This is a genomic window from Jejuia pallidilutea (assembly GCF_002973595.1).
Lineage (GTDB): Bacteria > Bacteroidota > Bacteroidia > Flavobacteriales > Flavobacteriaceae > Jejuia > Jejuia pallidilutea.
In genome coordinates, this window is record NZ_PVEO01000002.1 from 1 (window position 1) to 57671 (window position 57671).

The 57671-nt window shown below is 31.4% G+C and carries 51 protein-coding genes (1 of these 51 running past the window's edge); 16 read left to right on the forward strand and 35 right to left on the reverse strand.

From position 1 onward, the window contains the following. Positions 1 to 95: 95 nt before the first annotated feature. From CLV33_RS03595 to CLV33_RS03625, 7 genes are all read right to left on the reverse strand, one after another. A complete protein-coding gene (locus CLV33_RS03595) occupies positions 96 to 1409 on the reverse strand; it encodes a phenylacetate--CoA ligase family protein (protein WP_105472750.1) in 1314 nt (437 codons plus the stop codon). A gap of 279 nt (positions 1410 to 1688) precedes the next feature. After that, a complete protein-coding gene (locus CLV33_RS03600; RefSeq protein WP_105472751.1) occupies positions 1689 to 2648 on the reverse strand; it encodes a hypothetical protein in 960 nt (319 codons plus the stop codon). A 5-nt stretch (positions 2649 to 2653) separates the two neighbouring features. Then, entirely contained in the window at positions 2654 to 3943 is a 1290-nt protein-coding gene (locus tag CLV33_RS03605; RefSeq protein ID WP_317045148.1) for an MBOAT family O-acyltransferase, read from the reverse strand. Between the two features lie 183 nt (positions 3944 to 4126). Beyond that, on the reverse strand, positions 4127 to 5056 hold the full coding sequence (locus CLV33_RS03610; RefSeq protein ID WP_105472753.1) for a hypothetical protein: 930 nt from the start codon (positions 5054 to 5056) through the stop codon (positions 4127 to 4129). 2 nt (positions 5057 to 5058) lie between these two features. Continuing rightward, positions 5059 to 6492, reverse strand: coding sequence for an MBOAT family O-acyltransferase (locus CLV33_RS03615; RefSeq protein WP_105472754.1), 1434 nt, complete (start codon positions 6490 to 6492; stop codon positions 5059 to 5061). A gap of 189 nt (positions 6493 to 6681) precedes the next feature. Then, entirely contained in the window at positions 6682 to 7161 is a 480-nt protein-coding gene (locus tag CLV33_RS03620; protein ID WP_042243383.1) for an Lrp/AsnC family transcriptional regulator, read from the reverse strand. 70 nt (positions 7162 to 7231) lie between these two features. Then, positions 7232 to 8416 carry a M14 family zinc carboxypeptidase gene (locus CLV33_RS03625; protein ID WP_244906377.1) on the reverse strand — a complete coding sequence of 395 codons (1185 nt, stop codon included), beginning with the start codon at positions 8414 to 8416 and terminating at the stop codon, positions 7232 to 7234. Positions 8417 to 8678: 262 nt separating this feature from the next. On the opposite strand from CLV33_RS03625, the gene CLV33_RS03630 reads away from it, so the two are divergent. Together CLV33_RS03630 and CLV33_RS03635 are read left to right on the forward strand one after the other, a co-directional pair. Next, positions 8679 to 9050 carry a helix-turn-helix domain-containing protein gene (locus CLV33_RS03630; protein WP_105472755.1) on the forward strand — a complete coding sequence of 124 codons (372 nt, stop codon included), beginning with the start codon at positions 8679 to 8681 and terminating at the stop codon, positions 9048 to 9050. Between the two features lie 38 nt (positions 9051 to 9088). Continuing rightward, positions 9089 to 9457: a DNA topoisomerase IV gene (locus tag CLV33_RS03635; protein ID WP_105472756.1), complete on the forward strand. Its 369-nt coding sequence runs from the start codon at positions 9089 to 9091 to the stop codon at positions 9455 to 9457. A 4-nt stretch (positions 9458 to 9461) separates the two neighbouring features. Here CLV33_RS03635 and CLV33_RS03640 read toward each other — a convergent pair whose 3' ends face one another. Continuing rightward, the gene (locus tag CLV33_RS03640) at positions 9462 to 9962 is read right to left on the reverse strand and encodes a hypothetical protein (RefSeq protein WP_042243375.1); all 501 of its coding nucleotides are present in this window, start codon (positions 9960 to 9962) and stop codon (positions 9462 to 9464) included. A gap of 5 nt (positions 9963 to 9967) precedes the next feature. Further along, on the reverse strand, positions 9968 to 10729 hold the full coding sequence (locus CLV33_RS03645; RefSeq protein ID WP_105472757.1) for an MBL fold metallo-hydrolase: 762 nt from the start codon (positions 10727 to 10729) through the stop codon (positions 9968 to 9970). Positions 10730 to 10824: 95 nt separating this feature from the next. Here CLV33_RS03645 and CLV33_RS03650 point away from each other — a divergent pair, with 95 nt between their 5' ends. Continuing rightward, positions 10825 to 12309: a hypothetical protein gene (locus CLV33_RS03650; RefSeq protein ID WP_042243367.1), complete on the forward strand. Its 1485-nt coding sequence runs from the start codon at positions 10825 to 10827 to the stop codon at positions 12307 to 12309. A gap of 54 nt (positions 12310 to 12363) precedes the next feature. On the opposite strand, the gene bcp is transcribed toward CLV33_RS03650, so the two are convergent. Then, a complete protein-coding gene (gene bcp, locus CLV33_RS03655) occupies positions 12364 to 12819 on the reverse strand; it encodes a thioredoxin-dependent thiol peroxidase (RefSeq protein ID WP_045372521.1) in 456 nt (151 codons plus the stop codon). A 53-nt stretch (positions 12820 to 12872) separates the two neighbouring features. On the opposite strand from bcp, the gene CLV33_RS03660 reads away from it, so the two are divergent. Further along, positions 12873 to 13532 (forward strand): endonuclease III domain-containing protein, encoded by a 660-nt coding sequence (locus CLV33_RS03660; RefSeq protein WP_105472758.1) that lies wholly within the window; start codon positions 12873 to 12875, stop codon positions 13530 to 13532. Positions 13533 to 13558: 26 nt separating this feature from the next. Here the strand turns inward: CLV33_RS03660 and CLV33_RS17485 are convergent, their stop codons facing one another. Together CLV33_RS17485 and CLV33_RS03665 are read right to left on the reverse strand one after the other, a co-directional pair. Next, complete coding sequence (locus CLV33_RS17485) at positions 13559 to 13705, reverse strand: hypothetical protein (RefSeq protein WP_170063968.1); 147 nt, start codon at positions 13703 to 13705, stop codon at positions 13559 to 13561. A 305-nt stretch (positions 13706 to 14010) separates the two neighbouring features. Next, positions 14011 to 14595, reverse strand: a complete 585-nt coding sequence (locus CLV33_RS03665) for an RNA polymerase sigma factor (protein WP_105473118.1) — start codon at positions 14593 to 14595, stop codon at positions 14011 to 14013. A gap of 238 nt (positions 14596 to 14833) precedes the next feature. Here CLV33_RS03665 and uvrA point away from each other — a divergent pair, with 238 nt between their 5' ends. Continuing rightward, on the forward strand, positions 14834 to 17617 hold the full coding sequence (gene uvrA / locus CLV33_RS03670; protein ID WP_105472759.1) for an excinuclease ABC subunit UvrA: 2784 nt from the start codon (positions 14834 to 14836) through the stop codon (positions 17615 to 17617). Positions 17618 to 17952: 335 nt separating this feature from the next. On the opposite strand, the gene CLV33_RS03675 is transcribed toward uvrA, so the two are convergent. Beyond that, entirely contained in the window at positions 17953 to 19053 is a 1101-nt protein-coding gene (locus tag CLV33_RS03675) for a DUF3667 domain-containing protein (RefSeq protein ID WP_105472760.1), read from the reverse strand. 133 nt (positions 19054 to 19186) lie between these two features. On the opposite strand from CLV33_RS03675, the gene CLV33_RS03680 reads away from it, so the two are divergent. Beyond that, on the forward strand, positions 19187 to 20413 hold the full coding sequence (locus tag CLV33_RS03680) for a hypothetical protein (protein WP_105472761.1): 1227 nt from the start codon (positions 19187 to 19189) through the stop codon (positions 20411 to 20413). 71 nt (positions 20414 to 20484) lie between these two features. Here CLV33_RS03680 and CLV33_RS03685 read toward each other — a convergent pair whose 3' ends face one another. Genes CLV33_RS03685 through CLV33_RS03700 form a run of 4 tightly spaced genes read right to left on the reverse strand, consistent with a single transcriptional unit; the run spans position 20485 to position 25954 of the window. After that, positions 20485 to 21954 carry an oligosaccharide flippase family protein gene (locus CLV33_RS03685; protein WP_105472762.1) on the reverse strand — a complete coding sequence of 490 codons (1470 nt, stop codon included), beginning with the start codon at positions 21952 to 21954 and terminating at the stop codon, positions 20485 to 20487. Then, positions 21954 to 23231, reverse strand: a complete 1278-nt coding sequence (locus tag CLV33_RS03690; protein ID WP_244906378.1) for a glycosyltransferase family protein — start codon at positions 23229 to 23231, stop codon at positions 21954 to 21956. The genes CLV33_RS03685 and CLV33_RS03690 overlap by 1 nt, the downstream gene beginning before the upstream one ends. Further along, complete coding sequence (locus CLV33_RS03695; protein WP_105472764.1) at positions 23224 to 25650, reverse strand: YfhO family protein; 2427 nt, start codon at positions 25648 to 25650, stop codon at positions 23224 to 23226. Before CLV33_RS03695 ends, CLV33_RS03690 begins: the two co-directional genes overlap by 8 nt. 31 nt (positions 25651 to 25681) lie before the next feature. Beyond that, a complete protein-coding gene (locus CLV33_RS03700) occupies positions 25682 to 25954 on the reverse strand; it encodes a DUF4834 family protein (RefSeq protein WP_042243348.1) in 273 nt (90 codons plus the stop codon). Between the two features lie 145 nt (positions 25955 to 26099). Here CLV33_RS03700 and CLV33_RS03705 point away from each other — a divergent pair, with 145 nt between their 5' ends. Continuing rightward, complete coding sequence (locus CLV33_RS03705) at positions 26100 to 27116, forward strand: transporter (protein ID WP_105472765.1); 1017 nt, start codon at positions 26100 to 26102, stop codon at positions 27114 to 27116. Between the two features lie 25 nt (positions 27117 to 27141). After that, entirely contained in the window at positions 27142 to 28263 is a 1122-nt protein-coding gene (locus CLV33_RS03710; protein WP_105472766.1) for a GTP cyclohydrolase, read from the forward strand. Positions 28264 to 28316: 53 nt separating this feature from the next. Here CLV33_RS03710 and CLV33_RS03715 read toward each other — a convergent pair whose 3' ends face one another. The 3 genes from CLV33_RS03715 to CLV33_RS03725 all read right to left on the reverse strand — a co-directional run bounded on the left by CLV33_RS03715 (position 28317) and on the right by CLV33_RS03725 (position 32997). After that, complete coding sequence (locus CLV33_RS03715) at positions 28317 to 29576, reverse strand: aminotransferase class I/II-fold pyridoxal phosphate-dependent enzyme (RefSeq protein WP_042243341.1); 1260 nt, start codon at positions 29574 to 29576, stop codon at positions 28317 to 28319. A gap of 230 nt (positions 29577 to 29806) precedes the next feature. Beyond that, entirely contained in the window at positions 29807 to 30847 is a 1041-nt protein-coding gene (locus CLV33_RS03720) for a PLP-dependent cysteine synthase family protein (RefSeq protein WP_105472767.1), read from the reverse strand. Between the two features lie 77 nt (positions 30848 to 30924). Beyond that, positions 30925 to 32997, reverse strand: a complete 2073-nt coding sequence (locus CLV33_RS03725; RefSeq protein ID WP_105472768.1) for a S9 family peptidase — start codon at positions 32995 to 32997, stop codon at positions 30925 to 30927. A gap of 144 nt (positions 32998 to 33141) precedes the next feature. Between CLV33_RS03725 and CLV33_RS03730 the strand changes: the two genes are divergently transcribed. Next, a complete protein-coding gene (locus CLV33_RS03730) occupies positions 33142 to 33465 on the forward strand; it encodes a YbaB/EbfC family nucleoid-associated protein (RefSeq protein ID WP_105472769.1) in 324 nt (107 codons plus the stop codon). A gap of 9 nt (positions 33466 to 33474) precedes the next feature. On the opposite strand, the gene CLV33_RS03735 is transcribed toward CLV33_RS03730, so the two are convergent. Then, positions 33475 to 34497, reverse strand: a complete 1023-nt coding sequence (locus CLV33_RS03735; protein ID WP_105473119.1) for a threonine aldolase family protein — start codon at positions 34495 to 34497, stop codon at positions 33475 to 33477. 309 nt (positions 34498 to 34806) lie between these two features. On the opposite strand from CLV33_RS03735, the gene CLV33_RS03740 reads away from it, so the two are divergent. Further along, positions 34807 to 36066 carry a hypothetical protein gene (locus CLV33_RS03740; RefSeq protein WP_105472770.1) on the forward strand — a complete coding sequence of 420 codons (1260 nt, stop codon included), beginning with the start codon at positions 34807 to 34809 and terminating at the stop codon, positions 36064 to 36066. A 100-nt stretch (positions 36067 to 36166) separates the two neighbouring features. On the opposite strand, the gene CLV33_RS03745 is transcribed toward CLV33_RS03740, so the two are convergent. Together CLV33_RS03745 and CLV33_RS03750 are read right to left on the reverse strand one after the other, a co-directional pair. After that, positions 36167 to 37294 (reverse strand): ATP-grasp domain-containing protein, encoded by a 1128-nt coding sequence (locus CLV33_RS03745; protein ID WP_146109707.1) that lies wholly within the window; start codon positions 37292 to 37294, stop codon positions 36167 to 36169. A 39-nt stretch (positions 37295 to 37333) separates the two neighbouring features. Further along, the gene (locus tag CLV33_RS03750; RefSeq protein ID WP_170063969.1) at positions 37334 to 38632 is read right to left on the reverse strand and encodes a phenylacetate--CoA ligase family protein; all 1299 of its coding nucleotides are present in this window, start codon (positions 38630 to 38632) and stop codon (positions 37334 to 37336) included. A gap of 787 nt (positions 38633 to 39419) precedes the next feature. On the opposite strand from CLV33_RS03750, the gene CLV33_RS03755 reads away from it, so the two are divergent. Then, the gene (locus CLV33_RS03755) at positions 39420 to 40559 is read left to right on the forward strand and encodes an ATP-grasp domain-containing protein (protein ID WP_105472773.1); all 1140 of its coding nucleotides are present in this window, start codon (positions 39420 to 39422) and stop codon (positions 40557 to 40559) included. Here CLV33_RS03755 and CLV33_RS03760 read toward each other — a convergent pair. The 7 genes from CLV33_RS03760 to CLV33_RS03790 form a co-directional block, all read right to left on the reverse strand. After that, positions 40530 to 41165: a hypothetical protein gene (locus CLV33_RS03760; RefSeq protein ID WP_105472774.1), complete on the reverse strand. Its 636-nt coding sequence runs from the start codon at positions 41163 to 41165 to the stop codon at positions 40530 to 40532. The two genes, CLV33_RS03755 and CLV33_RS03760, sit on opposite strands and share 30 nt — an antisense overlap. A 5-nt stretch (positions 41166 to 41170) precedes the next feature. Next, complete coding sequence (locus CLV33_RS03765; RefSeq protein WP_105472775.1) at positions 41171 to 42436, reverse strand: phenylacetate--CoA ligase family protein; 1266 nt, start codon at positions 42434 to 42436, stop codon at positions 41171 to 41173. 115 nt (positions 42437 to 42551) lie between these two features. Then, positions 42552 to 43574, reverse strand: coding sequence for an ATP-grasp domain-containing protein (locus CLV33_RS03770; protein ID WP_105472776.1), 1023 nt, complete (start codon positions 43572 to 43574; stop codon positions 42552 to 42554). Positions 43575 to 43589: 15 nt separating this feature from the next. Beyond that, a complete protein-coding gene (locus CLV33_RS03775; RefSeq protein WP_105472777.1) occupies positions 43590 to 44201 on the reverse strand; it encodes a sugar transferase in 612 nt (203 codons plus the stop codon). A 541-nt stretch (positions 44202 to 44742) separates the two neighbouring features. Beyond that, complete coding sequence (locus CLV33_RS03780; protein ID WP_211297529.1) at positions 44743 to 45414, reverse strand: HAD family hydrolase; 672 nt, start codon at positions 45412 to 45414, stop codon at positions 44743 to 44745. After that, entirely contained in the window at positions 45398 to 46366 is a 969-nt protein-coding gene (locus CLV33_RS03785; protein WP_105472778.1) for an ATP-grasp domain-containing protein, read from the reverse strand. The genes CLV33_RS03780 and CLV33_RS03785 overlap by 17 nt, the downstream gene beginning before the upstream one ends. Positions 46367 to 46419: 53 nt before the next feature. After that, complete coding sequence (locus tag CLV33_RS03790) at positions 46420 to 47439, reverse strand: glycosyltransferase family 2 protein (RefSeq protein WP_170063970.1); 1020 nt, start codon at positions 47437 to 47439, stop codon at positions 46420 to 46422. A 230-nt stretch (positions 47440 to 47669) separates the two neighbouring features. Here CLV33_RS03790 and prfB point away from each other — a divergent pair. From prfB to CLV33_RS03810, 4 genes are all read left to right on the forward strand, one after another. After that, positions 47670 to 48780, forward strand: a protein-coding gene (prfB, locus tag CLV33_RS03795) for a peptide chain release factor 2 (protein ID WP_146109708.1) whose coding sequence is annotated in 2 segments (ribosomal slippage) — positions 47670 to 47732 and positions 47734 to 48780 — 1110 coding nt in all. Because the reading frame shifts where the segments join, the coding sequence is not laid out codon by codon here. Between the two features lie 29 nt (positions 48781 to 48809). Further along, complete coding sequence (locus CLV33_RS03800; RefSeq protein ID WP_042248193.1) at positions 48810 to 49427, forward strand: HAD family hydrolase; 618 nt, start codon at positions 48810 to 48812, stop codon at positions 49425 to 49427. Next, on the forward strand, positions 49427 to 49768 hold the full coding sequence (gene arsC, locus CLV33_RS03805) for an arsenate reductase (glutaredoxin) (RefSeq protein ID WP_105472781.1): 342 nt from the start codon (positions 49427 to 49429) through the stop codon (positions 49766 to 49768). Before CLV33_RS03800 ends, arsC begins: the two co-directional genes overlap by 1 nt. A gap of 80 nt (positions 49769 to 49848) precedes the next feature. Then, positions 49849 to 52374: a TonB-dependent receptor domain-containing protein gene (locus CLV33_RS03810; RefSeq protein ID WP_105472782.1), complete on the forward strand. Its 2526-nt coding sequence runs from the start codon at positions 49849 to 49851 to the stop codon at positions 52372 to 52374. Between the two features lie 73 nt (positions 52375 to 52447). Here CLV33_RS03810 and CLV33_RS17490 read toward each other — a convergent pair whose 3' ends face one another. Together CLV33_RS17490 and CLV33_RS03815 are read right to left on the reverse strand one after the other, a co-directional pair. Continuing rightward, positions 52448 to 52624: a hypothetical protein gene (locus tag CLV33_RS17490; protein ID WP_162834947.1), complete on the reverse strand. Its 177-nt coding sequence runs from the start codon at positions 52622 to 52624 to the stop codon at positions 52448 to 52450. 89 nt (positions 52625 to 52713) lie between these two features. Further along, entirely contained in the window at positions 52714 to 53355 is a 642-nt protein-coding gene (locus CLV33_RS03815) for a peroxiredoxin (RefSeq protein WP_105472783.1), read from the reverse strand. Positions 53356 to 53543: 188 nt separating this feature from the next. Here CLV33_RS03815 and fumC point away from each other — a divergent pair, with 188 nt between their 5' ends. After that, positions 53544 to 54941, forward strand: a complete 1398-nt coding sequence (fumC, locus tag CLV33_RS03820) for a class II fumarate hydratase (RefSeq protein ID WP_105472784.1) — start codon at positions 53544 to 53546, stop codon at positions 54939 to 54941. Between the two features lie 150 nt (positions 54942 to 55091). On the opposite strand, the gene CLV33_RS03825 is transcribed toward fumC, so the two are convergent. The 3 genes from CLV33_RS03825 to fucP form a co-directional block, all read right to left on the reverse strand. Continuing rightward, complete coding sequence (locus CLV33_RS03825; RefSeq protein ID WP_052414921.1) at positions 55092 to 55667, reverse strand: Crp/Fnr family transcriptional regulator; 576 nt, start codon at positions 55665 to 55667, stop codon at positions 55092 to 55094. Positions 55668 to 55815: 148 nt separating this feature from the next. Further along, positions 55816 to 56697 carry a hypothetical protein gene (locus tag CLV33_RS03830; protein WP_042243304.1) on the reverse strand — a complete coding sequence of 294 codons (882 nt, stop codon included), beginning with the start codon at positions 56695 to 56697 and terminating at the stop codon, positions 55816 to 55818. Positions 56698 to 56911: 214 nt separating this feature from the next. After that, on the reverse strand, positions 56912 to 57671 hold the 3' portion of the coding sequence (fucP, locus tag CLV33_RS03835) for an L-fucose:H+ symporter permease (protein WP_105472785.1). 560 nt of this gene lie beyond the right edge of the window; 760 of the gene's 1320 nt are visible here — the last part of the coding sequence; the start codon falls outside the window, past its right edge — the gene reads right to left on this strand; its stop codon occupies positions 56912 to 56914.

Here is a 57671-nt window from a genome sequence, read left to right on the forward strand (position 1 = left end):
TAGCCCTGGACAGCTGTTTTCGGGGTTTTTGTGTACGTTAATTTAAAAAGAAACACTCGTATTTACAAGGGATGTGATTTTTATGAATGTGCCTCTTAAACCTTATTGAAATTATTAACCACAATTTTTCTTTTTCCAGATTTTAATACTGGTATCTCTTTCACATACTCTATTTTTAAATTGGCATCTTCACCTAAGACATTTTTGAAAAACTTTAAGAAGTGAGCTTCTTTGGTAAATTTATTATTTATACAATTTATCTTTAATATATAATCTTTCTTTCCATTTTGAATAATTTGAAATTGCTCTAACTCACTATATTCATAAAGTGTGGTATGTACAACAAATGGACTTATTACATTCCCAGACGTATCTATAAGCATATCAGATATTCTGCCATGAATAGTTTTTAGTACTGGAAAATCATTATTAGTATTACATTCTCCCAAAACCCCAACGTCGCCTGTATCATATCGTATCATAGGTGTTGACAGATTGTACAAATCGGTAATTACGATACGACCTAACTCCCCTTTTTTTGCAGGATTATCAGAATGCATTTCAAGTACTTCAACAATATAACTTGCCCAGTTTATTTTAAAATTATTGCTATTTTTTGTTTGTTGGGCTATTATACCATTTTCAACATTAGAATATCTAGAAACAGTAGAGCAATTAAAATAAAAATCCATTTTTTGCTTAACAACGTCTGTTATTGCTTCAGACATAGCTATCGCAGAATTAATCTTACAGTCAATTTTCGCTGCATTATTTTTTTCTAAATACTTACAAATTTTTTCAAAACCAGAAGCATACCCAAGCCACCCCATAGGCACTTTTGTTCTCTCTAGCTTATTCAATAATCGTTTAATACCAGCGTCATCTAAATCCTCTATATGAATTTGCTCTATATTTTGTAAATAGGCAATTATTCTATTTTTTCTGTAATATTTAGACCATAATCTTAAATACAGTAGTTTTTCACCTAAAGTAAAACCTGAGTCTTTTGCAAAATATAATGTATCAGCAGTATTTCGTATTTGTTTTAGTTTACTCTGGTATATAGAAAACGGCGTACCTGTTGAACCGCTAGTACTTACCTTATTAAGGTCTTCCTTGTTAAGTTCTTGTAAAGTAATTGAGTTAAATTGTGCTTTAATGTCGCCTTTATTCAACACTGGGAAATCTCGTAGATTTTTATAACCTTTATATTTTGAATAAAATATAGAACGAGTAACTGCTGTATCCAACAAAACATTTAGGACTTTTTTGTTTTTAGCTTTAAGCGCTTCGAAACTAAGATTATTTAAACTATGTTCAATATCTTTTAAATTTGTCTTAATTTTTCCTCCCTTAAGATAGTCTAAAGTCCAAAAAGCTGTATTTCTAACTCTTGTTCCAAAATGCATAATTATATTGTGATGAAGATTTCTTGATTTATGCTAGGATAATAGTTTCTCAATAGTACGTTAATTTTACTTCATATCAAAATAATCATTTACAAATCAATTAGACATTCCTTTTTTTAGGGCCATAAACTTGCAATAGGGTAATTTTTGGTAAAACGTTGTTATAGTTAATGATTACGCAGAAATAAGTTTGTAATGCGTGTAATAAGTGAAGTTTAATTTATAGTGAAGGTAAATTTTTTATCTACTTCTATATTAGTGCAACAAGATTAAAACAAATTAATTTTTATTTATGTAGTCTGCTATAAGACGCGCAATAATACTGCGCCCATTATTGTTCCAATGCTTATCGTATAATAGGTCTGTAGGTTTATTTGATGCTTCAAGCGCTTTAGAGAAATCTATGTAACGAAAACCATTATTATCAAGGTAATCTAGAAACATTTTTGGCGTTTTACTTTTATCTATCAATAAAGTATAACGCCTTTTATCGTATCCATATAAATGGATTAAGTTTTTAAAATTTTTTAAATATGTTTTATTGTTCTCGGTGTCTTTTAAAAGCTGTTCTTCTTCTGTAAGTTCTGTTTTCTGCTTATTGTTTCCTTTAAAAAATGATATTAGCTTACCTGGAGCTTTTCTAACGGGGTCTATTATACCTATACTTTGTGCGTAGGCCAATATTTTAATCTCACGTAGCGTTTTAAACAAAGGGGTTTCTAAGCGCATTCTATCCTTCACTACAACATATTCGCCTCTTGTTAAATCATTTTCAAATTTTAACCCAAAAATTACATGATCAATTAAATCAAATTCCTTTTTGTATGAGTGTACTAAATGTAACTGATCTGCAAAATCATAGCCTGCATACCCAAACTCATAAATGTCAATATCCTTAATCCTGTTTTCAATCTTTTTACCTATGGAATTATAATAATGTTGATGAAAGCCTTCTATAAATGAGTCGCCAACAAGTGCTACCTCTATTTTATCTTTCGTGGGATTGTACTCGCGATAAGAATTAAAACCTGAATTATTTATATGGTATTCTGAAAAATTCTGTCTTCTATTTCCTGTTACAGAGAAACCAGATTGATTAGGCACCCACTTCTCTACCCCATAGTTGTCTATATATCGTGACGGATAATCTTTTGTTAAATGAAATGCGCGCACATACACCTCTAAAGCGAATACTATTAAAATAGCATAAATAAAACATTTTAAAAATAGCCTTTTCATATGCTTTAAAATTGAAAATATATAAACGACCTATCAATACTACTATCATAAAATAGTAACATTGCCATTATTACAATAGAGTAAATAATAAACCTCACAACTCTAGACTTAAATTTAAAAGGCGACCTTTCATCTTTCCTTATAATATACTCATAAATAACAAATATAAAAATGAGTATATAGTAATCTACCATACGATAACCTAATGGGTGATAATACGGGGCATAATAAAAATTTGAAACGATGCGTTCTATAAAATTAAAGGCATCTGTAATAGATTCTGACCTAAAAAATATTCTAGAAAATGTAACGATAGAAAACGTAAGGAGCACCTGCCCTATTTCTACTAGAGATGGAAAAATTGAATGTTCTCCTACAACAGAATTTTTATAAATAGTATTACGTCCCATTAAAAATACTGGTATAAATGCCAAGGCATGAAATGCACCCCAAAAAATAAACGTCCAATTTGCACCATGCCAAAAACCGCTAACCAAAAATATAATACAAATGTTTCTAACCGATTTTACTTTGCTTACTCTAGATCCTCCTAAAGGAATGTAAACATAATGCCTAAACCAGGTGGATAGAGACACATGCCAACGTTGCCAATATTCTGCCACATTTCTTGAGAAATTGGGGAACTTAAAGTTAGACATTAGTTCTATACCAAAAAGCTTAGCGGTTCCTATAGCAATATCAGAATAGCCACTAAAATCTCCATACACCTGAAAACTAAATAGAGTTACTCCCAAAACTAAAGTAGAAGCGGGATAATTGCCATAATTAGAAAATATATCATCTACTATAGGCGCTATACCATCTGCAACTACAACTTTTTTAAATAAGCCCCACAATATAAGTTTTAAACCAGCAACACATTGCTCATAATTAAATGTTCTCTTAGTTAAAATCTGGGATAATAAATTGGATGCTCTTTCAATAGGACCAGCAACTAACTGGGGGAAAAAACTAACAAACGCCGCAAACCCCAAGAAATCCTTTGTAGGTTTTAATCGTTTATAATAAATATCAAACGAATAGGACATGGTTTGAAATGTATAGAACGAAATACCTACGGGAAGTAAAACACGTAGAGTCCACGTACTTTTTATGTCGTACCCAATTAAATGGCAAGCATCAATCCAAGAATCAATAAAAAAATTAAAATATTTAAAAAAACCTAAAAGCCCAACGTTAAAGACTACACTACACCAAAGCCAAAGTTTTCTCTTGTGTTTTTCTTCATTAGCATGAATTTTTAAGCCAATTAAATAATCAACAACAGTACTCAAGAATATTAAGGAAAGAAACCTCCAGTCCCACCAGCCATAAAAAAAATAACTAGCTAAGAGCAAAAATAGGTTTTGCCCTTTTACTGTTCTTTTTAAAAAGAACCAGTATACTATAAAAACAATTGGCAAAAAGACAAAAAACTCCAGTGAATTAAATACCATAGTTTATTGTTATTTTTATTATTATTTTAAATTGGTATTTAGCAAACCTTGCTTAACTTGATTGGCAGCTTGCTCGTGGCCATAACATGTCCAATGATGATCATAGTCAAACGTCCAGCTTTTTTCATCTTTGCTAGAGTTTAAATGAATTACCTGAAAACCTTGTTGTTTACATAGCTCAATTATCGCCTTATTTGAATTTGGGTGGAATACCAGTATTTTATCATTAATGCTATAATTCTCATTTACATATGATAAAAGAGATTGTATTTCTAAACCATATTTAAAAGATGTATCTTCTTTTTTGGGAGCTACTACTTTCGGTTTTTTTGGCTTCCAGAAGTTAAAATTAATTGGAAACCTATTGTAGAAATAATACGCTAACTTCCAATTATAAAGTAATTTCTTTACACCAGGAGATTTCATTTTACCGTATACAACCTTTTGTGCTTTTAAGTCTACTTGGGTTATATCTTCTAACGGTTTAATGTCTTTTATGCTTTCAATAAAATCACTATTTGTAACATAAATTAAATTTTTAACAGGTTTAAGCGAATCTAGCCGCTTAGAAATCTCGAAAGCTTCAATAAATGAAACTCCAGACCTAGCTGCCTCTAAAAAATTATAATTATTTAGTCTTTGTTTTAACAAAACAGCTTGGTGGCATTCACTAGGGTTCATGAAGTTTTCTATGAAAGAATCCCCAATGATAGTTACCAAATTATCGTAACTATTAGGTAATTCCCCAGGCCAACCGAGTTCATTAATCTGCCAAGTATGTGTACCTTTTAACCAATATCCTGTTTGATTAGGATAATACTTTTGAATGCCATCTTTGTCTATTCTACGTTGAGGAATATCAGACACGGCATGTGTTACACGAACTACTATTTCACCAACAATAAGTGAAACCAAGAAAAATAAAATTATATTTCTAAAAAATTTAATCATACTTAAAATTGAAAGTAAATAAACTCCTGCTGTTCCCCAGTAAAACTAAACATTAAAACAATAATTAATATATAAAATCCCCATCTAAGCGGCTTGTTTAGAGCATCTATTTTGTCTATAGCGTATTCTCCCCTTCTTCCCATCCATTCAATACCAATAAAAAATAATATTAAATACATTATAGTGGTTGGGAATATTTGAAAATTAGAAAATAATGAAACATTAAAAATACCCTTTAAAAATAAAAAAGCATGCGTAACTGAATCTGCTCTAAAAAATACCCAAGCAATTAATGTTAAAAAGAATGTAATTGCCATTTGTGATAACTCCTTCACACTTGGCAAAACACTATGCATTGCTACCATGTCTGTATTTATCCTGTTTTTATTAGTAAGCATAAGAGGTAAGAAATAAATAGCATTTAAGGCACCCCAAACTATAAATGTCCAATTAGCACCATGCCAAAAACCACTTACTAAAAAAATAATGAATGTATTTTTTATTTTCATGCTGGTACCACCTCTACTTCCTCCTAATGGTATATATAAATAATCCCTAAACCAAGTAGATAGAGAGATATGCCATCTTCTCCAAAACTCAGCAATATCTCTAGAAAAGTAAGGGAATGCGAAATTTCTTTTAAGGTTAAAACCAAATAATCTTGAAACACCTATAGCTATATCTGAGTAACCTGAAAAATCACCGTATATTTGAAATGCAAAGAAAAACGCTCCCAATAACAATGTACTACCCGAATAATCTTCGTAGTTATTAAATATAATATTAGCGTATTTAGCACAATTATCTGCAATTACTACTTTTTTAAATAAGCCCCACAATACTTGGCGCATTCCATTTACTGCTAATTTGTAATTAAATTTGCGCTGCGTATAAAACTGAGGTAATAAATTAGTTGCACGTTCAATAGGTCCTGCTACTAACTGAGGAAAAAAGCTAACAAATGCTGTAAATGCAACAAAATCTTTTGTGGGTGTTAATTTTTTGTTATAAACGTCTATAGTATAACTTAATGTTTGAAACGTATAAAAGCTTATACCTACCGGCAAAATAATCTTTAAAGTGCTAATTTCTAGTGGTTGCCCTAGAAGTGTAAAAGAGTCTACCAAACTTTGTACAAAAAAATTATAATACTTAAAAAAGCCTAAAAACCCTAGATTTACACAAATGCTAATCCATAGTAACAATTTTCGTTTCTTTTTTGACTCTGATTTACTAAGAAGTAAGCCAATAGAGTAATCTACGATTGAGCTAAATGCAATTAATGAAAGAAATCTCCAATCCCACCAACCATAAAAAACATAGCTAGAAACTGCTATAAGTAGGTTTTGAGCCTTTAAATATTTTGCTGTAACAAACCAATACAAAATGAAAACTATTGGTAAGAAAACAAAAAACTCTATAGAATTAAATAACATATAAAGTGAATAAGTAGGTTTTTTTGGTTATTGTAAATATGGGTAAATATCTTTTAAGTGTACAAGTATATCAAAAATTTTCTATGAATGACACAATTATTACTTTAACAAACATAACACCTAATAAGTAAACAATAAAAAAGCTCCACAAAATGGAGCTTTTATTATAATTAATGTAAAATCAATTAATTACATCTCGTTGAAAATAGAATGCATTAATCGTTTCTTATCGTTTATACTTTCTTCTAAAGATATCATAGTTTCTGTACGATATACCCCGTCTATTTCATCAAGCTTAAATATTACTTCTTTTGCATGTTCTGTATTTCTGGCCCTAATTTTACAGAAAATATTAAATTTCCCTGTAGTTATATGAGCCACAGTTACAAAAGGTATTTCGTTAATACGCTCTAATACAAATTGTGTTTGAGAGGTATTGTTTAGATAAACGCCAACATATGCTATGAAGGAATATCCTAGTTTCTTGTAATCTAGCGTTAAAGAAGAGCCTCTAATTATACCAGATTCTTCCATTTTTTTAACGCGTACGTGTACTGTTCCAGCTGAAATTAAAAGTTTTTTTGCAATATCAGTGAATGGTATTCTTGTATTGTCTATCAACATATCAAGAATTTGATGATCGATTTCGTCTAGTTTGATTTTCCCCATAATTCGATTTTCTTAAATAAAAATCAAAATTAATACATTTTATGTAATAATTATACATTTTTAATGCATTTTATTTCACAAATAATACGATTTTCTCATTATTCAATTTTACGAAAACGTTTGCGCTGTCTATTTTCAATTCATCATTATTAATAGCCAAAACCACACTGCCATTGCCATCTATATGTTTATGAGCATAGTAATTAGTTAAATCGCCTATTTTTTTTACAATTGGCAAGAATATTACCTCCCCATGCTCTAAGCGTTCTTCAAATTGAAAAGCAATATCTACAATCGTTTCCGCTTTGGTATTAGGCCTAACGTTTTTAATAATAACATCAAAAAAAAGTTTCTCGTTTTCTGGTATATTAAAATAATCCTGATACTTCGTACCGTCTACATTATTTTCTGCAATGTATAGCAATGAACTCATGTAAGACATGTAAATAAGCTCTCGTGTTTTTTCTCTGGCATAATCGTTGGCAAAATGGCCAGCTTCAAATAATATAGTTGGTATGTTTTTAGATTGAAACGTATCTCCAACACAATTAATATTAAAAGCATCGTCGTAAACCCCAACTTGATTTGGAATTAATTCTTGCAAAGTTTTATTCATATTTACAATAACCTCCATTGCAACTTTTCGTGTTGGTGTTACTGTACAATCTTTGTCTTGTGCTGGAGCTAAAAACGATATTGTTGCAGAATTGTTTGAATTTCCTGCACTAAATATGGTGCGTTGCCCGTGAAGGTTAAAACAAAAATGAGGTTTAAAATCGTTAAAAACAGTATTTAAAACCACACTTTCGGGTTGTGTTTGGTCTTGTGCGTCCCTGTTTAAATCTACCGTGTTGGCATTTACTCGTGTATAGGCCTTTGCGCCGTCTGGATTTAAAATAGGTATTATACAAAGCGTACATTCCTTCAAAATTGTAGCTGAGATATTGTTACCTGAAATACACGTATTTAAAAAGTCGAAAATTGCCTTTGTTGTTGTTGATTCATTGCCATGCATTTGAGACCACATTAATATTTTTTTTGGCCCGCTACCAATCTTTACAGAGAAAATATCATCGCCTAAAACAGATTTACCAACAATTTTTACTACCGCTTTATTTTTGTATTTAGAAAGTAACGGCTTAATTTTTTCATTAGTAATATACCTATAATAAAGCGTTTGTTCTTTATGTTTTTCAAACAATGCTTGTGTGTCTTTTATATCCATGAGTTTTATTTGGTCTACAAATGTAAACATTTCGTGTTTTACAATTGTAAACAAGGTTTTTTACCACTCTTGCACACATTTGTAAACACAAATTGACGAAAAAACAATGTAAAAGTTTCAAATTATTATATATTAAACAAAAATTTATTTAAAATGTTCTTTTTCAGTATTTTAAATTATTTTATTGAAAGTTAAAATTTAATTATTTAAAAATAAAAACTAGTGTTTTAAACAACTATATCTTACTATTTGTTACATTTGTAAAACAAATCTACATTAAAGTTAATTTACAATGATAAACAGCGAAGCTTTCACTAAACGACTGCAAAAAATCATAGAATATTATGGTGAAACCGCTTCTTCTTTTGCAGAAAAAATAGGTGTGCAACGCTCTAGTATTTCGCATATATTATCTGGGAGAAACAAACCGAGTTTAGAATTTGTTTTAAAAGTTTTATCAACTTTTCCTGAGGTAGAATTATACTGGTTGTTAAATGGCAAGGGCACTTTTCCAAATATTACTACTTCAGAAAAAATAGCGCACGCACCTACTCCTTCAAATATTTCAAAAGAAATAGTTGAAGCCAAAATAGCTTCAAATAAAAAAATAGAACGCATTGTTATTTTTTATTCCGATGGTAGTTTTGAAAATTTCGAAAAATAACACTGTAGTTTGTAGATTTGCAATAAATACTTTTTAAAATGAAAAATACCCTCCTACTATTGTCCGTATTACTTTTGTCGTCTTGTTACCAATCTGAAAGAAATTGTACAGATTTTAAAACTGGAAAATTCTACAGCGAATCAACCACTAATGGTGTTCTATATACATCAGAATTCATTAGAACAGAAACATTGCAAATTGAGACTTACAACAATCGTGTAGATTCTTCTGAAGTAAGGTGGATAAACGATTGTGAGGTAATTTTTAGAACTATTAACCCTAAGAACATGGCTGAACAAAAGGATATACATCTTAAAATTCTAACCACAACCGATTCGTCTTACACTTACGAATATTCGTATGTTGGTGAGGTGAATAAAGCCAAAGGTACTGCTTACAGAAAATAACAACTTAATCAAAGGGATATAAAAAAGATTCTACTGTGTTGAACTCTACTGTTTTATCATCATTTATATAGTAGGCAACAAACACCTCGCCCCAATATTCTCCATCCGAAAAATCGGCTATTATCCATTTATGGTTTAATAGTTTTACTGTATTTATAAGCATTTTTCTACCTTCAGAAGAAGCATAAGGCACTACGGGATGCTGCCCCTTAAATTCGTTTGTACTATAAATCGCATCCTTTATTAGCGGTATAAGTTCGCTAACATCATAACCATCTTTTTCAAAATAACTAATTGCATCTTCGTTACGCTCCAAGTTAAAGTGTGAAAGATTCAATATTTGGTCTTGCAGAATAATTAAAGAGTCTTTCAAAGCTGAAACTTTAGAGTTTGCGCTGTCCAATTTTCTATTTTGGTTTTCAAAAATACGTTTTGCATTAGCGTATTGAAAAACCACCAACAGTAACGTAAACACAAACAGGTACATAAAAATTCTTCGTTTCATCTTTATTAAATTGTAATTTTTAAATTATCGTAGGCTAAAAACACATTTTCTGGCAATTGTTTTTGCACTTCCGCATGAAAGCCCAACATATGGCTAATATGTGTTAAATAGGCACGTTCTGGATTTATTTTTTTTATAAACTCCAAAGCCTCTTCTAAATTAAAATGAGAATAATGCGGCTCAATTCTTAGTGCATTTACCACAAGCGTTTTAACGCCTTTTATTTTATCTATTTCTTTTTTGGGCATATAGTTAATATCGGTAGTATAGCAAAAATCGTTTAACCGAAAACCAAAAACGTCTAATTTAAAGTGCAACCCCTTTACCGGCAAAACTGTTAAGTTGCCTATTTTAAATGCCTTGTTTTTTAGTTTATTAATTTTTACGGTAGGAGCTCCAGGGTACTTATTTTCAGTTTCAAAAATATAATCGAAGCGTTTTTTTAATGATTTTATTACCCTTTTGTGAGCATAAATAGAAATATCGCCCTGTTTAAAGTAAAATGGCCTAATATCGTCGAGTCCTAAAACATGATCGGAATGTTCGTGGGTAAATAAAATACCATCGATTTTCTCACAACCGCAACGCAACATTTGCTGCCTAAAGTCCGGACCACAATCTATTACATAACTATAATCATCCCATTCTATTAAAACTGATGTTCTTAAACGTTTATCCCTAAAGTCATTACTTAAGCAAACAGGATGCTTACTCCCTATTACAGGAATACCTTGCGATGTGCCAGTACCTAGAAAAGTAACCTTCAAAATGTATGGTTTTTAAAACAAAAATAGGGTTATTTTTTTGTAAACTATGGTTATTTGGTATCTTTACGCAAAAATTGTATTAACCTATATAGCTTATGGAAATTAGCATACATGGTGACAGAGAATTTGATGATATTCCTTCATTAAAATCGAAAGCTCTCAGAATAAATCTTAATCAAAATATTTACGGATCATTTGCTGAAATTGGCGCTGGACAAGAAACCGCTAGACATTTTTTTAGAGCTGGTGGTGCCTCTGGTACAATAGCCAAGGCAATGTCTGCTTACGACAAAGATTTTAGTGATGCTATCTATGGAATGGAAGATGATAGGCGCTACGTTACCGAATCTAGATTGCGCAAAATGCTTTCGCATGAAATGGCATTAATGGAAGAGCGTATTACTAGAGATAAAAACCCTGACAAAATATTTTTTACCTACGCCAACACGGTAGCAACTATAGATTTTGCTAAGCAGTTTAAAGGCCATGGCTGGGTAGGAATTAAATACCAAGTTGAAGCTGGCGCAGAGTACAACGAAATTATTCTTCATATAAGATTTAAGGAAACCGATGCACGTTTGCAACAAGAAACCCTAGGGGTTTTAGGCACAAACCTTATTTACGGCGCATTTTACAAGTATAACGAACCAAAAAAATTACTACGTTACTTGTACGACCATTTAGATAAAGACCAACTGGAAATAGATACCATAAATTTCTCTGGCCCAGTATTTAAAAATGTAGACAACCGCTTAATGAGTTTGCAATTGGTTAAAAACGGTATGACGGATGCCGTAATGTTTGGCCCTGACGGAAACAACGTTTTACCCGCTCGCATATTCTACAAGAAAAATATACTTGCACTTAGAGGTAGTTTTAGGCCTGTTACAAAGGTGAATATGGCTATGTATGAGAAATCATACGAGATATTTGTAAAAGAAAATAAAGTAGACCCTGAAAAAACAGTTGTTGTTTTTGAAATAACGCTTTCTAACCTTCGTGCTGAAGGCAAAATAGATGAACAAGATTTTATTGATAGAGCAGATTTATTATGTGCTCTGGGACAATCTGTAATGATTTCGAATTTCCAGGAATATTACAAAGTGGTAGAATACTTCTCTAAATATACCAAAGCAAGAATGGGACTAGCTATGGGAGTTAGTAATTTGGTGGATATTTTTGACGAAAAATACTATAGGCACATTAGTGGTGGTATTCTAGAAGCATTTGGCAAATTATTCTTTAAGGATTTAAAAGTATACCTATACCCAATGTTTGATCCTGAAACAGGAGAATTGATAAATAGTGAGAATCTTAAGGTTTATCCGCGTATGAAAGAACTATACAAATTCTTTAAATACAATGGCAAGGTAATAGACATTAAAGATTACGATGAAAGCATTATGAATATTTTCTCTAGAGAAGCATTACAAATGATAGAGACAGGAGAACCTGGTTGGGAAGAAATGCTTCCAGAGGGTACCGCAGATTTAATAAAAGACTTTAGATTATTTGGTTATACCAGAAGACCTTTAAAACCTCTTACCTTAAAGCGCAGAACTGTTGCAAAGAAAAAATAGAAAATAAGGTCTGAAGCGTATTATTTTACACAATAAACTTTTCAGACCTATATTTTATGCATCTAGTATTTGTGCTGCGTGTGCCTTAGTTTTTACTTTTAATATTACATCTTCAATTACTCCGTTCTCATCAATTACAAAAGTAGTTCTATGAATACCATCGTATTCCTTACCCATAAATTTTTTAGGGCCCCAAACACCAAAAGCCTCAATTACCGATTTATCTTCATCTGCTAAAAGCGGATATTTAAATCCGTATTTGTTTTTAAAATTAGATTGTCGTTTAGCGCTATCTGCACTTACACCCAAAATTTCATAACCCTGAGCCTGAAAACGCTCAAAATTATCATTTAGATCGCATGCTTCTGCTGTACACCCTGGCGTACTTGCCTTTGGATAAAAGAATACCACAAGTTTCTTTCCTTTATAATCACTTAATTGAACTGTGTTTCCTTGCTCATCTAAGGCTTTAAAATCGGGTGCCTTATCCCCTGCTTTTAATGTTGTCATATCTTTTTTTTGTTTAATAATTCATTAACTTTGTTTGACAAAAATACAACCTAATGACCAAACAAGAAAGTGTAGCCTTCGTTATAAAAACGTTAAATGATATTTACCCACATATTCCTATTCCTTTAGACCATAAAGATCCTTACACATTATTAATAGCCGTTTTACTATCTGCCCAAAGTACCGATGTTCGCGTAAACCAAATCACGCCGCTTTTATTTGAAATTGCCGATAATCCCTATGATATGGTAAAACTATCTGTGGAAGAAATTAGAGATATTATAAAACCCGTAGGTTTATCGCCAATGAAAAGCAAAGGTATTTATGGTTTATCAAATATTTTAATTGAAAAGCATAACGGAAAAGTTCCTAAAAGTTTTGAAGCGCTAGAAGCACTTCCAGCTGTTGGCCACAAAACAGCAAGTGTAGTAATGTCTCAAGCCTTTGGTGTTCCTGCGTTTCCTGTAGACACCCATATTCACCGATTAATGTATAGATGGAATTTAAGCTCGGGCAAAAACGTGGTTCAAACCGAGAAGGATGCTAAACGACTGTTTCCTAAAGAGCTATGGAACGACTTACATTTACAAATTATTTGGTATGGACGTGAATACTCTCCTGCCCGTGGTTGGGATTTAGAGAAAGATGTGATTACTAAAACTATTGGCAGAAAATCGGTTATAAAAGACTATTATAAAAAGAAAAAATCCTGATTTTCAAGTCAGGATTTCTTTAAATATCAATTAAGAAGTATTTCAAATTTCTTCTCTTTGCCTTTAACTACATCTAAAGCCTTAGAATAATTTAAAAGAAAATTAATTGTTTCGTCTTTAGGCTTAAGAGGCTTTGTATTTTCAATTGAGTTTTCGGAGTAAAGTTTTGCCATTTTACTAATTTAAGGGTTAATTCAAAATAATAACGCAGCAAACTTTTTTATATTGTATAGTATTTTTGTTTTGTATTAAGAGACATTCTGGAAAGCAGCATTTCTATTGGCTATAACTACACCTAAAACTCTAGACTTAACTTGTAGACTATACGTAACCGCATTAGGGATTGCAGTGGAAAGCCCACAGCGGAGCCATAGCGGAGTGAGGACTTGCAACGGAAAGCGCGACCCGAGTACGTATGTTTATTGAAAATTTCTAGAGGAACATCGAGGGGAATGCCCAAAATATTTTGTATACCTGATTAATTGGTTAAAACAATATTATGCTTATCAATTATCTTTCTTAAATTAATAAGAGCATAACGCATGCGCCCTAATGCTGTATTGATGCTAACCCCAGTGCGGTCTGATATTTCCTTAAAACTCATATCATTGTAAATACGCATCATAAGTACTTCTTTTTGGTCTTCTGGCAACTCATCTACCAAACGTCTCACATCGTTTTCTACTTGTTCCTTAATAATACTTTTTTCTGCATTTAACGTGCTATCGCTTAGTACTGAAAAAATACTAAACTCTCCTGTATTATCAAATTTTGGCATCCTATTGCTTTTTCTAAAATAATCGATCACCAAATTATGCGCTATACGCATCACCCATGGTAAAAATTTACCTTCTTCATTATAAGCGCCACGTTTTAAGGTACGTATTACTTTAATAAATGTATCTTGAAAAATATCTTCGGCTACATCCTTGTCGTATACCTTAGAATAAATAAAACTGTAAATTTTGTGTTTGTGTCTACCTATAAGTGTTTCTAGTGCGCTTTCTTGTCCTGCAATGTAGTTGCTAACCAAAGTAGCATCAGTAATAAGTTCTTTTTGCATAATATTTACTTTTAATGCACGAAGCAATACTTCTTCGAGGCTTGGGGTTATTCGTTTTTAAAAGTAATATTATGCTATAGGCTAGTGTTTTAATGAGTTATTAACAATTCAAATATAACAACAATCATTCCTAAAAAGCAAAAATTAATACCTTTTTTTAACATTTCACTTAACTATTCTTCATTTTTTAAGCTCACATAGTTATAGTATCTTTGCAAAATTATTCCCTTTAAAGCCTATGAATACTGCTATTTCTAAAGTAAACCCAAAAGAAAATATTATTATAAAAGGTGCAAAATTGCACAACTTAAAAAATATTGATGTTGTTATTCCAAGAAATAAATTAGTGGTGATTACTGGGCTATCGGGCTCTGGAAAGTCTAGTTTAGCTTTTGATACACTATATGCAGAGGGACAAAGACGTTATGTGGAAAGCTTATCTAGTTATGCACGCCAATTTTTGGGAAGACTCAATAAACCAAAGGTAGATTACATTAAAGGTATTGCCCCCGCTATTGCCATAGAGCAAAAGGTAAACTCTACTAATCCGCGCTCTACTGTTGGCACTACAACAGAGATTTATGATTATTTAAAGTTACTTTTTGCTAGAATTGGAAAAACATACTCCCCCATTTCTGGTGAAGAAGTTAAAAAGAATACAGTTAACGATGTACTTAACCATATTATGTCGTTTCAAGAGCGCGATAAATTATTGCTCCTTGCCCCTATTTATTTAGAAGAAGGTCGCACTATGGCAGACAAATTGAAAACCCTACAACAACAAGGATATGCCAGAGTAAAAGTAAATAATGACGTTGTAAGGATTGATGATATAAAAACCGCTCCTGAACAAGAAAAGGTTTTGTTGGTTGTGGATAGAATTATTGTAAAACATGAGGAAGATTTTAAAAATAGACTAGCAGATGCCATACAAACAGCTTTTTTTGAAGGCAAAGGCGAATGTATTGTTGAAAACCTTAATGATAGCAAGCAACACACATTTAGCAATAAATTTGAACTAGATGGTATGTCGTTTTTAGAACCTAATGTTCATCTTTTTAGTTTTAACAATCCTTACGGCGCATGCCCAAAATGCGAAGGCTACGGCGATATTATTGGTATAGATGAAGATTTGGTAATACCTAATACAGGTCTTTCGGTATATGAAAATGCTATTTTTCCATGGCGAGGCGACAGCATGAGCTGGTATAAAGAGCAATTGGTTAATAAATCCCATAAATTTAATTTTCCAATACATAAACCTTATTTCGAACTCTCAGCTGAACAAAAACAATTAATATGGGATGGCAATCAGTATTTTGAAGGTTTAAATTCTTTTTTTGCAGAATTAGAAGCCAAGGCCTATAAAATTCAAAATCGGGTAATGCTATCGCGCTACCGCGGAAAAACCAAATGTAAAACCTGTAATGGCAAGCGTTTACGCCCTGAAGCTAATTATGTTAAAATTAATGGTGTTACCATAACCGATTTGGTAGAAATGCCAATAAAAAAATTGATTCAGTTTTTTAAAGAACTAGAGCTTAACGACTATGACACACAAATTGCAAATCGCCTTTTAAAAGAGATTAATAATAGATTGTCTTTTCTTGCCAATGTTGGATTAGATTATTTGACTTTAAACCGAAAATCGAATACACTCTCTGGTGGTGAAAGCCAACGTATTAATCTAGCGACTTCGTTAGGCAGTAGTCTAGTAGGTTCTATGTATATTCTAGATGAACCTAGTATTGGTCTTCACCCAAAAGATACGGAACGATTGATTTCAGTTTTACAATCGTTGCGTGATTTAGGGAATACGGTTATTGTGGTTGAACACGATGAAGATATTATGAAAGCTGCCGATAGCATTATTGATATTGGTCCAGAAGCTGGTACTTTTGGTGGTAATGTAGTAGCCAATGGAACTTTTGAAGAAATTTTAGCATCTGCTTCTTTAACTGCAAAGTATTTAAATGAGCGTTTAAAAATTGAAGTCCCAAAAAAAAGGAGAACTTCAAAATACTACGTTGATATTAAAGGGGCTCGTGAAAATAACTTAAAAAATATTGATGTACGTTTTCCTTTGGAAATGCTAACTGTAATAACAGGTGTTTCTGGAAGTGGTAAAAGTACTTTGGTAAAAAAGATTTTATATCCAGCTTTACAAAAAAAACTAACTGATTTTAGCGATAAGGCTGGACAATTTTCTAGCTTAGAAGGTAATTTTAGCAATATTAAAAACATCGAATTTATAGATCAAAACCCTATAGGCAGGTCTTCACGCTCAAATCCAGTTACCTACATTAAGGCTTATGATGATATTCGCGCTTTATATTCTAAACAAAAGCTTAGCAAGATTAGAAATTACCAAGCTAAACATTTTTCGTTTAACGTAGATGGCGGACGCTGTGAGACTTGTAAAGGCGAAGGTGAAGTAACAATTGAAATGCAATTTATGGCCGATGTGCATCTAGAATGCGAAACCTGTGGTGGCAAACGCTTCAAAAAAGAAGTATTAGAAGTAACATTTGCCAATAAAACCATTGATGATATTTTAAATTTAACAATAGATGACGCTATAACTTTTTTTAACGCCAACCAACAAGACAAAATAAAAAACAAATTGCAACCTTTACAAGATGTTGGATTAGGCTATGTAACCCTTGGCCAAAGTTCCTCTACACTTTCTGGTGGCGAAGCCCAACGTATAAAACTAGCTACCTTTTTAGGAAAAGGCAACACTAAAGATAAAGCACTTTTTATTTTTGATGAACCTACCACAGGACTTCACTTTCATGACATACAAAAGCTATTAAAGTCCTTTAATGCTTTAATAGCAAAAGGACACTCCATTATTGTAGTTGAACACAATTTAGAGTTAATTAAATGCGCTGATTATATTATTGATTTAGGACCCGATGGCGGTGAAGAAGGCGGACATTTAGTTGCCTATGGCACACCGGAAGATATTGTTAGAGTAAAAACTTCTGAAACTGGGAAATATTTAAAGGACAAACTCTAATGTTTAAAATACCAAGATTTATATGGTATAAAGCAAAATGCATCTACAGACTTATAATTGGTGATGGTACCATTTTTTAAACACATATTTTAACAAAAAACCAGTACTGGTTACCAATTTGAGCCTTCTAACTCTAAAAACTATTGACGAATACGTAAGCGGCAATAATAAGAGTATTTAACTAAATTTAGTTTTAGATAATGCTTCACGAGTTAGTGTAATTGGCCATTGAAAACTAAACACTTTAATCATTGATGTTAAAATATTAAGCGAGTTTCTAAATATTCCCATACAACATAGCAGTTTTAATAAAAAGCTACAAAACATCACATATTCTAATAAAACAAGAAAGCAAAAGCCCCAAGTAAAACAAATGTAATTGGCGTTACAATAGAAAGAAATATAAATGATGCTACAGCACCCTTTAAAAAACTTTTAAATAAGCCTTGAACATAGAATCGTTTTAACGCTAATACTAAGTAAATAAAAGTAGAAAACATTACTAATAAATCTAACCAATCTGGCATGTCGAAGATAAAATTTACTCCTAGCACAATACTAAAAACAGTAAAAAGAAAGGAAAAATAGTAAAAGCTAAACACTAAATGATGTGCATACCTGCCTTTTCTTAAATGAAATAACTTTAAAATTAAAGCAAAAATTGGCAATAAGAAAAACATGGCAATGGGAATAGCATCATAAAAAGCCTGTAGAATACTTCCGCCCTTTCTTGTTTTGTAAAATTTTAGTGCTTGGGCATATAATCTACGTTGTAAGTATCCTGCATCATCATGCATCCCCATTTCTTTATAAATAACAGCTTCTGTTGCACCAATATTCAATAAAGAATCTACAGAATTTGTATTAAAGTCAAAACTTGTAATATCATTTTTCCTAAAATCATCTGCAGCAACCAAAGAATCTATTTCCTTATCGGTAAAACCTGTAATAAACGCATTGTTTTTTAGAGTATTACGTATTTCAGCACGAGCAATAGAATCTTTGGCTTGCTTTTGTAACTGGCTTATCTTAAGAATAGAGTCCTTTACACGCTCATCAATAATTTTATCAATAACACTTGTGTCGTTTAACGTTTCTGAAAGTTTTTCATCCAAACTTCTTACCTGATTGCGTTGTACAAAAGAAAACAGAAAGAAAAATACAACAGCTATGAAAAGATACATCTGCGCAGGGTGTAAATATAGCAAACGCTTACCTTCAATAAATTTTAAAGCTAAGTATCCTGGTTTAAATAGTAGTGGAAAAAAACTTTTAAAAAACCTAGCGTCAAAAGAAAAGTAGTTGCTTATAGTGTTATAAAACAACACTTTTACTGTTAATTCATCTTTTGCTTGTTGTCCGCAATGTGGACAAAAATTAAATGAAGCATTAAACTGTTGCTCACAATTTTTACAAGTCTCAAGATGTTTTGCCATACTATTTAGTAAAATATAAATTTAATAAAAGATTTTTGAGTAAAAAAAGTAATTTAAACTTGAAAATCAACACTTTATGTTTTTGGCACGCTGTTTGATTTTCATTAAGTGTTCAATATTAAAACACACAATTATGAAAAAGTTTATATTCTTAATAGCAAGTTTAATCCTTGGAGGATTTACTGCTACAGCAGCCACAACCAACCTAAACGACAACTCCGTTTCAACATTTTACAGAGGTTATGGTAACTCTTTCATTTTTGTTGAAAATGGTATTGAATTTTCTGTATTCCCTGACGGACAGTTCGATTTCAATATTTTGAGATACCAACCAGATTTAAGTATTTCAATAGGCTCACGTAATGCTAACATTACATTTAATTCTGGTTTTAACTATAATGCATATGTGCAGTACGATGAGTTTGGTGCCATTATTCAAATTGAAAACACACCAATTTTTTACGATTTTTATGGACGTATTGTTCAAGCTGGAAATGTAGATATTTATTACAATAATTTTGGTCGCATAAACCGAATAGGCGGCTTATATGTTCATTACAACAGGTTTAATAGATTTTCGCATTACACTGGGTTCATAAACAGGTATAACCGCGCTTATGTGTTTAGACCTTGGCATAGGTTTTATAGCATTCCTGCTCTAGATTACTGTGTGGTTTACAACAGGCCTTATAGACGTTATTACAACCCTGTGAGGTATGTGTACAACAGACCATTTCATAATAACTTTAGGCCAAGAACTGCAATAGCTAGTAGAAGAGGAAATACTATTATTAGAAATAGAAGTTATGCAACTGTTAATAGAAGCGCTAGAAACAGAACTAAGATTAACAACATTGCAAATACAAGACGATCTGTTTCGCGAAATAACGCTGTAAGAAAAAACGATGCTAGAAGAATAGCGAGTACTAATGATAGAAACACAAACAATAGAACTATAAATAGAGGAAATGCTCGGGTTGAGAATAGAAGCAATAGTACTAACTATAAAAACAACAGAAACTCAACTTATAGAAATAGAAGCAACAACAATGCAGATGTTAGAAACAAATCTAACAATACCGTAAGGCAAGCTCCTAACAGAAGCACTTCTAGAGAAGTTACAAGAAACAGAAACACAACGGTTGTTAAAAAACCAAAAACGAATAATACTCGTACATATAATAGAAATAACACAACTAAAAAGTCTGAGCAAACAATAAACAGACCTTCAAGAAGCTACTCAAAACCTGCTTCGCGTGTTACAAAAAGTACAAGACAAACTAATTCTAGAGCAACACAAAGTAGAAGTACCTCTAGAAATAACAATACAACATCTAATTCTACTCGTAGAAGAAGATAAAATTTTGGTTGGTTAGTTGGAAAGCCCTGCGATATGTATGCCTCAAAGCAACATCGTGGGGTTTTCTTTTTTTATTTTGATCTTTTGATACTTCTCAAGGTTTTATGTATCAAATCGTTTATTTCTTCAGAAAAATTTAGCCTGTAAATTATACCCAAAAAAACCACTACTATAAGTGCAGACTTTAAAAGAATATTAACAATTGCGTTAAAACCAAAATCCCAAAAATAACCAGCAAGTGTTAGCGCAGTTAACGAAACTCCCATTTTTAGTGTGTTTGCAGAAAATGGAGTAATACCAAACACTTTATACACTACAACAACTTTAGCCGTATTATAAAAAAACATGGCTATAAACGTAGCTATTGCAGCACCATGTAATCCGTAAAGCGGTATTAAAAAAACATTAAGCAAAACCATTACAATTACTAAAATAACTCCCAACACCAAAACAACCCTGTAATAATTACTATTAAAGAGAATTGCATTGTTACTGCCTAAAATTGCATCATACAATTTAGCTACACTAATTAACAACACTATATACAATCCAATACTATATTCGGGCGCAATCAACGTATAAAGTTGATTAATATTAAGTATAATTAATAAAAAGATTAATCCAGAAACAACAAAAAGGTTTATAGAACTACGCTTGTATAAATTGGCTAAACTATCCATATCGTTTTCATTAAGATATTTGGCCGATAGTGGTAGTAATATTTGATGCATTGCACGCTGTGGCACTGCAATTACAGTAGCTATAAATACAGCGACATTATAATATGCTATATTTTCTATAGAAATATATTTTCCAAGCATTACTTTATCAATATCTAGAAGCACTGTGGCTATTGAGCCTGCTACAATTATTAGAAAAGAGTATTTTAAAATGTTTGTAAGCCCATTTACCTTTTTAAAGATAAGTACTGGTAGTTTTATACTAAATGCATACAGCATCATAACCAACATTCTTAAAATGTAAACAATTACGAGACTAACCATAAACTGCTCAATATCTATAATTTTAAGATAAAGCAAAAGCAAACACACCATGGCGCCTACTCTATGAAAAACCTCTTTCATAAAATTACCGAAAACCGTTTGAAATTGCACTTTTACCCAAGCATAAAACACTTCAAAATAGGCTAAAGCCCCAGCAATAATAATGGTGTGCCACAAATAGTTTTTAATCATGGCATTCTCTGAAGCTAGAAATCCGCCAATGGCTTCATAACCCACATAACCAATTATGCTAGTGGGTATTATAATGCACAAGGGCAAGAATAACATTAAGGTTAAAAAACTATTTAAGGATAATCTTGTTTTAAAAGATGAATAGAATTTTACTATGGTATTATGAACGCCAAAAGCCATAAGTGGCATCATCACATAGGCAGCAGATAGCATAAACCCAACCATACCGTAGTATGTATCGCTCATAAAGTTAACATACAGAAACAATGTATTTATGGCTCCTACTAAAAAACCTAAATAAGAAGAGAGAATATTTTTAAATGATTGTGCAGCTACAATCCCCATTATAACAAATTTGATAATGAATGCGTAAGCGACTTTCTGTGGTATTTCTGCAAACCAATTGGGCTAGTTTTTAAGTGGCCTTGTTGGTAAGCCTTATAATGGTCTAATATAGTTTTTTTTAACGATTCAAAATCGTGATAACCAAAGAATTTACCTGTATTAGTATTTTTAATGATTTGCTCTACATCTGACGCTTTTGGCCCTATTGCAATTATGGGTCTATTAGAAACCATGTACTCAAAAAGTTTACCCGGAATAATACATCTTGTGTCTTCAGAATCTATTTCTATTAACAACAATACCTGAGACTTTTTTTGAAATTTAATAGACTCTAAATGTGAAACATAACCAACTTTATTTACATAATTAATTAAATTGTATTTTTTAATGCTTTCCAGTATGTTTTCACTAATAAAACCAACCAAATTTAATTGAAAATCGGTTTTAAAATCATCATTCTCTTTAATAAGTTCTGAAAGTGCTTTCCATAAAATTTCAGGATTTCGTTTTGCTAAAAAAGAGCCAATGTGTGCTAAAGAAAATTTAGAATCCATTGTCACAACTTGCGATGTTTCATTATCGTAGCCATTAGTAATTACAGCTATAGGCTTATGTGTTATTTGCTGAAATTCTTGTTTAGTTACAGACGATGTTACTATTATTTGATTTGCTTTAGTTAAAACTTGCTTTTCAAGGGCCTTATGTTTTTGTTGTGAGGTTTTGGTTAATTTTAATTGCTTATGGTACCCTATTGTTGTCCAAGGATCCCTAAAATCTGCCAACCATTTTAACCCCAGCTTTTGTTTTAAATTTAAGCCAATTAAATGCATGCTGTGAGGTGGCCCCGTGGTTATAATCGTTTCAATATTATTATTTTTAATATAATCTAAAAGAAATGATGTGGCAGGCTTTACCCAACCCACTCTAGCATCTGGTATAAAAAAATTACCCCTTATAAAAAGTAATAGTTTTTCAATTAGCGATTGTTTTTTATTTTCGTTTATAATACCTCTACTAATTGTATTTGTTTTTCCTTTTGAAAAGAATCTAGCAAAAGTATAAGGTTCTGTTATGGGTAGTTTAATAACCTCTAAATCTTTAGAAACTTCTACTGATAGCGTTTTGTCAATAATTGGATAATTTGCGTTTTCTGGCACAAAAACAATAGGCTGAATGTTAAACTCTGGCAAATACTTTACAAACTTTAACCAACGTTGTACACCTGGTCCTCCTGCAGGCGGCCAATAATAGGTTAATATAAGTACTTTTTTACGCACCCTTTTTAGTCTTAAACTCAAAAAACAATCCTGCAAGCAACAAAAGCCCTAATAATATTGAACTCGCTAGCGAAATAGAACTTCCTGTTTTAACCACTTCCGGATCAAAGGTAAACTCAATAATATGTGTTCCTGCTGGCACTTTCATTCCCCTTAAAATATAGTTTACACGGGTAAACTTAGCGTCTTCACCATCAATAGTAACTTTCCAGCCTTTTGGATAGTATATTTCAGAGAATACAGCAAATCCATCGTTAGGGTTATTAGTTTTGTATTTTATGTAATTAGGCTGGTACGTTACAACTTCTATGTTAGCTAAACTATCCACTTCAAAATCACTTTTGCCAATAACTGCACCCATCATACTTTGGTCTATCAGCGCTACGCGTTTTGTGTTTAAACTATCCAACCCCTTAATTTCTGCATTTGCGTTTTCAACTAGTTTTAGTTTTTCCACAAACCAAGCATTACCATTGGCCTCCTCATTAACATAAGGAAATATAGCACCTTCTTCATTTTGTGCAATAATATACTTTGTATTCAGCATATTTAGCACATTAATATTGTTTTGGGACACGTACCAATTAAAGACTTCTCTGTACCGCTTTAATTCAGCTGCATTATAGCCGTTCAATGAGTTATGGAAATATGAGGGTTTTGATGGGCCCGACACCAAATCAAAAACCCTAAAATGCGATGTATCACTTTGTATTTGTTTATCAACTGCATTGGCCGTAAAAGGCTTGTTCATTTTAATAGAAGACACAAAATCATCTTCATTAACATAACGTCTGTCTACACCAACTAAATCAAATAAAATTAAAGCTGCAAAACCAAGAATAACCCATTGGTCTTTAATTTTTTGTTTTAAATATCCGAAAATTAAACCTGCAGAAAGCAGTACCAAAACAAAAGACCTAATGCTATCGGCAGTGAAAATCGATTTTCTATCTTCCTTAACAGCACGAATAAAATCTTGCCCTAAAGCCTGAATATACCTACCATCGTTAGCGCCAACAAAATCGAACATAGACGTTCCAAAGAGCAAGAACAACAAAGCTAAACCACCTGTAATTGAAGATGCATATTTTAAAGCTTTTAGTTTTTCTTCGTTTTTATTAAAGTCGTTAAACAATTTTACCAATCCAAAAATTGCAAGCACGGGAACACACAATTCTAATATGACCTGTATTGATGTTACCGCTCTAAATTTGTTATAAAGCGGTACATAATCGATAAAAAAGTCGGTCAAAAAGTTTAAATTCTTTCCATAAGATAGTAACAAAGACATAACTGTTCCTGCTACCAGCCACCATTTTAAGCGTCCTTTTACCAAAAACAGAGCAAATACAAATAGAAACAAAACTACGGCCCCTATGTAAGCAGGCGCTTCTACTATAGGCTGTTCACCCCAATACATAGGGGCGTTTTCAGCTTGATCTAAAGCTTGTGTGTGAGTAGCACCTAGTTTTCTAACAGCGTTATATATGTTAGAATCTTTTCCTAAATTTTCAGCATTACCTCCACCCATAAACCTCGGGATAAACAAATTAAAAGTTTCCCAACCACCGTAGCTAAATTGAGTGATATAATCTTTATCTAAACCAGAGGTTATCGCTTTTGGAGAGCCATCTGGATGTATGGTAAGTTCACTTTTCCCCCTTGTACTATACTTTACATATTCTTTGGTAGCCATAACATTAGTGGCATTTAACCCAATGGCTAAAACAACCGCAGCAACCAAAATTGCTATAGACTTAAAATAATGAGGTAACATTTGTTTTTTATATGCATCAATAAGATATACCACTCCCAAAACTATTACAAGCAAGAGCAGATAGTACGTCATTTGAAAATGGTTAGCCACCAACTCTAGCCCCATAGCCAAAGCGGTTAATAAAAAACCAAGAATATATCGTTTTTGAAACACCAAAAGTATACCACTTAAAACTAAGGGCATATAAGCAATAGCATGGGCTTTACTATTGTGGCCCACACCAAGAATTATTATTAAGTACGTAGAAAAACCAAAGGCCAACGCTCCTAAAGCTGCAAGTTTAAAGTCTACCTTTAAAACCAGAAGTAAAATGTAGAAACTTAATAAATACAGAAACAAATAATCGGCTGGTCTCGGTAAAAAACGTAATGTTAAATCTAGTTTTTTTATATAGTTATGGGGGTATCTTGCGCCTAATTGATAGGTTGGCATACCAGCAAAGGCACCGTTAGTCCAATAAGTTTCCTTTCCTGTTTGGGCTTTAAAATCTTTTTGTTGCTTAGACATGCCAATATACTGTACAATATCGCTTTGGTATATTTGCTTTCCTTGTAAAACAGGATTAAAATAGGCTAGTGAAACAAAAATAAAACCTAATAAAATGAGTAAATGAGAAAGTGATTTCTTAAATAAAAGTTGCATGAAAAAAGATTAAATACACTAAGGGATGAAATTAGTCAATTTCTTCGTAATCCACATAATCACCAACATCTTTATTTGATTGTTTTTGCCGTGGCATTTTATCTATGGTAACTTCACCTTCCTTTTTAGCAGGTTCTGCGCGTTGGTTATTAAACTGTCCACCAAATTTTTCCTCTGCTTTTTTACTAACATAGCGCAATAAAAAAGGCGCAAACAAACGAGATAAAACCTTTACCACGTAGTAAACAAGCACTATAATTCCTAAAGTTTTAATTAATCCCACGACCGATGCTTCTTGTAGCATAATTAATAATTTGTACAAAAATACAATTCTACAGATTTAAAAAACATTGAAAAAACATAAAAAAAAGATAAAATATCTATATTTGGTATTATTGAAAACCAGCTAAACCCAAATAATCCAATACAACTTACCCTAAATCATTTATATGAAAGCTTTTAAATACTTTTTTTTAATTTCAGTTTTAATAAGCAGCAATGTGCTTTTTGCACAATATACCGAAGTTATAAATTCTAACAGACCGGGAATGTCCAAAAGTGCTTTTTCAGTTGGGACTAATGTTCTTCAATTTGAAGTTGGCCCAAATTATATAAAAGAAGAAAGAACACCTTTACCTAAATATGAAGTTTCAGGTTTTGGAGCAGATTTTTCGGTAAGATATGGTTTGTTTTTTGAAGCGTTGGAAATAAATATTGAAGGTAATTATCAAAACGACACAAAAACTAATTTTTCAACCTTTAATACCGAGGATAAACGCTCTAATTTTAAGTACCTTACTTTAGGCGCTAAGTATTTAATTTACGATCCTTACAAGGATATAGAGAGTGAAAAACCAAACCTTTACAGTTGGAAAGCAAATCGTGGTTTTAAATGGAAATCACTTATTCCTGCCATAGCCGTTTATGCAGGCGTTAATTACGACACCGAAAATAACCCATACACAGCCGCAGGAATAGAAGGCTTAAGTCCTAAAATAATGATAGCAACCCAAAACAACTTTAATGGTGGTTGGGTGTTTGTAATGAATTTAATAAAAGACAGAATTGGCACAGACCAGTCAGATTTCACATATATACTTACTTTAACCCATGCGTTTAGTCCACAATGGGTTATATTTGGGGAAACACAAGGCATTAAAAGTGATTTTTATGCAGATAATTTGCTTAGGTTTGGAGGGGCTTATCTATTTGATAAAAATTTCCAGTTAGATACTGCTGTAACATTTAATACAAAAGACACACCATCTGTTCTTAATCTTACATTAGGCGCCTCGTATAGGTTTGATTTTCATAAAGATAAAAATATAAACAATGGAAATTCTGCCGAGGATGAACTAGAGAGAAAATTAAGAGGAAAGGGAGCTAGGAAAGAAAAAAAACGTAAGAATATTAATTCTGAAAAGAAGAAAGAAAAAAAACGCAAAAGAAAAGATGAAGATTTTTAACTACCGAATCTATTTCACATAGTTTATGATTACAATAAGAGAAGTTACTTCGAAAAAAGATTTAAAAGCTTTTATAAAATTTCCATTTAAGCTATACAAAACATCTAAATACTGGACACCCCCTATAATAAGCCAAGAATTAAAAACCTTTGATAAAAAAGAAAACCCCGTTTTTAGAGATGCCGATGCTCGTTTGTTTTTAGCTTATAAGAATAATGAAATTGTAGGGCGTGTTGCAGCAATAATTAATTGGCTAGAAGTAAAAAACCAAGACCAAAAGAAAATGCGTTTTGGATGGTTTGATTTTATTGACGATTTACAGGTCTCTAAAGCATTGCTAAATAAGGTTGAAACTATTGGAAAAGAGAATAAACTTACATTTGCCGAAGGCCCTGTTGGATTTTCCAATTTAGATAAAGTTGGAGTTATAGACGAAGGTTACGATGCTATTGCGCCAATGGTAACCTGGTATAACTACCCCTATTACATAAAGCATTACGAAGCAGCAGGATATACAATAGAAAAAGGCTATATAGAAAGCAGATTTCCATTTTCTAACGTTAAGCCAGAAACATTTTTTAAAGCCCAAGAACTTATTAAGAAACGTTATCAGCTAAAAGCATTAAAGTTTACTAAAACAGAAGACGTAATGCCTTATGCCGATAAAATGTTCGATTTATTTAACAAAACTTATGCGGAGCTATCTAGCTTCGTGGCTATTACAGACATTCAAAAAGAATATTTTAAAAAGAAATTTATAAGTTTTATAAATCCTGAATACATAAAATTTGTTGTAGACAAAAATGATGATTTAATTGGTTTCGCTATTGTAATGCCCGGTTATGCTAAAGCGTTACAAAAAGCAAAAGGCAAATTGTTTCCGTTTGGTTTTGCTCATATTTTAAGAGCCAGAAAACAAAGTAAAGATGTAATGTTCTATCTTATTGGAATTCATCCAGATTATCAAAACAAGGGAGTGCATGCTGTAATTTTTAACGAGTATTACAATATATTTACTAAAAAAGGTATTCAAACTTGTTATAGGACACCTGAATTAGAGGACAACCTCGCTATACAGAAAATATGGAAACATTTTAATCCTGAGGTTTTCAGAAAACGAAAAACATACAGAAAGAATTTACAGTAAAAAAAAGGTTCGGAATTATACCGAACCTTTTATATTAAAATTTTTACAACCTTTTACTCGCCCATGGCAGACATAACTGCCGCCGATAAACGTTTGTAAGTTCCATTATGTAATCTATCTCTAATAGCATCAAAGGCATCTAATGTTTCTCTTACATCTTCTAATGTATGAGTAGCCGTAGGAATCATTCTAAGTAAAATTAATCCTTTAGGTATTACAGGGTAGACCACTATAGAACAAAATATTCCGTAGTTTTCACGCAAGTCTTTAACAAGTGCCATGGCCTCTGGAATACTACCCTTTAAATATACGGGCGTAACACAACTTTGGGTTGTACCAATATCAAAACCTCTTTCTTTAAGACCTGATTGTAAAGCATCAACAATTTTCCAAAGATTTTGTTTTAGTTCTGGCATAGACCTTAACATATCTAAACGCTTTAAAGCCCCTTTCACCAGTTGCATTTGCAAAGATTTTGCGAACATTTGAGAACGCAAATTGTATTTTAAGTAGTCTATAATTTCTTGGTCTGCTGCAATAAAAGCTCCAGTACTCGCCATAGATTTAGCAAAAGTTGCAAAATATACATCTATATCGTCTTGAACACCTTGCTCCTCGCCTGCTCCTGCGCCTGTAGCACCTAAAGTACCAAAACCATGAGCATCATCAACAAATAGTCTAAAATTAAACTTCTTTTTAAGTGCAACTATCTCCTTCAAACGTCCTTGTTCGCCTCGCATACCAAATACGCCTTCAGAAATTACAAGAATACCTCCACCGGTTTGTTCTGCCATTTTTGTAGCACGTTCCAAGTTTTTTTCCAAACTCTCAACATCGTTATGCTTATATGTAAAACGCTTACCCATATGTAAACGTACACCATCTATAATGCATGCATGCGCATCAACATCGTATACAATAATATCATCTTTTGCAACTAAAGCATCAATAGTAGATACCATACCTTGATAACCAAAATTCAGCAAATATGCTGCTTCTTTCTTTACAAAGGCAGCTAGCTCGTTCTGTAGTTGCTCGTGTAGATTTGTATGACCAGACATCATACGCGCTCCCATAGGATAAGCCGAACCGTATTCTGCTGCAGCTTCAGCGTCTACCTTTCTTACTTCTGGATGATTTGCTAACCCCAAATAATCGTTTATACTCCAAGTAATTACTTCTTTACCTTGAAATTTCATTCTGTTAGAAATCTCTCCTTCTAGTTTAGGGAACACGAAATAGCCTTCTGCATGAGCCGCCCATTTCCCTAAAGGCCCTTTATCCTTGTAAATCTTATCAAATAAATCTTTCATCTACTATTAAATATATACACTTAAGTTAAACATAAATTTTAGAACAAGTTTTTATTGTTCAATTATGTTTAGATTTTGAAGTTTTTAGTTCTTAGTTAGTTGCTGCAAAATTAAATATTTATCTGGTTTAAGCCCAATTTTTGCCCTTCAATTATTGACAAATTAAAAAAAGAAATGGTTTTTTGTGATAAAACAAAAAACCATTCTTTAAAAAAGTATTTATTTACTTACTATTTTATGTATTCAATAGATTGCAGGGTCTCTTCATGAATACTATCAAAAAAGCCTTGGTCGTTCATCCATTTATCAGAATACACCTTACTCATGTAACGTGAGCCGTGATCTGGAAAAATCACCACTACAACATCGTCTTTTTTAAACCTTTTCTCTTCTCCTAATTGCTTAATAGCCTGTATGGCTGCTCCAGAGGTGTAACCTACAAACATGCCTTCTGTTCTTGCTATTTCTCTTGCTGTGTGTGCACTATCTTCATCGGTTACCTTTACAAACTCGTCTATAGTATCAAAATCTGTTGCTGTTGGAATTAAGTTTTTACCCAATCCTTCTATACGGTATGGGTAAATTTCCTTTTCATCAAACTCTCTGGTTTCGTGATATTTTTTTATAACCGAACCAAAAGCATCCACACCAATAATTTTAATATCTGGATTTTGCTCTTTTAAATATTTGGCTGTACCCGAGATGGTTCCTCCTGTACCACTACATGCTACTAAATGTGTTATTTTACCTTCGGTCTGTTCCCATATTTCTGGACCAGTAGAAGCATAATGCGCATCTATATTCAACTGATTAAAATATTGGTTGATGTAAACGGAGCCTTTCATTTCCTCATGCAAACGCTTAGCTACTTGGTAATAAGATCGAGGATCGTCGGCACTTACATGGGCTGGACAAACATAAACTTTTGCACCCATGGTTTTTAACATATCTATTTTATCGGCAGAAGATTTAGAACTAACAGCGAGAATACACTCGTAACCTTTTATTATACTAACCATTGCCAAACTAAATCCTGTGTTTCCAGATGTAGTTTCTATAATGGTATCTCCTGGTTTTAAAATACCCTGCTTTTCAGCTTGTTCTATAATATAAAGTGCAATTCTATCTTTTGAAGATTGACCGGGATTGAAAGATTCTATCTTTGCGTAAAACGCTCCTTTTAGCTTTGAAGTGATGCGATTAAGTTTAACAAGCGGTGTGTTGCCCACTAAATCTAATACATTATCAAAAACTTTATTTTTTTGTTTCATAAATGTAATTTATCAGCAATTTGATAATAACACCAAATAGATGACTTAAACTTGGCAAAAATAAGGATTTTTTTTTACTAGTGCTTAATGCCCTCTAAATCTAGCAAAAATGCATATTCTAAGGCTACTTCCTTTAAGCTTTCAAATCTTCCTGAGGCACCACCGTGTCCAGCATCCATATCTGTATGCAATAATAATTTATTATCATCTGTTTTCAATTCCCTAAGTTTTGCAACCCATTTTGCTGGCTCCCAATATTGTACTTGCGAATCGTGCAAGCCAGTTGTAACCAACATGTTTGGATAGTTTTGTGACTTTATATTGTCGTACGGCGAATAAGACTTCATATAGGTATAAAATTCTTCCTCGTTTGGGTTTCCCCATTCGTCGTACTCTCCAGTAGTTAAAGGAATACTTTCATCTAGCATTGTAGTAACTACATCTACAAAAGGTACTGCCGCTAAAACACCATTATATAATTCTGGATTCATATTAATTATAACGCCCATTAACAACCCTCCAGCAGAACCACCGTAAGCATACAAATGTTTTTTCGAGGTATACCCTTCTGAAATTAAATGCTTTGAACAATCTATAAAGTCGGTAAATGTATTTTTCTTTGTTAATAATTTTCCGTTTTCATACCAATTTCTACCTAAATACTCACCACCTCTAATGTGGCTAATTGCATATATAAAGCCACGATCTAGCAAACTTAATCTTATGCTAGAAAATGATGGATCTATAGTGGCGCCATAAGAACCATAAGCGTATTGTAGTAATGGGTTAGAGCCATTTAATTTTATACCCTTTTTATAAACGATTGATATGGGTATTTTTACACCGTCTCTAGCAGTAGCCCAAAGCCGCTTAGATTCGTAATTTTCTTTTTTAAAGACTCCACCTAAAACCTCTTGCTCTTTTTTTACTTCCTTGGTTTTAGTTTTAAAATTGTAATCTATAACAGAACTTGGTGTTGTTAAAGCATTGTAGCCATAACGTAAAATTTCACTTTCAAAATCAGGATTATTACCCAAATAGGCATTATACGTTTCGTTATCAAATGGTAAATAGTAATCTTCTTTACCATTCCAGCTTATTATTCGTATAGTATTTAATCCATTTTGGCGCTCATTTACAACTAAGTAATCTTTAAAAATCTCGATATCCTCAACCAAAACATTGGTTCTGTGAGGTAATAAATCTTGCCAGTTCTCCTTACTTGTTTTGGTTTCGGGTGTTTTACAAACCTTAAAGTTTGTAGCGTTATCTGCATTAGTTATGATGTAAAAACTATCATTAAAATGCGCAATGGAATATTCTAAATCTTTTACACGCTCTTGAAAAACCTTAAAATCATCGTTTGGGGTATCAGCGTTTAAAATTCTATATTCTGTAGAAAGTGTACTAGAAGAACCTATTACTAAATATTTTTTTGACTTTGTTTTATATATAAACGTATTGAAAGTATCATCAGTTTCATGAAACACTTCAATATCATCACTAGAATTTGTTCCTAAAACATGCTTATAAATTTTATACGAACGTAGGGTTACTTCATCTTTTTTAGCATAAAATAAGGTTTTATTATCATTAGCCCAAGTTATGCTACCTGTTGTATTTTCTATTTCATCTTTATAAACCTCGCCTGTATTAAGATTTTTAATTCTAATAGTATATTGCCTTCTACTTACAGTATCGGTAGAATAGGCTGCCATTGTGTTATCTGGACTTATGGAAATACCGCCTAATTTAAAATAATTATGTGGTTTTGCCATTTCGTTACAATCAAACAACAACTGCTCGGGCGTGTTCAAGCTTTCCTTTTTTCTAATATACAGCGGGTAATCCTTACCTGCCATAAATTTTGTTTGGTACCAATAGCCATTTAATTTGTATGGTACGGAAGTATCGTCTTCTTTTATTCTAGCTTTCATTTCCTCAAAAAGCTGCTTTTGGAACGCCTCTGTGTGTTGCATAACAGTTTTTGTATATGTGTTTTCTGCATGCAAATACTCTAAAACTTCTTTATCTTCCCTGTTATTTAACCAATAATAATTGTCGATTCGGGTATCGTTATGTACCGTAATTGTATGTGGTTTTTTTTTAGCTACAGGCGGTTGCACTGCTATACCAATAGGTTTTGCCATTTCTTTATTATCTTTACAAGAAGCAGCAAAAATAATGCTTAAGATGAGAATTATAAGGTGTTTTTTCACTTTAACAATTTTTGAACTAAATTTAGTCCATATTTTAATAATTTTGCCTAATAATTTATTCTTAAATAAGATGCTATGTTTGGAGACATGATGAGTATGATGGGGAAACTAAAAGAAACCCAGAAAAGAGTTGAAGAGACTAAAAGACGTTTAGATAAGGTTTTAGTTGACGAGGAAAGCAATGATGGAAAACTTAAAATTACGTTAACAGCCAATAGAACTATAAAATCTATTGAAATAGATGATGAACTATTAGAAGATAAAGAGCAACTAGAGGACTACTTAATTTTAACGCTTAATAAAGCCATAGCGAAAGCAACAAAAGTTAATGAAACAGAGCTTGCTGCGGTTGCTAAAGAAGGTATGCCAAACATTCCTGGAATGGACATGTTTAAGTAATATATTGGGTTATAACTTTATTTTTTTGATTGTATTTAGCAATACTTCATGCATATTGTTTGTATAATCTAAATGCGTTACCATACGAAGTTTGCCACTTCCCATACTTATAATAAGTATGTTATTATCTTTTAATTTTTGAACAAATTGGGTTTCATCTACATCGGGGTTTAATTCGAAGATAACAATATTGGTTTCTATAGGTTCTATTTGCTTAACGAATGAAAGTTTAGATAACTCCCGCCCTATTTCCTTCGCTTTTTTATGGTCTTCGTTCAAACGGTTTATATTATTATCTAAAGCATAAAGAGCAGCAGCTGCCAAATAACCAACTTGGCGCATATTACCTCCAAATATTTTTCGAATTCTAATGGCTTCTTGCATAATTTTATGGTTTCCAACCAAAATTGATCCAACAGGACATCCCAAACCTTTGCTAAAACAAACAGAAATGGTATCAAAAACATCTCCGTATTGTTTCGCAGTTTCATTTTTTGCTACTAGGGCATTCCATAAGCGCGCACCATCTAAGTGAAACCCCAAATTATTTTCTTCACAAACTTTTCTAATTTTTAAAATCTCATTAAAGTCCCAACACGCACCACCGCCTTTATTAGTAGTATTCTCTACTTCAACCAAACTAGTTTTACTGTAATAATAAGCATTTGGGTTTATGGCTTGCTCTACTTGTTTAGCCGTAAACATACCGCGCTTACCATCTATTAAGTTACAAGATACACCACTATTGAATGATGCACCACCCGATTCGTAGTTATATATATGAGCATATTTATCGCAAATTACCTGATCTCCTGGGTTTGTATGCAATTTCAAAGCTGTTTGGTTAGCCATTGTACCACTTGGAAAAAATAGCGCTTCTTCTTTTCCAAAAAGTTGTGCCACACGAAATTCTAATTCATTTACAGTAGCATCCTCTCTAAATACATCATCACCAACATTTGCTTTCATCATAGTGCCCAACATTTCTGGTGTTGGCTTAGTAACTGTATCGCTTCTTAAATCTATTAACATCATATCCATAAAATAGTTACAACTAAACTAATAATTATATCATCAATAATTGTAAACGTTTTAAAAGTAAATATAAACACTTAGATGAAAAGTACTAAAAACAAACTCATTATGTATACCTCATTAAAAAGACTAAAAAATTACGATTTATCTAAAAAAAAAGCTTTTAATCTATTGAACCTCAAAAATTTGGGTTTTATCTATTAATCGAAAAAATATTTCTTTTAACAAAAATTTAATAGGTGAGATAACTCTTTTTATACTTTTATCCCAGTTAACTATTAATCTGATAAACACAAATTTTAAATTATGAAAAAAAATCTATTATTGCTACTAGGTGTAGCCGTTATGTTCTTCTCTTGTCAAAACGAGAGTACAGAGGCAGAAGAACAGCAACAAACAGCTTTTGAAGCTGAAATAGCTGCTGAAGCAGATATTTTAACATCTGAAATTGAAGTTGCCGGTATTGATGAGGGCGATGACGCACTTCAAATGAATGCCGAAAGTGAAATTTTGGTAAAAAGACCATCAAAAAACAGTGGTTTAACGTTTAGTACTGCTAGCAAATCTCAATCTACACAATGTGAAGCAGATATTGAAGGTTTGGTTGCTAGTTTACCTGAAAGCGTAACCCTCACTACTACTTCTAAAAGAGGTCCTGATGCTTATTTTACATTAGATATAGTTGATGGTTATTTAGCTGGAAATGAACAACTTGCTTGGTGCGCTGACATTGATCTTAACTTAGAAGTTGAAGGTCCATTAGATTTTGATGTATATTCAAGCTATGGTGATAATATTCCTGAAACTGTTTTTGCTCAACCCGAAAATTTAGATTTAGTTAATTGGATTCTAAATCAAGATTATGTTGGTAAACAAAGTCCAAACGAAAGTGGTGTATATACTTTTGGTCACGTACAATGGGCTATATGGGAACTACTAAATAGTTATAATTGTAATATTTGTGAAAACTTAACTAACCCTACAGGTACATGGAGATATGATTCTACAAACCTAAAAAAAGCTCAAGAAATTCTTCAAGCAGCATTAGAAAACGGAGAAGGTTACACTCCTGGATGTGGTGAAAAAATTGGAGTAGTTCTTGTGCCAGATGGAAAACAACCACTTATCATAATGAAAGAAGTTCCTTCTAAGGAACAAGAGTGTGATGATTGTGAAGGCGATGTGGACCAATTAACTATGGAATTCGATTGGCATAGAGCTAAACGTGTAAGAATCTACCAGAAAAAAGAAAATACATGCTGGGGTGCTAAAGTTTTTGATAAAGTTTTACAACCAGGAGAAGAATTTTCTATTGAAGGTGTTAATCATGATGGTTCCTTTGGTAAGTATGTATACATCTATATTGATAACTGTTATTACACTAAAATAAAAACAAACTGTTACCTAAATATAGGCCCAGGATACGAAAAAGGTGTATTTAATGTAATAAGCGGAACTAGCACACATGGCGGCGAACTTTGTGAATATATTAAGCCAGAACAAAGATGTTATAGACACTGGAGTTGCTACTACTACTATAAATCTTGTAGATACAAAAAACATTAATAAAATTTTGATGGACATAAAAAAACCTAGAGCATTAACTCTAGGTTTTTTTTATTATTAATTTGTCCTGTCCTTAAATAGCGTTACACAGATAAAAAAATTAATTACTTCCAAAGACTATATTTTTAGTCCTCCATAAAAATTTATGAATCATTGGCATAGGATCAGAAAAAGCATAAAATAAAGGAGTTTGTTTTTGTAAAAATCTAATTTTGAAAATTATTAAAGGATTCTTTTTAAATTTTTTTATGAATCCTTTTAAATTGTAGAAAGTTATTAAATTAATATCTTGAGTTGGTATATCCTGTTTCAAAAAATTAATACAACTTAAGTATGGAAAATTAACACCTACAATAGCAGAAGCATCAGTGTTATACCAATATCTTGGATTTATCTCAATAACTCTAAATTCGTTAGAGTCTATATCATAGCGCCAATCTATGTTAGCCACTCCCATCCAGTTTAAACTTTTCATAAGAGACAAAGTATTCTCGTACAAGTCTTTGTTATCAATAAAATCGAATGCTACTTGATATGTTTCCTCTCCATTCTCATAAGCAATACCTTTTTGCATTGTACAAGCTAGTATTTCTCCATTTTCACATAACACATTAGAACACACATCATAACCATTAATATATTCTTGAAATATTATATTACATTCAAAAGGGTTTCGCTCACAATATTGTAGTACTTCGTTATAATTTTTTAAAACTTTAATTCCTACTCCTCCCCCTGATCCATTCACAGGTTTTGCGATTATTGGGTACTTTAAATTATTAAGATTAGGAATCTCTCCAGGTTTAGCAACTGAACCTAAAGGATAGGACAAGTTGGTATTTAAAAGGTGTTTGTATAAAAATTCTTTATCACATGCTGCATCAAAATTTTGTAAACTTGGCAAAGCATAAAGTTTATCTCTATTTTTTAATTTATCTCTATTTTTAATTAAAGACCTAATCGCCGTTTCAAAAATTGGAAAGACTAAGTCTATATTATACTTTTCAACATTCTCGTCTATAACCTTGATCCATCTAGACTCTTTATTATTTTCAGTATGATATAGAAACTTTTGTATATGTCTTGAATAGCGCATATAATTATTTTTTTTATCTGACATGACATAAAGTTTTACACCTCCAGATTTAGCAAAACAATTAACAACATAATACAAAACATGACTTTCACCGTCAGGAATTAATATTGATATTTTTGTGTTAGATTTCAAATATATTTTAATTAAAAAGTTATCATTTTAAACAAGAGATTAATATATCATGGTATTTATAGTTAACTTTCGTTTACCAGAAGATAGCTCGGGAATCTCGTCAACATACTCTACTTTAATTATAGCGTCTTCACCTAAAAAGCTTTTTAGAAGGGTTGTCATTTTTTGTTCTTGCTTAAAATGCCCATCTATGTTTATTTTAACTAAATAAATTTTTTTATCCTTTTGAATTAATTGAAATTGCTTTATTTCTGGAAAGTACTCCAACTCATATACAACAGTTGTCATAACTCTTCCATCAGTACTGTAAATAGTATCCATTTTTCTCCCCTCTACCTTAGTAAAAGCAGGAGCATTGTTAAAAGTATTACTTATATCCATTACTGCCAAATCTCCAGTATCGTACCTAATTAATGGCATATTATAATTGAATAAATCTGTTACTACTACTCTACCTAAATTTCCATAATCAGCTGGTTTATCTTCTTTTAGATCTAAAACTTCAATATAATAGCTTGCCCAATTTATATGAAAGAAACTTCCACCATTTGTTATTTGCTGTGATAGAATACCGTTTTCCATATTTGAATATCTAGATAAAATATTAAAGTCAAAATATTTTTTTATAGAGTTTTTAATTGGGTCTCCCAAAGGTTCTGCATTAGCAATCATAGATGAAATTTTTGCTTTAATTGGTTTAGCTTCTATAGCATCTAAAAATTTACATATTTCTTTAAAAGCTGAAGGGTACCCAATAAAAGCATTGTTTGAGCTCCCTTTTTCAATCTCTTTTATAATACCAGAAATCGATTCATAATTTAAGTTTTTTACATTAATCATTCTAATATTTTGTAATAAAGTAGTTAACCTACTTTTGCTAATTACTTTACTCCATGCCCTTATGTAAAAAAGTTTATGGCCTATTTTGTAACCAGCCTTCTCGCCAAAAAACAATGTATCTGCCGTATTTCTGTTTTTTTTGTTTTTATCTTGAAATACAACAAAAGGTGTACCCGTTGAACCACTAGTGCTAACTTCGTAACTAGATTTGTCTTTAAATTTATTAGAAATAAAATCGTTAACTGATTCTCTTAAAAGCATTTTATCTACAATAGGAAAATCGTAGATGGAATTATACCCTTTATAATCTTTGTAAAATGGAACTGTTTTTATTGCATGATCCATTAGGGACGAAAGATGATAATTTCGTTGTTTTATAGATTTGTCAGTATTAAAATTTTCTAAAATGAATTTAATATCATTATAATGAGATTTAACTTTACCTCCTTTAAGAAAATCAATAAACCAAAACGAATGGCTTCTTATTTTTTCAGACAATAGCATAATTAAATTATTTCTTAGGCAACAAATCTAATAAAATTATAAAGCTAAGTTAGTTATTACATTTCAAGTTTTTCTAAAAAAACAATTCTTCATATTGATAGTGAAACTCTTTTTGAAATAATAAACTTTGTTCTCTTTAATATGGTATACAATGTTTAGATATCATTAAAATAAGGTTTTCAATAAAACAACTCTTTATAATTTATAAGTATTATTGCGACTTGATAACTGTCTTTTCAAACAATTATACTTGAAGCGTTTACAGAGAAAAATCAAGTGTAGAGAATTACAAATATTTTGAACAAGTTTTTAATTAGACAAATATTATTCATTGTAGCTAATTCTATTAAAGATTTAATTTCACCAAATAAATTGGAATGGAATACAATTTTCTTAACGGATCATGATTAAACATACAAAGACAGAACTTTTCTTCAATAAAAAAAGCCAGTTATCCGCAATATCAAATCACTAAATTTTTAGATTTATTTCATATCAGTATTTTAGCGTTTAAACTATAATAAGTAGTATATATAGTTGAGCTTTGCAGTATTAAAAAAACTCTTAAAATTTCGAAGATATTTTTTTTAAACTGTTGGTATATTAAAACCTAAAACAAGGCATTTCGAAGACAAATGTTGTATATTCATCGTATTTTGCATTGTAACATATTAATTAACTCTATTTTTAATGCTTATTAAAAAGAGTGGTTTGTGAATTTTTTTAATCTACACCACTTAGGTTCTATTTTTAAAAAGTTCGGTTTAGGAGAAACTTACAAATGAAAAAACAAAAAACATCAATTTTAATACCCGATGGAGAAAGTCATATTTTAATTCATGTAATAAATTGCTTGTCCAAAGTGAATGAATTAAATATTTATGTAATGTCCAATACTAAGAATAATCCATTACGTTATTCTAGACACATAAAAAAGTTTACTTATTACAAAAAGTCTGACTCAGACATTGATTGGATTAACAACATAAATAAAGAAGTTCAAAATCACAATATTGATGTTGTCATGCCTATTTTCGAAGTTGGTATAAGGATTTTGATAAAACACAAAGAAGATATATTACTAAAAAATAAATTAGGGTTATTACCAAAACTAAAAGATTTTGATACTGCTATAAACAAAGGAAAACTAGCTAAACATTTATATATAAATAAAATACCTGGACCTAAAAGTCTTATCCTTGAGTCTAACAAAAACTTAGAAAAGGTAATAAATCTAAATTTCCCCACAATTATAAAGCCCCTTGAAGGTTTTGGTGGTGGTATTGGCATAAAAAAATTCAAAACCTTTGAAAGCCTTAAGAACCATTATACAAATAATAACATTAATTATACAACTATTGTGCAAGAATACATTGAAGGTTATGATATAGATTGTAGTGTTTTATGTCGCAACGGAAACATATTAGCTTTTACAATACAAAAAGGAAATATGATGGGAGCTAGTGAATTTACACCACAGGTTGGACTTAGTTTTTTGTACCAACAAGAACTATATAATGTTGTTGAAAAGTTAATGAGATCTCTGGACTGGAGTGGTGTAGCACATATAGACATGAGGTACGATAAAAACACAAAAGAATATAAAGTAATAGAAATCAACACAAGATTTTGGGCTACTTTAGATGCATCTTTAATAGCCAATGTAAATTTTCCAAATTTATATTGTAAGGCTAGTATGGGAGATACCTTTAAAAAGCCCGATTATTCACATATAGAATACTTGAATTTAAAAGGCTTGATAAAGCGAATAAAAAGTGATTTTAAATTTATTTTTGAATTAAAATTTATTTTAAACAATACTCCTCTAATATTTGCTTTAAAAGATCCATTACCTATGATCTATAAGTTTATTACCAGAACAAAAAATAATTTAATTTCTAAGTTTAGTAAAACTCCTTAAGAGAAATTTATAAGATGTTAATGTGAAGTATAGCATCCAACTAAAAATACCAATAAACTTAAAACTATCTTCTATGAAATACTTCATATTTGTTTCATTTTTAAGAAAAAAATCAATAAATACTGATGATCCTAGAAAAGTAAACGCTATTCCTAATACATAAAAAATAGTTTCTTTAAATATTAATTTCACGAATGAAGCTGTATACCAAAAAACCAATATAGCATAAAAAACATATGTAATAGACTGTGTAATTTTAAACGCCTTAAATGAGTAAAGTATATAATCATGGAACATAAAAAAATCATCAATCAATAAAATAAAAGATATAAAACCAGAACCAATTAAAAATTTAGCTTCTAAGTTTTGTTTCAGTTTTCTTAAAACAATACCCGAGAAAAAACAAATACAAGCTGTAGCACACCATACCAATACCCCTATATTAGATATAATTCCCGTAAACGGATGAGCATTAAATATTAATGCCATATCTCCAGTTATGTGAGAAAAAGGTATATTGTATTTAGTTCCTAAAATAAAGGCTGTAATTAATAAACCTAAACATGTAGCATAAGTTAAAATTATAAACAAGTACTTTTTTAGCATAATAGTTATTTCTTATAATTATTTACCACCTTTTTACGTTTACCAGAAGAGAGCAGCGGTATTTCGTCTACGTAAGTTATGATAACCGTAGCATCACTACCAAAATCTTTTTTTACACTTTCAATTAATTCTTTTTCATAAGGAAATTTATCATGAACATTCAGCTTAATTTCATATCTTTTTTCATCTTGTTGTATAAATTGGTATTGTTTTAGTAACCTATAGTAATTGTAAAATTTGGTGTAAACCACAAAGGAAGAAATAATATTTCCTTTAGTATCAAAAATTAAATCCATTTTCCTTCCTTCAATTTCCTCAAACATTGTCTTACCATTCTCAAGTACGACAAGTTTAGCAATGTCGCCAGTGTCATATCTAATAATAGGCATGCAATAGTTAAATAAATCGGTTACTACTATTCTTCCATACCTTCCTGGTTTAGCAGGTTTATCCTCCTCTAAGTCTAACAATTCCACATAATAACTAGCGTGATTTATTACAAAATATTCTACCGATTTATTTGTTTGATGCGCTACAATACCAACTTCCTCACTTGAGTATCTAGACAAAACTGGGGTATTAAGGTGTTTACTTAAAGAGGTTTTTGTATAGTGATTGAGATACTCAGAATTAGCGACAACAGAGTTAATATTTAAGCTTTTTAGTGGTATTTCATTTTTATCTAAATATTGTGTAATTTGTTCTAAAGAAGATGCAAAACCAATAATGTTTTTTTCTTGCTTGGTGTTACTTAGTAAATCCAAAAATTTTTCAATACGATTATCGGTTAATTTAGAAATATCAAATTGAACAATGTTTTGGAGTGTAGATTTAATAAAACTCTTTTTATTGTGATTTCTCCAAACCTCAAGTTCATATAGCCTATTACCTATTTTAAAATTGCATTCCCCTAAAAAATACAAAACGTCTGCATGGTTTCTATTTCTCTTATTTTTATTTTGGTAAAGAAAAAAAGGAGTACCTGTAGAGCCACTAGTAGATACTTTATAATTATTGTCTTTAAGATATAGTTTGGATTGAAAATCATCGAAATTTTCTTGAATAACGGTCTTTCGAATTACTGGAAACTCATTTATATCATCTATATTTTTATAATCTAAATAAAAAGGAGTTGTTTTTGATGCATGATTTAATAAGTTTTTAATATGTGTAATTTTTATTTTTTCAGCGTAAGTACTTGTTGGATCATTATTAACCAAAGAAATTTCATTAAAATGATTTTTTATTGGAGAACCATTTAAATAGTCCATAAACCAAAACGATTTATTTCTTAAATAATTAACTATCTTCATCTGTTGCAATTTTATTATATATTTATCTTAAACTTTTTTAATCTACTATACTAATGTGTGTGTGTGTGTAATACTATGATTGAAGCTTAACCAATAGCTCGTATTTAGAAAACACAATACCACATTTATAATTAATATGCTTTTTTAAATTATTATCATTCCCCAAAAGCCAATCCACATAAACTGCGGCAGTATTGGCACCTGCTTCATGAGAAAATGGGTAACCTCCACCAAATCTGGGATTTAATTCTAGAACAAACCAGTTATTATCTACTAGAAATACATCACCATCCATACTACCTATATGTTTAAGACTATTTCCTATTTTTTCGGCCAGTATATTAAAAGATGGGTTGATTCTAGAAATAGCTTTATCGGTTTCTCCAAAACGCATCGCTATTTTTTCTCTTAAGTATGCATCACAGAAATTGCCCTTAAAATCATTCAATATATCAAATCCAAATTCTACACCTTGTAGTTTTTCTTGAATTAAAATAGAATGGGCAATATCAGCAGCACTATCTTTATTAAAAATAGATTTTTTTATTTTTATATTTTGAAGTTTGTAGGCTAATTTTAATTCTTCTATGTCATCACAAATTTCTAAACCAATAGAACCGCTACCAAACCTAGGCTTTAAAACTACTGGAAAGTTCAAAACCCCCGCTTCAATATCTTTTATTGCGAGATTAAAATCTATGTAAGTTTTTGGTGTATTTAAACCAATACTTTTAATGAAAATATGGGTTTGCCACTTATCATAAGTTGTATTAATTACGCTATTATTAGACAATAAAACCTTTACACCTAGTTGCTCTAAATACGCTTTTTGCTTTGATAATATAGGTAGCTCTAAATCGTTTAACGATATTAAGGCTCTAACATTATGATGTCGTATTATAACTTCTAGTTTAGAGACATAGGTTTTATCATAAATATTTGGGACCTGTATAAAAACATCTGCGTCTGCAGAAGCCGCAGCATATTTATGGTTATCTACCGCTATAATTTTGCCTTTCCCTTTTAATGCTTCTTTAAAATATCTTAAGAGATAATTACGCTTTCCAGCACATGTAAAAAGTATGTTACATTCCATTATTTCAGTTAAAGTTTAGCTGTTTTTTCTTAATTCATCTAAATCTAGTGTTTCAGACGATAATTCTATCTTTTCATTACCAGAAAAGACTTTTTTAAATGTTTTTATTAAAATTTTAAAATCATTTAAAAACGTAATGGTATGTACATATTTAATATCCAAGGCCAACTTATCGTCCCAACTTAAAGCATTTCTTCCAGATACTTGTGCTAACCCTGTTACACCAGGTTTAACTGTATGTCTTACAGCTTCTTCTTTTGTATAATAAGGCAAATAGTGTACACGTAAAGGTCTTGGTCCTATAAGGCTCATGTCTCCTTTTAAAATGTTTATTAATTGTGGTATCTCATCTAGGGATGTACGCCTTAAAAAACTACCAAAAGTTGTCATGCGATCTTCATTAGGCAGCAAATTACCATTAGAATCTTTCTTGTCCGTCATGGTTTTAAATTTCATTATTTTAAAAATACGTTCGTTCTTACCAGGACGCTCTTGAAAGAAAAAGGGCTTACCATTGTTTATAAATAATAATATGATAAAGATTATTAGAAATAAAGGAAGTAAAATTACAATACCAACAAATGCTATAAGAAAATCTAATATACTCTTAAAAAAAAACTTATACATAATAAAACAGGTATAATACAGCCAAAATTTGTAAAATAAAAATTAGTTTTTTATGTGTTTACCGTATAATTTGGCATAACATTTCTGAGAAAGACAATTTTACAATAACACGTAAATGCTCCATAACAGCAAAACTATTAATACTTTTAAAAGTAGGTTGTACAATTCTATAAATTTGGTTAGCGGCCAAAAATAGATTTATAAATGTTAAAACTTTAAAAAAATCGATAATTATACAATAATCGTCTTTAAGTCTACAATAACTATTGCAAGGTTACCATAAAACTGAGCTTTTAATAAAAAAAACTTAATTAATGATGATTAAAACGCAATTATGCTCTTATCTTTAATTAAAGACGAAAATAAATTTTATTAATCTGGTACACTACAAAAAAACGATGAATCTACAGCAATTGTCTTCAAAATGTCGTATTTTGAAGATTACAGCTTATTCAAACTTAACTTTGATAAGTAAGAGATTACTATTATTTTACAAAACTAAAAGCTAGATATATTTTATCAGAAATTATAGCTTCAATACTTAATTTATAATATCTAAAACATCTAAAAATTTATTGATTGTATGTTGGGGTAAACAGGCTTCATTTACCAAAGAAAAGTTCTGCCTATGTATATTCAAACCATGGTCCATCAAGCAAACTGTGTGCCATCCCAATTTATTTGGTGAAATAAAATCTTTACTAATGTTATCTCCAATATAGTAGTATTTACCTAATCCAAAAACTTGTTCAAAATATTTATAATTCTTTACGTTTGGCTTTTCACTACCAAACTCTTCTGATATAATTATTTTAGAAAACCAATTGTCTAGCTGTAAAGCTTTTATTTTATTTCGTTGTTGAACACTTCTACCGTCTGTTAACAAGCCTAAGTTTATATTTTTACTTTTAAGATGGTTTAAAGTTACTTTTCTATCTTTAGATAGTTTTATTTCGGGTTTATGATTTCGATAAATATTTAATAATTCTAAAGTGCTAAAAGAAGCTTGATATTCTGATAAAATTTCTTGAAAAATATTTTTTTTATCAAAAAAGTATTCCAACATTTTGTTATAGACTAACACATTAGAGACACCAATATTTGCAGCAATTTTTACAGCTATCTCTTTGTAAGCAGATTTTAAAAAATCAACCTCGTAATATAAGGTATCGTCTAGGTCGAAAATAACATTTGTATTATTCTTTATAGTCATTTACTAAAATTTCATGATCATATCTTAACATCAATAAATTTTCCTTCCAACCATCAAACGCTTCAATCTTTTTGTTAAAAAAATACTCATTAATAATCCAACGAGGATAATTAGCCCCAGCAAAGTATGAGAGAGGAAACCCTCCGCCAAATCGAGGGTTTATCTCAATGCCCTTAATGTCTTTTGTTCTTTTATGCATAAATAATTGTAAGGTCAAACAACCTCTAGCTCCTTCTAGATATGAAAATTTATCTTTAACAAAATCGAAAATTTCATTTTTAATTGTTAATCCCTTACTAACTTCTCCACCTCTTACTTCTATACGTTTTCTTGGTACTACGCACTTCAAAATACTTGTTTTATCATAGTACATATCGCAGGTATATTCATCATAGTCATCATGATCTAAATATTCAAAAAAACATAATGATTTGTTTTCTAAATGATATTTTGAAATCTTAGACTTGCTTTTAATAATATAGTTATTTAAACTGCTAGAACCCTTAATTGGTTTAATGTACAAAGGTAACTCGTAACTGTCCTTTTGGTAAATCTTTGCTGTAGGCAGTCCTTTTTCTCTAAAAAAAAGATGCGTCTCTAATTTATTAGATGTTATTTTAATAATAGATTCATTTGAAAGCAAAATATGAATGTTAGCCTTATTAAATTTCTTTATGTATTTAGACAATTTTAATAGTTCTGTATCAATAGTAGGAATTACAAGTTTTATATTATGCTTTATGCAAAGATTAAGAAGTGAATCTATATAAAGATCATTATCGATTCTACATATTTCTAATGCTTCATCAGCAACATGTGCTGCTGCTGAAAGCGATGGACTCATATCTGTTATAAAAACTTTTGATTCTAAACCAATATGTTTTAATTCATTAACAAACGCTCTAACTAATGATACCCTTCTACCCGCAGAGGTTATTAATATATTACCCATATTTTTATTTAATTATTAATAAGTCCTAAAAAAATAAAACAACTTAAATTAGTTTAATTTTTAATTTTTAAAAATGTATTAAAAACTATAAATAATAAATAGTAAATCCATTTAATACTAAAGACTTTTGTTAAGGTAGTGTAAACAAATCCATTATAATCTTTACCTATAAAATTATGCAAAGGATAAGCTTTCGCTTTAGTCATTGTTTTTAAGATTGCCTTAACCTCTTTAAAAGAAATTCTAGATTTTAGTATCCTTACCATCAAGAAAAACACAAAAGACTCTTGTCTAGCTTTTAGCCTCTTATAAACGTTTTTATTTATAGAATTTTCGTTGTGCAATTTGTTAATGATTCCGCCATAAACTTGAGCCGCATTCGCATTATCATAAATTACTTTTATATAATGTTTAGGCTCTTTACTAGTCATTGCAGAGCCTTTTACTTTTACGTGTCTATGAACATCATAGGAAAGGTGAGCTATTCTACTGCAATTAACCAACAAATTAAGGGTGAATATGGCGTCTTCCATCCATCTATCCTCTATAAAACGCAGACCTATTCTTTTTATAAAATCTTTTTCGATGATATACCACCATACTTCATTTTTGTATGGATTCTTATCGATATAATCAATTCCGTTCATTATTTCAACAGCAATAGTTTTATCTTCAATAGAGGCAGACTCTTTCAAATGTATAGAATTAGTACCTACTGATAAAAATGTTAAAACCTCAAGGTTATTAACTTCTATAGAGCTTAGAATAGTTTTTAAAACGTTTGAAGCTAGATAATCGTCAGGATCAATAAAATAGATGTACTTTCCTTTAGCTAAGTCTAAGCCTTTATTCCTTGCACTTCCAACACCACCATTTGTTTTACTGTAAGCCCTTATGTTGATTTCTCTTGCTTCAAAAGCTTTTGCTATTACTAAACTATTGTCTGTCGACCCATCATCGATAATTAAAATCTCATAATCATTTTTAGAAATATTTTGTTCTAAAAGGCTATCGATACAGTAAGTAATGTACTTTTCTACATTATAGGTTGGGATGATTATACTTAACTTCAAAGATTCATTCACATTAAAAATTATTAATATTTACCAAACAATTATCCTTTCAATTGTATTTGAGTTGTTATTAATTAGTAGTGCTTTTATATAACGATGAATCAAAGATATATTAAGCCTTAAAACTTTTAGAAAGAAATTCGATGAATAACGTATTTCCTTCTTCGAACTTATATTTATCGATGAATCTAATTTTTTAATATTATTTTTGTTAAAAACAATAATAAAACATGATAACTACCGATCAAATTAAAGATCTAAATACCCGCCTTGACAAACTAAGGCACTATCTTTGACATAGATGCCAAACTTATAGAAATACAAAACGAAGAAGAACAAACCTTCGATCCTAACTTTTGGAACGACCCCAAAGCTGCCGAAGCTGTAATGAAATCGCTTAGAGTTAAGAAAAAGTGGATACAAGATTACAGGAATGTAAAAACTCTTATTGAGGATTTAGAAGTTATATACGAGTTCTTTAAAGAAGGTGAATCTACCCAACAAGATGTAGAAACACGTTATAAAAAAGCGGCTACACTACTAGAAGACATAGAGTTTAGAAATATGCTTTCGGAAGAAGGAGATAGCCTAAGTGCAGTACTACAAATTACAGCTGGTGCTGGTGGTACAGAGAGTTGCGATTGGGCTAGCATGCTTATGCGCATGTATTTAATGTACGCTGAAAAAAGCGGGTTTAAAGTAAAAGAACTCAACTTCCAAGAAGGCGATGTAGCTGGTATTAAAACTGTAACCCTAGAAATTGAGGGCGATTTTGCCTTTGGTTGGCTAAAAGGAGAAAATGGCGTACATCGTTTGGTACGCATCTCCCCTTTTGATAGTAATGCGAAACGCCACACCAGTTTTGCATCGGTTTATGTATACCCGTTAGTTGACGATACTATTGAAATTGAAATTAACCCCGCGGATATAGAGATTACTACTGCACGATCTAGTGGTGCTGGTGGACAAAATGTTAATAAAGTGGAAACTAAAGTACAACTAACGCATAAGCCAACGGGCATACAAATTTCATGTTCAGAAACACGATCGCAGCACGATAACAGATCTAGGGCTATGCAAATGCTAAAATCGCAATTATACGAAATTGAACTACAAAAACAATTATCCCAACGTGAAGATATTGAAGCTAGTAAGATGAAAATTGAGTGGGGAAGCCAAATCCGCAACTATGTTATGCATCCTTACAAACTTGTTAAAGATGTTAGAACAGGACACGAAACTGGTAATGTAGATGCAGTAATGGACGGAAATATTGATGCATTTTTAAAATCGTACTTAATGACTATGGGACAAAAAGTTGAAGACAATAATACGCTATAATTAAATATCATAAAAAGGTTTATATAATTATGACCAAAATAGAGGCTATTATATTCGATTTGGGTGGTGTTCTTATAGATTGGAATCCAGAATATGTATTCTTAGATGCCTTTAACGGAGATCGAGAAAAAATGCAATGGTTTTTAAACAACATTTGCACTATGAACTGGAACGAAAACCAAGATGCAGGTTATCCTTTAGTAAAAGCTACAAATGATTTAGTAAAACAGTTTCCTGAGTACGAAAACTACATTAAAATGTATTACGGCAACTGGGAGCAAATGCTTGGAGGTGCTATTGAAGGTTCAGTTAAAATTTTAAAACACCTTATTGATAATAGAGCATATAAAGTAGTAGCACTAACAAATTGGAGCTCAGAAACTTTCCCAATCGCCAAAAAACAATTTGATTTTTTAAAATGGTTTGAAGGCATTGTTGTTTCAGGTGAAGAAAAAACCAGAAAACCTTACAAGGAAATTTTCAATATTACATTAAACCGTTTTAAGATTAAACCCGAAACATCAATTTTTATTGATGATAATCTTAAAAATATTCAAACTGCAAATTCTTTAAATATTAATACTATTCATTTTAAAAACCCAAAACAGTTAGCTTCAGAACTAAAAAACTATAATATTTACTTATAATGATTAAAATTTACCATAATAATCGCTGTAGAAAATCTCGTGAAGGTCTTCAAATATTAGAAAATGCAGGTACTTCTTTTAAAGTCATTAAATATTTGGAAGATGTACCTTCTGAAAAAGAAATTAAAGATATTATTAACCTGCTAGGAATTAAACCCATTGAGTTAGTAAGAAAGAATGAAGCTATTTGGAAATCTGATTTTAAAGACAAAAACCTTACTGATGATGAGATTATAACTGCTATGGCAAACAACCCAAAGCTTATTGAGCGCCCCATAGTTATTAACGGAAACAATGCCGTAATTGGTAGACCACCTTCCCTAATATTAAATATTATTTAGAAACACTCTAAACGTCTTTTAACAAGCTTTTAACCAAAATAGGGGTTGCGAAGCGATAATTTTGCAAAAAAACTTGCAGAATGATTATGCTTAGAAATATAACCTTTATTATTTTTTATTGTATCACATCGGTTTTAATAGCACAAAATGTTAAACAAAAAGAAGTTACCATAACCGGACAGGTTTTAGACAAAGAAACCAAACAGCCTCTAGAATATGCCACTATTGCTTTTTTTAACAAAAGTCTAAATAAAATTGAAACTGGAGGTATAACTGATGGTAATGGAAACTTTAGTATCCCAATAAATACAGGTCTTTACGATATATCAATAGAATACATCTCCTTTAAAACCATTAAGCTATTAAACAGAAATATAACAAAATCAGAAAATATAGGTGTGTTTAGTTTAGAGCTAGATACAGAAACTTTGGATGCAGTAGAAATTGTTGCAGAAAAAACTACTGTAGACATTAGGCTAGATAAAAAAATATACAATATTGGTAAAGACCTAACCACTGCTGGCGGTACAGTTAGCGATGCGTTAAATAATGTACCATCGGTTTCTGTTGATGTTGAAGGAGGCATTAGCCTGCGAGGAAACGAAAATGTTAGGATTTTAATTAATGGAAAACCATCGGCATTGGCAGGGTTTGGAGATTCTAATATTTTAAGCCAACTACCAGCTGATGCCATAGAGCGCGTAGAGGTTATTACATCTCCATCAGCAAGATATGATGCCGAAGGTACAGCAGGTATATTAAATATTATTTTACGAAAAAAAGAAATATTAGGGTTTAACGGTGCGCTAAACCTTACAGCTGGACAACCAGATAATGTTGGGCTATCTGCTAACCTAAATTTTAGAACAGAAAAATTCAATATATTTTCAAACATTGGCTATCGTTATTTTGATGCGCCTAGAACCAACTATACGGATATAACGTACTTTGATAGAGTTGTTGACGGTACTACAATTTCACCAGAATACCAGAGAATTATAGAAGATGAAGACGTAACGCGTTTAAACAGAAATTATAATGCAAATGTTGGTGTTGAATATTTTTTAAGCGAAAAAACATCAATTACTGGGAGTCTGTTTTATAGATATGGTGAAGATGCCGACCTATCTAAAAACAATAGTGATAGGTTTAATAACGAAGCCATCGTAGAAAGAACACTTCGTAACGAAAGGCAAAATGAGGAAGATAATAGCTATCAAATATCACTTAATTACATTACTAAGTTTAATGATGATGGACATGAATTAACAGCCGATTTTCAATATGAAAATGATGCTGAAAATCAACGTTTAAATATAGATGAAGCTTATGTCTTTACAGATAAAACAGACCCTGACCCATTTCAAAACGAGCGTGTATTTGCTACAGAAGACCAAACAGAATACTTAATACAAGCCGATTACGTTCTCCCTATTGGCGAAAATGCAAGATTTGAAGCTGGTTACCGTGGTAGATTTGAAAATGAAATTACAGACTATAACCTAGAGCAAGAAAACCTTCAGGACAATACATTTTTTGTTAATGATACCATTTCTAACGTGTTTGATTATACACAAAATGTAAATGCATTCTACACCCAATATGGTACAAAATTTGGTAAATTTTCTTTTTTGTTAGGATTACGTTTAGAAAACACACAACTAAAAGGTAAAATAGATTCAAGACTTACCGACGAAGAACTAGAAGAAGCTTTTGGATTTCCTATAGAAACCGACTTTGATAATAATTTTTTAGGATTATTTCCTACTTTAAATATAATCTACAACTTAAGACCTGAAGATAGCGATATTGAAGAAAGTATAACTTTTGGTTACAACAGGAGGATTAACCGCCCTAGAGGTTGGTTTTTAAATCCTTTTCCATCAAGGTCTAGTAGAACTAACGTTTTTCAAGGAAACCCAAACCTAGACCCCGCGTTTGCCAGTACTTTTGATTTAGGATATTTAAAACGACTTGATAAAATAACGCTTACCACTTCTATCTATTATCAATACGAAACAGGAGCTTTTGAGCGTATTAGAGAAAACACAGGGCAACAAACCTCTGATGGTATAGACATTATTAGACGCATACCTGTTAATCTCTCCACAAACGAGCGTACAGGAGGAGAATTTGGTATTCTGTATAACCCAAACGATTGGTTAAGGCTAAACAGTAGTTTTAATATTTTTCAATTTAAAACAAAGGGCCAATTTAATGGCGTAGATTATGGTGCAAACAATTTAAGTTGGTTCACAAGGTTTAGTGGAAAAGTTACGCTGCCATACGCTATAGATTGGCAAACAAACGCTTATTATATGGGCCCTAGACAAAATGCACAAAATAAAACAAAAGGTTTATTTTCTATGGATGTAGCTTTTAGTAAAGAAGTATTTAAAGATAAAGCTACCTTATCTCTTAATGTAAGGGATGTTTTTAATTCCAGAATACTTAGAAGAACTACTGAAACCGAATCCTTTTTTAGTAATAACGAGTCGCAATGGAGAGTGCGACAAATTAACCTATCGCTACTATATAGATTTAATCAGCAGAAAAAAAGATCTAGAAGTGATTTTGAAGATAACGAATTTGACGAGGAAGGTTAATACAAACATTTGTTAAACAAGAAAGGGGAATTTAAGTAGTATTAAATTCCCCTTTTTTAGCACTTATATATGTTTAAGCATTTCGTTTTGCTTTCTTTTCTTCTTTAATTTCTTTTAATCTTTCAATTAAAGAGCCTCCAATCCAGTAAGGAATAACAAAGGTTAACAAAAAAATCATTAACCAAAATCCTATAGTTAAAATTGTTAAGAAAGCTAAAAATCCTAAATACTGATCAAATTCGAATAACATCGTATATGTTTTTATTAATGTTTTGCAAAGTTACTACAAAGTGCTTTGTTTTACAATACCAAATTAAAAATTATTAACAGTTTTTTTAACTAATCTAAATTTGGCTGGGGCGTAGTTCGCAAATATGGTTTTATAACCTTGTGCCCTTTTGGGAACATGCTAGGTATATCTTCAGTAGCAATTGCTGGCGATACAACTACATCTTCACCATTATTCCAGTTTGGAGGTGTAGCTACCTTATGGTAGGCGGTAAGTTGTAAAGAATCTATCACTCTAAGCAGTTCATCAAAATTTCTACCGGTAGACGCTGGATACGTAATAATTAATTTTACTTTTTTATCATCACCAATAACAAAAACCGATCTAACGGTAAGGTTACTGTCTGCATTTGGGTGAATCATATCATAAAGTTCAGAAACCTTTTTATCTTCATCTGCTATAATTGGGAAATTAACCGTAGTGCCTTGCGTTTCGTTAATATCACCAATCCACCCTTTATGAGATTCAAGACCATCAACACTTAAAGCTACAACTTTTACATTGCGTTTATCAAATTCGTCTTTATATTTTGCCACAGTTCCTAGCTCGGTAGTACAAACAGGTGTATAATCTGCAGGGTGAGAAAACAAAATACCCCAACTGTTACCTAACCATTCGTGAAAATTTATTTCGCCTTCAGTAGTCTTCGCATTAAAATTTGGAGCTTTGTCTCCCAATCTAATTGTTGCCATAATATTATATGTTTATTAAATTAATAAAATACGTTTTTAATCCTACTAAATTAATAGATTTAAGACACTTATCTACATGAAATTAGTTATATAAATGTTAAAAAAAGATATACAAAAACTAACAAAAATCATAATTAAAACCGTTATAAAAAAAGTAACTTTGTAGCTTACTCTTAATACATAATAAAATGGGTTTTAGAATAGAAAAAGATACAATGGGCGAAGTAAAAGTGCCTGCAGATAAGCTTTGGGGAGCGCAAACCGAGCGTTCTAGAAATAACTTTAAAATTGGCCCAAGTGCCTCAATGCCTTTAGAAATTGTTTATGGATTTGCTTATTTAAAAAAAGCCGCTGCATATACAAATTGTGAACTTGGTGTATTAGATATTGAAAAACGTGATTTAATAGCTAAAGCCTGTGATGAAATTTTAGAGGGCAAGCACGACGACCAATTTCCGTTAGTAATTTGGCAAACAGGTTCTGGTACCCAAAGTAATATGAACGTAAACGAGGTTATTGCTAATAGAGCGCACCAATTAGCAGGCAAGGTTATTGGTGAAGGCGAAAAGACCATACAACCTAACGACGATGTTAATAAGTCTCAATCATCAAACGACACCTTCCCTACTGGCATGCACATTGCAGCCTACAAAAAAATAGTAGAAACTACCATTCCTGGTGTTAAACAACTAAGAAATACACTTAGTAAAAAATCTGAAGATTTTAAAAATGTTGTAAAAATAGGGAGAACACATTTAATGGATGCCACACCGTTAACCCTTGGACAGGAAATTTCAGGATATGTAGCACAATTAGATCATGGTCTCAATGCGCTTCAAAATACATTAGCACATTTAAGCGAACTTGCTTTGGGTGGTACCGCTGTTGGTACTGGTTTAAATACGCCAAAAGGTTACAGCAAGCGTGTTGCTGAATATATAGCAGAATTTACAGGCTTACCTTTTATTACTGCACCTAATAAGTTTGAAGCTTTAGCGGCACACGATGCCTTAGTGGAAACTCATGGCGCTTTAAAGCAATTAGCTGTATCCTTAAATAAAATAGCCAATGATATTAGAATGATGGCCTCTGGTCCTCGCTCTGGTATTGGAGAAATAATTATCCCTGCTAACGAACCTGGAAGTTCTATAATGCCTGGTAAAGTTAACCCAACCCAATGCGAAGCTTTAACTATGGTTTGTGCACAAGTTATGGGTAATGATGTAGCTGTTTCTGTAGGAGGGCTACAAGGACACTACGAGCTAAATGTGTTTAAACCTGTAATGGCTGCCAATGTTTTACAATCGGCACAATTATTAGGAGATGCCTGTGTGAGTTTTGATGTAAACTGTGCCGTTGGTATTGAGCCTAACCATGAAGTTATTACCAAACTACTAAACAACTCATTAATGCTTGTTACAGCGCTAAATACTAAAATTGGATATTATAAAGCCGCAGAAATTGCAAATACAGCGCATAAAAATGGTACAACACTTAAAGAAGAAGCTATTAATTTAGGTTATGTTACAGCCGAAGACTATGATGCTTGGGTTAAACCAGAAGATATGGTTGGTGCTTTAAAATAAGAACTAAACTCCCATACAAATAAAAAAAGCAGGTATTAATACCTGCTTTTTTGGTCGGTTAGCTATTAATCCTCCTAAAATCTATATCTGGAAGATATCCAAACAAATATATAATTATCAAACGTTAAAAAGGTTAACATTTGTTAAGCTTTACGATTCTTTAAGTTTTTTCCTTATTCTGCTTAATTGAACAGGTGTTATACTTAAATATGAAGCTATATGATATTGGGGCACTAATTTATCTATATCTGGTATATCACTCTTTAGCTTTAAATAACGTTGGGAGGCATTCATGGAAATTAACTCCAGTTGTCTTTTTTCATACCGCATAAAAACCTTTTCTAAAATACCTGTGTACAAATTGCTTATTACTATATCGGTTTCACACATCGCCTTTAATTTCTTATAGTCTATCTCATAAAGACTGCATTCTGTAATAGTTTCGTAAACTATTTCAGAAGGTGCGTTTTTTATAAGTGCTGTAAGCGAACCGGCAAAATTCATAGGAAAAAAAAAGCGCTTGTTAAACTCTTTTCCAGATTCTGAAATTACATAACATCGCATGACTCCAGACAGGAGTAAATACAATTTGGAGGGTACTTTTCCTAAGGCATCTAGTTGAATGTTAGGACCAAACTTTTTAAATTTAGATATTGCTTTTACTTTTAAAAAAGACTCTTCTGGCACATTGCCAAATGAGTCTGAGAATTCATCATTTTCAAACATGGGTTAAATGGGTTGGTTGGTAGTTGCAATATAAAATTTGTTTTCTAAACACCGAAAAAAACTCTACATATAACTAGAATTTCCCATGTAGAAATAAAAAAGCCCAAAAGCAGAAACTTTTGGGCTTTAATTATAGAAAAATAGGTGTTTACTTTAGTGTAAATTCTGAAGTTGACACTAAATCTTTTTTATTGAAAATATTTACAACATAGCGTCCTTTTTCAAAATCATTATCATTATTTGATGTTACAAACTCGCATACGTTTAAGTTAGAATTTTCGTAGTTAAACTTACTAACAACACTATAATTTAACATTTTATCCTCGAAAACTATTTGCTCGTTAGCACCTAAAATATTGTTGTTTGGATCTATTACCTGAACATACAGCTCTTGGTCTCCAGCTTGTACTAGGGCGTTTTTAGCTACGGTAAAACAAACTCTAATTTTATCGGCTCTTCTTGCTCTTTCTGTAGGAATTAATTTTCCTGATGTTCTTTCAATTACACCAAAACCTTTTAAATCTACTGTATTTAAAATCGATGCATTTTCAACTACTTCAGCAAGCGCTGTGTTTTGAACCAATAGCGAGTCTGTAAACATAGTACGTTCTTCTAATCTAACTCTAGTACTATCTAAAGAGGTTGCCAAATAAGAGTTTTCTATTCTAAGCGAATCGTTCTGCGCCAATAAAATATCCATCTCTTTCTGAAGGTTTCTATATTTTGTTTTGTAACGCCATAAACTTTTTACGTTAGTCTCTGAAATTCTTAAAGAATCTATTAAGCCTTGTATACGCTCTCTAGCATTAATTAAATCTTTATTAGCTACATCGTTTTCAGCTATTGCCTCATCATATTGTTTCGCCATGGCATTTAAATCATTCATTACCATTTGCTTTTCTTCGTTGAGTTCTTTCTTAGTTTCGTTACTTTCTCTGTACAAATTCATTGTATAAAACCCAGTAGCCAAAAACAAAACTAGCGCTATACCCAATGCCACTTTTAAACCTGTGCTGCTCTTATTTTCCATAATTGTTTATTGTTTTTAGTGTTAATAATTAACTACGCTTAAGTAGTATTAGTTTTCTTTAATTTGAAATATATTAATTAATAATCTCGTACAATATCATATACGAACAAGTAGTTTTTTTAGATGTTAATAATATCAAAAATATCTCAAATCTATAAATAAAATACTGATTTATGTAGCGCAAACCCAATAAAACTAAACATAACTTTACGTACTATGATATAGTAATGGTTTCATATTTTTTAAAAACAAGAAAACCATACCAAGCTATGTAAACAAAACACAACAGTGGTAATATAAAAGAAAAATTAACCTCTGAAACGCCAAGAACTGTAGTATCTGCTACCCCGTTCCCTCCTATATCAATAATAATACCTTGCAATTTTGGCATTAAAGCGCCTCCAACTATGGCCATTACAAGGCCTGCAGAACCAACTTTAGACTGTTCTTCTGTTAAATCGCCTAAAGCAATTCCATAAATAGTTGGAAACATTAAAGACATACAGAAAGAAACCCCTACTAAGCTGTATAAACCAAATATATTTTGAATGAATATGGTGCCTAATACAAACAGAATTGCTAAAACTGAAAAAGACATCAATAATCTTCCAGAACTCATAAACCTTAACATATATGTACCTATTGCCCTACCAATAGTAAAAATTATAAAAGCAGCCATTTGATAATAACCTGCTGTAACACTATCTATGTCTATAGCTTCAGCATATTGATAAATGTAGGTCCAACACATAATTTGCCCTCCCACATATAAAACTTGTGCCAATACTCCTAGTACATACTTTTTGTTTTTGGCTAACACTTTAAAAGTATCTCTAATACTAGGCATATCGCCTTCTTCTTTAGATTGAGGCATTTTTATAACTAAAAACAGCACGAATACCACTAAAAGTACTAATCCTAAAATTACGTACGGATTACGAATTACCATTAAATCTGATGTTTTAATTAATGTT

Excerpts from the sequence above, each read along its gene's own strand:
- CLV33_RS03735 (WP_105473119.1), bottom strand. The coding sequence starts at position 34,497 with ATGTTAATAGATTTAAGAAGCGATACAGTTACTAAGCCAACACCAGAA.
- CLV33_RS03810 (WP_105472782.1), top strand. The coding sequence starts at position 49,849 with ATGATTATGCTTAGAAATATAACCTTTATTATTTTTTATTGTATCACA.
- arsC (WP_105472781.1), top strand. The coding sequence starts at position 49,427 with ATGATTAAAATTTACCATAATAATCGCTGTAGAAAATCTCGTGAAGGT.
- CLV33_RS03785 (WP_105472778.1), bottom strand. The coding sequence starts at position 46,366 with ATGGGTAATATATTAATAACCTCTGCGGGTAGAAGGGTATCATTAGTT.
- CLV33_RS03770 (WP_105472776.1), bottom strand. The coding sequence starts at position 43,574 with ATGGAATGTAACATACTTTTTACATGTGCTGGAAAGCGTAATTATCTC.
- CLV33_RS03760 (WP_105472774.1), bottom strand. The coding sequence starts at position 41,165 with ATGCTAAAAAAGTACTTGTTTATAATTTTAACTTATGCTACATGTTTA.
- CLV33_RS03755 (WP_105472773.1), top strand. The coding sequence starts at position 39,420 with ATGAAAAAACAAAAAACATCAATTTTAATACCCGATGGAGAAAGTCAT.
- CLV33_RS03630 (WP_105472755.1), top strand. The coding sequence starts at position 8,679 with ATGATAAACAGCGAAGCTTTCACTAAACGACTGCAAAAAATCATAGAA.
- CLV33_RS03715 (WP_042243341.1), bottom strand. The coding sequence starts at position 29,576 with ATGAAAGATTTATTTGATAAGATTTACAAGGATAAAGGGCCTTTAGGG.
- CLV33_RS17490 (WP_162834947.1), bottom strand. The coding sequence starts at position 52,624 with ATGTTATTCGAATTTGATCAGTATTTAGGATTTTTAGCTTTCTTAACA.
- CLV33_RS03635 (WP_105472756.1), top strand. The coding sequence starts at position 9,089 with ATGAAAAATACCCTCCTACTATTGTCCGTATTACTTTTGTCGTCTTGT.
- CLV33_RS03650 (WP_042243367.1), top strand. The coding sequence starts at position 10,825 with ATGGAAATTAGCATACATGGTGACAGAGAATTTGATGATATTCCTTCA.
- CLV33_RS03825 (WP_052414921.1), bottom strand. The coding sequence starts at position 55,667 with ATGTTTGAAAATGATGAATTCTCAGACTCATTTGGCAATGTGCCAGAA.
- uvrA (WP_105472759.1), top strand. The coding sequence starts at position 14,834 with ATGAATACTGCTATTTCTAAAGTAAACCCAAAAGAAAATATTATTATA.
- CLV33_RS03765 (WP_105472775.1), bottom strand. The coding sequence starts at position 42,436 with ATGGACTATTTAAATGGTTCTCCAATAAAAAATCATTTTAATGAAATT.
- CLV33_RS03740 (WP_105472770.1), top strand. The coding sequence starts at position 34,807 with ATGAAAAAAAATCTATTATTGCTACTAGGTGTAGCCGTTATGTTCTTC.
- CLV33_RS03775 (WP_105472777.1), bottom strand. The coding sequence starts at position 44,201 with ATGTATAAGTTTTTTTTTAAGAGTATATTAGATTTTCTTATAGCATTT.
- CLV33_RS03680 (WP_105472761.1), top strand. The coding sequence starts at position 19,187 with ATGAAAAAGTTTATATTCTTAATAGCAAGTTTAATCCTTGGAGGATTT.
- CLV33_RS17485 (WP_170063968.1), bottom strand. The coding sequence starts at position 13,705 with ATGGCAAAACTTTACTCCGAAAACTCAATTGAAAATACAAAGCCTCTT.
- CLV33_RS03625 (WP_244906377.1), bottom strand. The coding sequence starts at position 8,416 with ATGTTTACATTTGTAGACCAAATAAAACTCATGGATATAAAAGACACA.
- fumC (WP_105472784.1), top strand. The coding sequence starts at position 53,544 with ATGGGTTTTAGAATAGAAAAAGATACAATGGGCGAAGTAAAAGTGCCT.
- CLV33_RS03600 (WP_105472751.1), bottom strand. The coding sequence starts at position 2,648 with ATGAAAAGGCTATTTTTAAAATGTTTTATTTATGCTATTTTAATAGTA.
- CLV33_RS03800 (WP_042248193.1), top strand. The coding sequence starts at position 48,810 with ATGACCAAAATAGAGGCTATTATATTCGATTTGGGTGGTGTTCTTATA.
- CLV33_RS03815 (WP_105472783.1), bottom strand. The coding sequence starts at position 53,355 with ATGGCAACAATTAGATTGGGAGACAAAGCTCCAAATTTTAATGCGAAG.
- bcp (WP_045372521.1), bottom strand. The coding sequence starts at position 12,819 with ATGACAACATTAAAAGCAGGGGATAAGGCACCCGATTTTAAAGCCTTA.
- CLV33_RS03720 (WP_105472767.1), bottom strand. The coding sequence starts at position 30,847 with ATGAAACAAAAAAATAAAGTTTTTGATAATGTATTAGATTTAGTGGGC.
- CLV33_RS03730 (WP_105472769.1), top strand. The coding sequence starts at position 33,142 with ATGTTTGGAGACATGATGAGTATGATGGGGAAACTAAAAGAAACCCAG.
- CLV33_RS03830 (WP_042243304.1), bottom strand. The coding sequence starts at position 56,697 with ATGGAAAATAAGAGCAGCACAGGTTTAAAAGTGGCATTGGGTATAGCG.
- CLV33_RS03675 (WP_105472760.1), bottom strand. The coding sequence starts at position 19,053 with ATGGCAAAACATCTTGAGACTTGTAAAAATTGTGAGCAACAGTTTAAT.
- CLV33_RS03660 (WP_105472758.1), top strand. The coding sequence starts at position 12,873 with ATGACCAAACAAGAAAGTGTAGCCTTCGTTATAAAAACGTTAAATGAT.
- CLV33_RS03665 (WP_105473118.1), bottom strand. The coding sequence starts at position 14,595 with ATGCAAAAAGAACTTATTACTGATGCTACTTTGGTTAGCAACTACATT.
- CLV33_RS03620 (WP_042243383.1), bottom strand. The coding sequence starts at position 7,161 with ATGGGGAAAATCAAACTAGACGAAATCGATCATCAAATTCTTGATATG.
- CLV33_RS03725 (WP_105472768.1), bottom strand. The coding sequence starts at position 32,997 with ATGGCAAAACCTATTGGTATAGCAGTGCAACCGCCTGTAGCTAAAAAA.
- CLV33_RS03640 (WP_042243375.1), bottom strand. The coding sequence starts at position 9,962 with ATGAAACGAAGAATTTTTATGTACCTGTTTGTGTTTACGTTACTGTTG.
- CLV33_RS03685 (WP_105472762.1), bottom strand. The coding sequence starts at position 21,954 with ATGGGGATTGTAGCTGCACAATCATTTAAAAATATTCTCTCTTCTTAT.
- CLV33_RS03615 (WP_105472754.1), bottom strand. The coding sequence starts at position 6,492 with ATGTTATTTAATTCTATAGAGTTTTTTGTTTTCTTACCAATAGTTTTC.
- CLV33_RS03695 (WP_105472764.1), bottom strand. The coding sequence starts at position 25,650 with ATGCAACTTTTATTTAAGAAATCACTTTCTCATTTACTCATTTTATTA.
- CLV33_RS03710 (WP_105472766.1), top strand. The coding sequence starts at position 27,142 with ATGATTACAATAAGAGAAGTTACTTCGAAAAAAGATTTAAAAGCTTTT.
- CLV33_RS03700 (WP_042243348.1), bottom strand. The coding sequence starts at position 25,954 with ATGCTACAAGAAGCATCGGTCGTGGGATTAATTAAAACTTTAGGAATT.
- CLV33_RS03610 (WP_105472753.1), bottom strand. The coding sequence starts at position 5,056 with ATGATTAAATTTTTTAGAAATATAATTTTATTTTTCTTGGTTTCACTT.
- CLV33_RS03595 (WP_105472750.1), bottom strand. The coding sequence starts at position 1,409 with ATGCATTTTGGAACAAGAGTTAGAAATACAGCTTTTTGGACTTTAGAC.
- CLV33_RS03780 (WP_211297529.1), bottom strand. The coding sequence starts at position 45,414 with ATGACTATAAAGAATAATACAAATGTTATTTTCGACCTAGACGATACC.
- CLV33_RS03705 (WP_105472765.1), top strand. The coding sequence starts at position 26,100 with ATGAAAGCTTTTAAATACTTTTTTTTAATTTCAGTTTTAATAAGCAGC.